This window comes from Coleofasciculus sp. F4-SAH-05 (assembly GCF_040222985.1).
Taxonomy (GTDB): Bacteria; Cyanobacteriota; Cyanobacteriia; order Cyanobacteriales; family Coleofasciculaceae; genus Coleofasciculus; species Coleofasciculus chthonoplastes.
This window is the reverse complement of record NZ_JAVKBY010000237.1, coordinates 57,672-113,198: the sequence shown is the minus strand read 5'-3', so window position 1 is coordinate 113,198 and position 55,527 is coordinate 57,672. Positions and strand designations below refer to the sequence as shown.

The 55,527-nt window shown below is 44.6% G+C and carries 45 protein-coding genes and 5 pseudogenes (1 of these 50 cut by a window edge); 29 read left to right on the top strand and 21 right to left on the bottom strand.

Annotation, left to right across the window (positions count from 1 at the left end):
• Both RIG27_RS29060 and RIG27_RS29055 read right to left on the bottom strand, forming a co-directional pair.
• A pseudogene (locus RIG27_RS29060) lies at nt 1–191 on the bottom strand (transposase); the annotation flags it as partial.
• An 8-nt stretch (nt 192–199) separates the two neighbouring features.
• A complete protein-coding gene (locus RIG27_RS29055) occupies nt 200–4,183 on the bottom strand; it encodes a magnesium chelatase subunit H (protein ID WP_446350598.1) in 3,984 nt (1,327 codons plus the stop codon).
• Nucleotides 4,184–4,786: 603 nt separating this feature from the next.
• Between RIG27_RS29055 and RIG27_RS29050 the strand changes: the two genes are divergently transcribed.
• Both RIG27_RS29050 and RIG27_RS29045 read left to right on the top strand, forming a co-directional pair.
• Complete coding sequence (locus RIG27_RS29050) at nt 4,787–5,905, top strand: AAA family ATPase (protein ID WP_446350597.1); 1,119 nt, start codon at nt 4,787–4,789, stop codon at nt 5,903–5,905.
• Entirely contained in the window at nt 5,892–6,446 is a 555-nt protein-coding gene (locus RIG27_RS29045) for a hypothetical protein (protein WP_446350596.1), read from the top strand. The genes RIG27_RS29050 and RIG27_RS29045 overlap by 14 nt, the downstream gene beginning before the upstream one ends.
• A 376-nt stretch (nt 6,447–6,822) precedes the next feature.
• Here the strand turns inward: RIG27_RS29045 and RIG27_RS29040 are convergent, their stop codons facing one another.
• Together RIG27_RS29040 and RIG27_RS29035 are read right to left on the bottom strand one after the other, a co-directional pair.
• Nucleotides 6,823–7,731, bottom strand: a complete 909-nt coding sequence (locus tag RIG27_RS29040; protein WP_446350595.1) for a glycosyltransferase family 2 protein — start codon at nt 7,729–7,731, stop codon at nt 6,823–6,825.
• Nucleotides 7,732–7,895: 164 nt separating this feature from the next.
• On the bottom strand, nt 7,896–8,534 hold the full coding sequence (locus RIG27_RS29035) for a PEP-CTERM sorting domain-containing protein (protein WP_446350594.1): 639 nt from the start codon (nt 8,532–8,534) through the stop codon (nt 7,896–7,898).
• Between the two features lie 297 nt (nt 8,535–8,831).
• On the opposite strand from RIG27_RS29035, the gene RIG27_RS29030 reads away from it, so the two are divergent.
• The gene (locus tag RIG27_RS29030; RefSeq protein WP_446350593.1) at nt 8,832–10,259 is read left to right on the top strand and encodes an AAA-like domain-containing protein; all 1,428 of its coding nucleotides are present in this window, start codon (nt 8,832–8,834) and stop codon (nt 10,257–10,259) included.
• A 264-nt stretch (nt 10,260–10,523) separates the two neighbouring features.
• Complete coding sequence (locus RIG27_RS29025; RefSeq protein ID WP_446350592.1) at nt 10,524–12,968, top strand: GH116 family glycosyl hydrolase; 2,445 nt, start codon at nt 10,524–10,526, stop codon at nt 12,966–12,968.
• A 108-nt stretch (nt 12,969–13,076) separates the two neighbouring features.
• On the opposite strand, the gene RIG27_RS29020 is transcribed toward RIG27_RS29025, so the two are convergent.
• Nucleotides 13,077–14,009 carry a polysaccharide pyruvyl transferase family protein gene (locus tag RIG27_RS29020; protein WP_446340140.1) on the bottom strand — a complete coding sequence of 311 codons (933 nt, stop codon included), beginning with the start codon at nt 14,007–14,009 and terminating at the stop codon, nt 13,077–13,079.
• A gap of 38 nt (nt 14,010–14,047) precedes the next feature.
• Nucleotides 14,048–15,106: a hypothetical protein gene (locus tag RIG27_RS29015; RefSeq protein WP_446350591.1), complete on the bottom strand. Its 1,059-nt coding sequence runs from the start codon at nt 15,104–15,106 to the stop codon at nt 14,048–14,050.
• Between the two features lie 46 nt (nt 15,107–15,152).
• On the opposite strand from RIG27_RS29015, the gene RIG27_RS29010 reads away from it, so the two are divergent.
• The 4 genes from RIG27_RS29010 to RIG27_RS28995 all read left to right on the top strand — a co-directional run bounded on the left by RIG27_RS29010 (nt 15,153) and on the right by RIG27_RS28995 (nt 17,445).
• Nucleotides 15,153–15,641 (top strand): DNA-binding protein, encoded by a 489-nt coding sequence (locus tag RIG27_RS29010; protein WP_446350590.1) that lies wholly within the window; start codon nt 15,153–15,155, stop codon nt 15,639–15,641.
• A gap of 288 nt (nt 15,642–15,929) precedes the next feature.
• Nucleotides 15,930–16,664 carry an RNA-guided endonuclease InsQ/TnpB family protein gene (locus RIG27_RS29005; protein WP_446350589.1) on the top strand — a complete coding sequence of 245 codons (735 nt, stop codon included), beginning with the start codon at nt 15,930–15,932 and terminating at the stop codon, nt 16,662–16,664.
• Between the two features lie 77 nt (nt 16,665–16,741).
• Nucleotides 16,742–16,984, top strand: a complete 243-nt coding sequence (locus tag RIG27_RS29000) for a zinc ribbon domain-containing protein (protein ID WP_446350600.1) — start codon at nt 16,742–16,744, stop codon at nt 16,982–16,984.
• Between the two features lie 299 nt (nt 16,985–17,283).
• Nucleotides 17,284–17,445 (top strand): hypothetical protein, encoded by a 162-nt coding sequence (locus RIG27_RS28995; RefSeq protein WP_446350588.1) that lies wholly within the window; start codon nt 17,284–17,286, stop codon nt 17,443–17,445.
• Between the two features lie 489 nt (nt 17,446–17,934).
• Here RIG27_RS28995 and hpsE read toward each other — a convergent pair whose 3' ends face one another.
• Nucleotides 17,935–18,882: a hormogonium polysaccharide biosynthesis glycosyltransferase HpsE gene (gene hpsE / locus RIG27_RS28990; RefSeq protein WP_446350587.1), complete on the bottom strand. Its 948-nt coding sequence runs from the start codon at nt 18,880–18,882 to the stop codon at nt 17,935–17,937.
• 44 nt (nt 18,883–18,926) lie between these two features.
• On the opposite strand from hpsE, the pseudogene RIG27_RS28985 reads away from it, so the two are divergent.
• A pseudogene (locus RIG27_RS28985) lies at nt 18,927–19,058 on the top strand (GH116 family glycosyl hydrolase); the annotation flags it as partial.
• A gap of 38 nt (nt 19,059–19,096) precedes the next feature.
• Here RIG27_RS28985 and RIG27_RS28980 read toward each other — a convergent pair.
• Complete coding sequence (locus tag RIG27_RS28980) at nt 19,097–19,519, bottom strand: type II toxin-antitoxin system VapC family toxin (RefSeq protein ID WP_446350586.1); 423 nt, start codon at nt 19,517–19,519, stop codon at nt 19,097–19,099.
• Entirely contained in the window at nt 19,512–19,766 is a 255-nt protein-coding gene (locus RIG27_RS28975) for a YlcI/YnfO family protein (protein ID WP_446340334.1), read from the bottom strand. The genes RIG27_RS28980 and RIG27_RS28975 overlap by 8 nt, the downstream gene beginning before the upstream one ends.
• Nucleotides 19,767–19,922: 156 nt before the next feature.
• Between RIG27_RS28975 and RIG27_RS28970 the strand changes: the two genes are divergently transcribed.
• Complete coding sequence (locus tag RIG27_RS28970; protein ID WP_446350585.1) at nt 19,923–21,230, top strand: ATP-binding protein; 1,308 nt, start codon at nt 19,923–19,925, stop codon at nt 21,228–21,230.
• A gap of 98 nt (nt 21,231–21,328) precedes the next feature.
• Here RIG27_RS28970 and RIG27_RS28965 read toward each other — a convergent pair whose 3' ends face one another.
• Nucleotides 21,329–21,469 carry a hypothetical protein gene (locus tag RIG27_RS28965; RefSeq protein WP_446350584.1) on the bottom strand — a complete coding sequence of 47 codons (141 nt, stop codon included), beginning with the start codon at nt 21,467–21,469 and terminating at the stop codon, nt 21,329–21,331.
• Here RIG27_RS28965 and RIG27_RS28960 point away from each other — a divergent pair.
• Complete coding sequence (locus RIG27_RS28960; RefSeq protein WP_446350583.1) at nt 21,456–22,778, top strand: hypothetical protein; 1,323 nt, start codon at nt 21,456–21,458, stop codon at nt 22,776–22,778. The two genes, RIG27_RS28965 and RIG27_RS28960, sit on opposite strands and share 14 nt — an antisense overlap.
• 24 nt (nt 22,779–22,802) lie before the next feature.
• On the opposite strand, the gene RIG27_RS28955 is transcribed toward RIG27_RS28960, so the two are convergent.
• Entirely contained in the window at nt 22,803–23,249 is a 447-nt protein-coding gene (locus tag RIG27_RS28955) for a DUF4351 domain-containing protein (protein WP_446350582.1), read from the bottom strand.
• A 73-nt stretch (nt 23,250–23,322) separates the two neighbouring features.
• On the opposite strand from RIG27_RS28955, the gene RIG27_RS28950 reads away from it, so the two are divergent.
• From RIG27_RS28950 to RIG27_RS28920, 7 genes and pseudogenes are all read left to right on the top strand, one after another.
• Nucleotides 23,323–24,003 (top strand): HAD family hydrolase, encoded by a 681-nt coding sequence (locus RIG27_RS28950; protein ID WP_446350581.1) that lies wholly within the window; start codon nt 23,323–23,325, stop codon nt 24,001–24,003.
• Nucleotides 24,004–24,196: 193 nt separating this feature from the next.
• Nucleotides 24,197–24,376 carry a hypothetical protein gene (locus RIG27_RS28945; protein ID WP_446350580.1) on the top strand — a complete coding sequence of 60 codons (180 nt, stop codon included), beginning with the start codon at nt 24,197–24,199 and terminating at the stop codon, nt 24,374–24,376.
• Nucleotides 24,377–24,435: 59 nt separating this feature from the next.
• Nucleotides 24,436–25,167: pseudogene (locus tag RIG27_RS28940) on the top strand (APC family permease); the annotation flags it as partial.
• Nucleotides 25,168–25,221: 54 nt separating this feature from the next.
• Nucleotides 25,222–27,588, top strand: a complete 2,367-nt coding sequence (locus RIG27_RS28935) for a hypothetical protein (RefSeq protein WP_446350579.1) — start codon at nt 25,222–25,224, stop codon at nt 27,586–27,588.
• Between the two features lie 154 nt (nt 27,589–27,742).
• Nucleotides 27,743–28,843 (top strand): annotated as a pseudogene (locus RIG27_RS28930) (HsdM family class I SAM-dependent methyltransferase); the annotation flags it as partial.
• 230 nt (nt 28,844–29,073) lie between these two features.
• Nucleotides 29,074–29,421, top strand: a complete 348-nt coding sequence (locus RIG27_RS28925; RefSeq protein ID WP_446350578.1) for a putative toxin-antitoxin system toxin component, PIN family — start codon at nt 29,074–29,076, stop codon at nt 29,419–29,421.
• Nucleotides 29,422–29,432: 11 nt separating this feature from the next.
• Nucleotides 29,433–31,367, top strand: a complete 1,935-nt coding sequence (locus tag RIG27_RS28920; RefSeq protein ID WP_446350577.1) for a type I restriction enzyme subunit R domain-containing protein — start codon at nt 29,433–29,435, stop codon at nt 31,365–31,367.
• Between the two features lie 70 nt (nt 31,368–31,437).
• On the opposite strand, the gene RIG27_RS28915 is transcribed toward RIG27_RS28920, so the two are convergent.
• Complete coding sequence (locus RIG27_RS28915; protein WP_446350576.1) at nt 31,438–32,412, bottom strand: AEC family transporter; 975 nt, start codon at nt 32,410–32,412, stop codon at nt 31,438–31,440.
• A gap of 230 nt (nt 32,413–32,642) precedes the next feature.
• On the opposite strand from RIG27_RS28915, the gene RIG27_RS28910 reads away from it, so the two are divergent.
• Together RIG27_RS28910 and RIG27_RS28905 are read left to right on the top strand one after the other, a co-directional pair.
• Entirely contained in the window at nt 32,643–33,491 is an 849-nt protein-coding gene (locus tag RIG27_RS28910; protein WP_446350575.1) for a M15 family metallopeptidase, read from the top strand.
• Between the two features lie 64 nt (nt 33,492–33,555).
• Nucleotides 33,556–34,239: an ATP-dependent Zn protease gene (locus RIG27_RS28905; protein ID WP_446350599.1), complete on the top strand. Its 684-nt coding sequence runs from the start codon at nt 33,556–33,558 to the stop codon at nt 34,237–34,239.
• 195 nt (nt 34,240–34,434) lie between these two features.
• Here RIG27_RS28905 and RIG27_RS28900 read toward each other — a convergent pair whose 3' ends face one another.
• The 6 genes and pseudogenes from RIG27_RS28900 to RIG27_RS28875 all read right to left on the bottom strand — a co-directional run bounded on the left by RIG27_RS28900 (nt 34,435) and on the right by RIG27_RS28875 (nt 41,218).
• Nucleotides 34,435–35,484 (bottom strand): GGDEF domain-containing protein, encoded by a 1,050-nt coding sequence (locus RIG27_RS28900; RefSeq protein ID WP_446350574.1) that lies wholly within the window; start codon nt 35,482–35,484, stop codon nt 34,435–34,437.
• Between the two features lie 95 nt (nt 35,485–35,579).
• Nucleotides 35,580–36,041 (bottom strand): annotated as a pseudogene (locus tag RIG27_RS28895) (RNA-guided endonuclease InsQ/TnpB family protein); the annotation flags it as partial.
• 486 nt (nt 36,042–36,527) lie between these two features.
• On the bottom strand, nt 36,528–37,241 hold the full coding sequence (locus tag RIG27_RS28890) for a PEP-CTERM sorting domain-containing protein (RefSeq protein WP_446350573.1): 714 nt from the start codon (nt 37,239–37,241) through the stop codon (nt 36,528–36,530).
• 477 nt (nt 37,242–37,718) lie between these two features.
• Nucleotides 37,719–38,474, bottom strand: coding sequence for a PEP-CTERM sorting domain-containing protein (locus RIG27_RS28885; protein ID WP_446350572.1), 756 nt, complete (start codon nt 38,472–38,474; stop codon nt 37,719–37,721).
• Between the two features lie 381 nt (nt 38,475–38,855).
• On the bottom strand, nt 38,856–39,575 hold the full coding sequence (locus RIG27_RS28880) for a PEP-CTERM sorting domain-containing protein (RefSeq protein WP_446350571.1): 720 nt from the start codon (nt 39,573–39,575) through the stop codon (nt 38,856–38,858).
• Nucleotides 39,576–39,865: 290 nt separating this feature from the next.
• Nucleotides 39,866–41,218 (bottom strand): AAA-like domain-containing protein, encoded by a 1,353-nt coding sequence (locus tag RIG27_RS28875; RefSeq protein WP_446350570.1) that lies wholly within the window; start codon nt 41,216–41,218, stop codon nt 39,866–39,868.
• Nucleotides 41,219–41,748: 530 nt separating this feature from the next.
• Here RIG27_RS28875 and RIG27_RS28870 point away from each other — a divergent pair.
• From RIG27_RS28870 to RIG27_RS28860, 3 genes are all read left to right on the top strand, one after another.
• On the top strand, nt 41,749–41,889 hold the full coding sequence (locus tag RIG27_RS28870) for a hypothetical protein (protein ID WP_446350569.1): 141 nt from the start codon (nt 41,749–41,751) through the stop codon (nt 41,887–41,889).
• A 46-nt stretch (nt 41,890–41,935) separates the two neighbouring features.
• Nucleotides 41,936–42,295 (top strand): response regulator transcription factor, encoded by a 360-nt coding sequence (locus RIG27_RS28865; RefSeq protein WP_446350568.1) that lies wholly within the window; start codon nt 41,936–41,938, stop codon nt 42,293–42,295.
• A 230-nt stretch (nt 42,296–42,525) separates the two neighbouring features.
• On the top strand, nt 42,526–43,389 hold the full coding sequence (locus RIG27_RS28860) for a DUF4388 domain-containing protein (protein WP_446347896.1): 864 nt from the start codon (nt 42,526–42,528) through the stop codon (nt 43,387–43,389).
• 92 nt (nt 43,390–43,481) lie between these two features.
• Here the strand turns inward: RIG27_RS28860 and RIG27_RS28855 are convergent, their stop codons facing one another.
• From RIG27_RS28855 to RIG27_RS28845, 3 genes are all read right to left on the bottom strand, one after another.
• Nucleotides 43,482–44,042 carry a DUF2062 domain-containing protein gene (locus RIG27_RS28855; protein WP_446350567.1) on the bottom strand — a complete coding sequence of 187 codons (561 nt, stop codon included), beginning with the start codon at nt 44,040–44,042 and terminating at the stop codon, nt 43,482–43,484.
• A gap of 102 nt (nt 44,043–44,144) precedes the next feature.
• Nucleotides 44,145–45,257 (bottom strand): mechanosensitive ion channel family protein, encoded by a 1,113-nt coding sequence (locus RIG27_RS28850; protein WP_446350566.1) that lies wholly within the window; start codon nt 45,255–45,257, stop codon nt 44,145–44,147.
• 373 nt (nt 45,258–45,630) lie between these two features.
• Entirely contained in the window at nt 45,631–46,713 is a 1,083-nt protein-coding gene (locus tag RIG27_RS28845; RefSeq protein ID WP_446350565.1) for a mechanosensitive ion channel family protein, read from the bottom strand.
• Between the two features lie 146 nt (nt 46,714–46,859).
• Between RIG27_RS28845 and RIG27_RS28840 the strand changes: the two genes are divergently transcribed.
• The 6 genes from RIG27_RS28840 to RIG27_RS28815 all read left to right on the top strand — a co-directional run.
• Nucleotides 46,860–49,091 (top strand): GumC family protein, encoded by a 2,232-nt coding sequence (locus tag RIG27_RS28840; RefSeq protein ID WP_446350564.1) that lies wholly within the window; start codon nt 46,860–46,862, stop codon nt 49,089–49,091.
• Nucleotides 49,092–49,280: 189 nt separating this feature from the next.
• The gene (locus RIG27_RS28835; RefSeq protein ID WP_446350563.1) at nt 49,281–50,726 is read left to right on the top strand and encodes an MOP flippase family protein; all 1,446 of its coding nucleotides are present in this window, start codon (nt 49,281–49,283) and stop codon (nt 50,724–50,726) included.
• 91 nt (nt 50,727–50,817) lie between these two features.
• Nucleotides 50,818–52,101: a polysaccharide pyruvyl transferase family protein gene (locus RIG27_RS28830; protein ID WP_446350562.1), complete on the top strand. Its 1,284-nt coding sequence runs from the start codon at nt 50,818–50,820 to the stop codon at nt 52,099–52,101.
• A complete protein-coding gene (locus tag RIG27_RS28825; RefSeq protein WP_446350561.1) occupies nt 52,098–53,177 on the top strand; it encodes a glycosyltransferase family 4 protein in 1,080 nt (359 codons plus the stop codon). The genes RIG27_RS28830 and RIG27_RS28825 overlap by 4 nt, the downstream gene beginning before the upstream one ends.
• 36 nt (nt 53,178–53,213) lie before the next feature.
• Nucleotides 53,214–54,422, top strand: a complete 1,209-nt coding sequence (locus tag RIG27_RS28820; protein WP_446350560.1) for a glycosyltransferase family 61 protein — start codon at nt 53,214–53,216, stop codon at nt 54,420–54,422.
• Nucleotides 54,423–54,468: 46 nt separating this feature from the next.
• Nucleotides 54,469–55,527 carry the 5' portion of a glycosyltransferase family 4 protein gene (locus RIG27_RS28815; RefSeq protein WP_446350559.1) on the top strand. The gene runs 207 nt beyond the window's last position, so only the first 1,059 of its 1,266 coding nucleotides appear in the window; its start codon is at nt 54,469–54,471; the stop codon falls past the right edge of the window.

Sequence of the window (55,527 nt, the reverse complement as noted above, 5' to 3'; positions counted from 1 at the left end):
AAGAAAAACGTGCGATCGCGTGTACAAATGGTGACGAAATACCAGCCATTTGCGCTATAGTCTCTGTGGGGTAATCGGGTGGATTCAACCCGATATTTTCCTTTGTACAAGGTCATGGGTTTGTACAGGGTTATCGGTTTTCCCCGATCATTGTGTAGAGACGCGCCATGGCGCGTCTCTACAATCGTCATGTCACCGACTATTCTATCCCTTCAATCCGATCTTCAACCTCCTGATACAACTCGCGCAACATCTGCAAATTACTCTCACTCGTCTCCCAATACCCGCGTCCATTCACTTCCAACAACGTGGACACCACCTTGCGGAAGGAATGGGGATTCAAATTCATCAACCGCTTCCGCATTTCTTCATCCTGGATAAACGTCTCATTGGCTTCCTCGTATACCCAGTTATCTACCGCGCCAGCCGTCGCACTCCAACCCATAGTATTAACTAACCGCTTCGAGAGTTCTCGCACTCCCTCATACCCGTGACTCAGCATTCCCTCATACCATTTCGGGTTGAGTAGCTTCGTCCGCGCATCTAAACGCACCGTCTCCGATAACGTCCGCACCTGGGCGTTTGCTGTCGTCGTATCAGCAATATAAGATGCAGGCGTCTTACCATCTTGACGCAGGGTGGATACCACCTTCGTCGGATCAGAATCAAAGTAGTGAGACACATCCGTCAAACTAATCTCCGACGAATCCAGATTCTGGAACGTCGCCTCCGCCGTTTTCAATGACGACTCGAAAATCTGGCGATTCTGTTCCATCGTTCCCGGATTATCCGCACTAAAGGCAAAGGATTTCCGGGTTAGATACATATCCTGTAACTCGGATTCGCTTTCCCACGTACTATTCTCCACCGCCAGATTCACATTCGCTGCATAGGAACCCGATGCATTGGAGAACACCCGCGTCGCCGCTTGGCGCAGATTAATCCCCATATCCGCCGCCTGTTGCATGGCGTGTTTGCGGACAAAGTTCATCTCGTGAGGTTCATCCGCCTCAGCCGCCATTTTCACAGCTTGATCTAACAGATTCATCTGGTTGATAAACAAATCCCGGAATACGCCAGAACAGTTAATCACCACATCCACCCGGGGACGCCCTAATTCTTCCAGGGAAATCAATTCTAACTTATTCACTCGCCCTAAGGCATCGGGAACGGGTTTCACCCCAACCATCCACATAATTTGCGCCAGGGATTCCCCGTAGGTTTTGATATTATCGGTTCCCCAGAGGACACAGGCAATGGTTTCGGGCCAATTCCCACCATTTTCCGCCCGATGCCGCGCCAATAAGCGGTCTACGACGATTTTTGCCGATTTTACCGCCGCTGTAGTGGGGATGGATTGGGGGTCAAGGGCGTGGATATTCTTCCCCGTGGGTAATACATCCGGGTTGCGGATGGGATCACCCCCAGGTCCAGGAAGCACATATTCCCCTTCCAACGCTTTCAGCATCGCGCCGAGTTCGTTATCCGCGACAATTTGCTGGAGACAGAATTCCAGATACTCAAATAGGGGTTTAATTGCATCCGAGTCAACTTGACAGTACCCCGCATCAATTAATGCTTCTATCCAAGGGGTGCGTTTCCGCATATTAAAGAAATTCAGACTCGTCACCTTGGACACCCGCCCCTCGGCATCGGTTTGGGCTTGGACTAACGCCGCAACAGACGCACGAGTGGCTTGGGTGATGTCTTGAAGTAACTGTACATCCGCTAAGACACCTCGGTCATTATTTTGATAAATCTCGTCGATATCCCGGTTGAGACTGTTGGCGATAATTCGCAGTAGACTCAGGATTTCTTCCTCTGGACGATCCAGACTGGCAATATTAACTAATGTCGCGATCGCTTCCTCAGCGGTGGGCGGTTTGCCAATTACATGCAACCCACAGGGTAACAGCCGAGACTCAATCTCCATCAGCTTTTTGTAGACTAACCCCACCAGGGTATCCCGTTCTTCTGGGGTCAGTTCACTGGCGTCTTTTTCCGGTAAGGCGATATCTTTATCCAGATTCACCAAGCGGCATTTATCCATAATTGTGTTCACAATCGGAACGCCGCGTCCGGTGTCTTTCAGGGTTTGATAGGACCCAATTAATTCATTCAGTTCCTTCAACCCTTTATATAACCCTGCATTCTCCGCCGGAGGGGTGAGATAGGAAATGGTTTCGGCGTAACTGCGCCGTTTCGCGATCGTGGCTTCACTGGGGTTATTTGCAGCGTAATAGTAGAGATTGGGAATCGAACCAATTAAGTTATCCGGGTAACAATCCCCTGACATCCCCATCTGCTTACCGGGCATAAATTCCAATGACCCGTGAGTCCCGAAATGCAATACGGCATCGGCTTGCCAGAGATGTTCTAAATAGGTGTAGTAGGCGGCAAACCCGTGATGGGGGCTGGCGGAACGGGAGAACAAAAGCCGCATCGGATCACCTTCATACCCGAAGGTGGGCTGCACGCCAATAAACACGTTGCCGAATTGCTTACCATAAATGAGTAGGTTTTGTCCATCACTATTTAAATGTCCCGGCGGTGGACCCCAGTTTTCTTCTAAACGGGTGGAGTAGGGGGTAAACCGTTCATACTCCATCACCGACATGCGGTAGGCAATATTTAATTCAGGGGTTGCATACTGGGCTTGGGCGTCGTGGATGACTTGTTGCATCAAGGCTTCGGCAGATTCGGGTAAGTCTTCCACGTCGTAGCCGTTATGCTTCAGGGCTTCCATGACTTTATAAATTGACCCGAAGACATCTAGATAAGCAGCTGTGCCGACATTCCCCTTATCCGGCGGGAAACTAAATACGGTAATCGCCACCTTCTTATCCAGTTTTGGCTTACGGCGCAGGCTTGCCCATTTCAGCGCCCGATTTGCCACTGCTTCAATTCGATCCTGAAGTGCGATCGCTTTCCCGGTGGTGCCATCTCGTCCGGATAATATAATCGGTTCGATCGCGCCATCGAGTTCTGGGATGGCAATTTGCAGTGCCACCTGAATCGGGTGCAATCCCAAGTCACTCCCTTCCCACTCTTCTGTGGTTTGGAAGACTAAGGGCAATGCCACCATATAGGGACGGTTGAGGCGTTTTAAGGAGTCGATCGCCTTGGGATGATCTTGTCGCGCTGGACCCCCGACTAAGGCAAATCCCGTCAGAGACACCACCGCATCTACCAGAGTTACATTGGCTTGTCCCTTACTCGTGGGCGTGTCATAGAAAAAGGCATCCACGGGTTTGGAGAAATCCAGTCCCCCAGCAAACACAGGTAGAACTCGTGCGCCCATGGCTTCCAGTTCCTGTACCATTGCCACATAATGGGCATCATCCCCGGTTACCAGGTGGGTGCGTTGCAGGACTAAACCCACACAGGGGGCAAAGGGGTCTTTTAAATCTTCGGAGATATCGTCGCGATTGTTATACCAGGTGAAATACTCTTTGACATCCTCAAACATCTTTGTAGACAGGGGATGCCATATACCCATGTCTGGGTAAACCACCGGATCTTTAAATTCTAGGGTTTTTCCCTTGAGAACATATTTATCTGCCAGCATTAACAGGAAGTTTTCCAGGTTTTGGGAGGAACCCCCTAGCCAATACTGGAACGAAAGCATAAAGTTCCGGGCATCCTGTGCCTTGTCAATGGGCATATATTTCAGGACTTTGGGCAGCGTCTGCAATAGCTTCAGCATCCCATCTTGGAAGGATGAGCCTGACTTTTCCTTACGCTTCTTCATGAACTGGGCGATCGCACTCTTGGATTGACCCAGTTGTGCCATGGAGAAGCTGCCTAATTTATTCAGGCGCATTACCTGTGGCATAGAGGGGAATACCACCGCCGCATCTAAGCGATCGCGATGGGGTTGAACGGCGGCGACAACCTTATCCGCTAAGTCTTCGATAAAGATTAGCGAGGCGATAAAGATATTGGCTTGGGCAATATCCTGCTCAAATGCCTGATAGTTTTGTTCGTCGCGGAGTTCTTCGATTAAGTAGCCACTGATTTCAATGGCAATATCTGGCTGATTTTGATTGATAGAACGGACAGCCGCTGATAAAGCACTTTGATATTGTGGCTCTAGCACGACATAGACCACCTTCAGGACGTGACGATTCTGGGGGTCATCGGGGGTGATGTGACGAATGGTGGACTTGACGTGAGTGAACATACTGTTCTCGCTCCTTTTGATCCGTGTTCTCTTCTCATTGATAGGGTTCCAGGGAAGGTTGGCTTTGCTTCCCTTGGAATCGGCTTGGCGTTACAGTTAGGGCAACTTTAGTGGTTTTACCAAAAAATGCTGACCGATGCAGCGTTTTCGCCCTGGTTTGACACAATTCGATAGGAAGTTACCCCTATTACTTTACATTTATTTACATTTACTAAAGTATTCGCTCTAAATATTATTCACAAAAATTTACACTTAAATCAAGCTGGGCAAAATTATAGTCATAGCTTTAGACATAATAGGGTTTATGTAGACACATAACATTAGAATATATGGTAGACAGGGATAAAAGGACACAGACTCCCCAGCGAGGTTCGTGGGTGCGTGGTCTTGGCTAGATGCGATCGCATCTCCACAAAGAGGTACTGGTGCATACAAACTGGGCTTCCTTATCCCTTGCAGCGTTGGATTGTCTCCTGTGTTAGGATATCGCCAGTATTTGTGGAATCTTGTTGTAAGTCCCCTTTTCTTTAATGTGAAGGTAAAACAGATTTATTAAATAGACTGATAGATAAAAAAATAGTCTGTTTTTTAATAGATAATCCTATGTTAAAACGTATCTATATTGACAATTTTCGCTGTCTGGTAAATTTTGAACTTGACGTTGATACGATTAATCTATTTTTGGGTTCTAACGGAACAGGTAAATCGACAGTTTTTGAAGTCTTACAGAAAATCCAGGCATTTGTCAGTGGTGATAGCAAAGTCGATAAAATTTTTGACGCTGCCGACTGTACCCGCTGGCAAACCTTAACTGTTCAACGGTTTGAACTCGAACTTCAAGGGAATGGTGGTAGCTACAAATACGAATTGGGTATTGGTCACAATCAGAATAAATGCCGTGTTGAGTATGAGCGTCTGTGGTTTGATAACCAACCCTTACTGAAATTTGAGTTAGGCGAAGTTCAACTCTATCGAGACAACCATTCAGAGGGATCCCAATACTCTTTTGACTGGTCGCAGTCTATGATCCCTTCACTGATGCCAAGAAATGATAATACCAAGTTAACCTGGTTTAGAGAACGGATTCAACGATTTATCATCGTCAAAATTGTTCCCAGTTTAATGATTGATGAAAGTTCCCAGGAAGAAAGGCGTTTGGCGATTCAAATGGAAAATTTTGTGTCTTGGTATCGCTATCTTTCTGAAGACCAAGGTAAAATTGCTGAAATCGCCAATATCTTAAAAGATGTAATTGAGGGATTTTCTAGTTTTAAGTTTGAACGAGTCAGCGAACAAAACTTAGTGCTGACACTACGGGTTACCGGAGATACAGATAATTCTCAAACCCTTGAATATCGATTTCGGGAATTATCCGATGGACAAAAGATGTTAATTGTTTTATACACGCTGATTTATGGCACAAAACAGGAAGACTATACCTTGTGCATTGATGAACCAGAAAATTTCTTGGCTTTACCAGAAATTCAACCGTGGTTGATTCAGCTATATGATTTTTGTAGTGAGGGACAACTTCAAGCATTACTGATTTCTCACCATCCTGAGTTAATTAACTATCTTTTAGCGTCACCCATTGGCTATTGGTTTGAGCGTCAAAGTAACGCTCCTGTCCGAGTTAAACGTATTAGTAGTGAAGTCGCTGACAGTTCTGGATTACCCGTCTCAGAACTCATTGCCAGGAGATGGTTAAGTGAGTCAGCGTAGAGTTCAGATAGTGATTCTTTGTGAGGATCGCCAGCAAGAAGTTTTTGCCCGTCATTTCTTGAGGGAGCGCGGTTTTAATGGTATATTTCGCTCTAAAATATGTCCGCCTGGTCGCCAATCGGGAGAACAGTATGTACGCACTCAGTATCCGGTAGAAGTCAAAGCCTATCGTCAGAATAGAAACCGTGTATCAATTGGATTAGTGGTGTTGATTGATGCCGATACAGGTGGGTTGCAAGAACGACTTAATCAGTTAGAGTTCGCCCTCAGTGAAGATGCCCAACAAAATCGTCAACCCGATGACGCGATCGCGATCTTTATTCCTAAACGTAATATTGAGACTTGGATACATTTTTTGCAGGGAGAAACCGTAGATGAGGAGACAGAGTATGCAAAATACCAGAAGAATGAAGCGGCTTGTAAACCATCTGTGGAGAACCTAGCAGAACAATGCCGTTCTCAGAACTTACCAGACAACGCACCTGCGTCACTTCAGGCAGCTTGTGGAGAATTACAACGGCTATTACCACTCTTAAAATAAGTGCGATCGCGACTGTTACGTTAAATTTACACCTTAATAAGTATTTACAATGATAAAAATTCAATAAAATTAACTTTTTAAAGATTTCAATAAAACAACATTTTCTTTGATCCTTACTCTCAGAATCATATCGTGTCCGGTCAAACACCCCGAATAAAAATGCCTGAAACCCTTGTTATTACGGTATTGCAATTATGGGCAATCGTCAGGACATGATATCAATAGGTCAGCCGGGAAATAAATTTCCGGCTGATAGCTAAAGTCAGCTAAAGCTGACTAGATATTTTAACCCGTTTTAACGGGTTTTAGCTTTAAGCCGGAACTTGAGTTCACGGCTTAGTGCTAATGTGTGTGTCGATTGCTGCGTAGGGGCGTATTAACCTACAGTAATTGGCGCTTTCTCATCAAAGGAAAGGTATTGTTTATTTGTTTCTACTCCGTTGCTCTCCTGTCGCGTATTTCCGGATGCAATTGGCTGCTGTTGCATCTCCCAACTCTTGAGAACAATCAGATATTCATAGAATGCCTGTAGTGTACACCAAGCAAAACCGGCTTGACCATCTAGACAACCACCGAGGAAAAAATACATATAAATGAAGCGCAACAAAGGTCTGAAGGGAAGACGCAAGGACAAATCTTTTAAAGCTCGCCGTCGTTCGACTTCCGATTGACCCAAGCACAAATTCCACCAATTCACTCGTCCTTGTTCGAGTTGTCGCAACGTTTCAGCCGCCTCATTTGTGGAGTAGCGATTATGCTTGTCAATCCAGCGCGTCAAGCCTTTTGAACAGGTATAGTGAGGATAGGTTTCGTTGAGGAAACCTGTGGAACCGTTACAGACTTCTCGCTCGGTGTGACCATAATCTGTAAACCAGACCTTATTTTTCTGAAACAGGCGTAATTGATAGCGGGGATACTGGGTGCTGTGGCGAATCCATTTACCCATAAACAGAACTCGTTCTGCCACATAATAGCCGATGTGTTTGGGGTTTTGGATGGTGTCCAGACATTCTTGGAACAGTTGGGGAGTCAGGCGTTCATCGGCTTCCAGAATGTAGACCCATTCATATTTAGTAGGAATCGCTTCCAGCATCCAGGTGCGTTGTTTTCCGTGACTTTCAAATTTGTGCTGTACTATCCGAACGGGATAGCGGGAGGCAATTTCAATCGTGCGATCTGTGCTGAATGAGTCTACGACAATAACATCATCTGAAAGCAGGGCGGATTCAATACAGGCAGCGATGTCTAATTCTTCGTTGTGGGTGAGGATGTAAATGGAAAACATAACTGGTTTTGGATTGGATAATATTAGAGCCGATCTTTTTGAGATAATTCTAGTCCGCTAAAAAGTGGAGAAACCGTTGTTTTTGGTTTTCTCCACTGTTAAGTTGCTCCTTTCAAATTAAACATTAGAGCAAATAGTTAGTTAAGGTTCTGAGCCTATTTTTTTTACTTTTGCTTACGCTTCAAGGCTGAACCAGCACCGAGAGTACCAAGAACAAAAATCCCCAGTATAGAAGACGGTTCTGGAGCAGGTTGGGCATAAACCATGTCATCAAAGGTGTATGTTTCCTGGTGCCCACCACCCAGATTACCCTCTGTTAGTATGACCTGATCAAAAGGCGTATCGGACACGAATCCCCAGAAGTCACCTTGAAGGGTATTGGGAATCTCTTTGTCTATAAGCTGTTGACCATCCATCAATAAAGTAACAGTAGCAGCGATGTTTGAGCCACGACCACCAGGTCCGGCTAAATCCCAGATTCCCCCCCAAGCATTTATACCATCCCAAATTTCCGGTTGCTCGAACTTCCACGTTGTAGTTTGCAAGGGACTATCATTTATCAGATCGCTCCAAACCCCACCTTGGATTTTACCTACGGTGGAAATAACGCTCACCCCTGGATTTAATGTCTGATCCTCAAAGTCTTCTGTTTCAAACCAAGGTTCGTCCAAAGCATCTATCCAAGCTTGCTTATCTGTAAATACTGTAATGTTAGTAGCATCTGCTTTTGGTGCTAAGACTAAGACTGACAGACCACAAGATGCGGCGATAAGTGCTGAGCAAAAAGATCTTGAAGTTTTCATATTTCTCAAAAAGAATGATGGTTTCGTGTTTTTTCAGGTGCGCTTTGCATTATTAAATTTAAACTGTCTCTTCAGCGCTGTCAGTAGGAAAAAGTAGGAACATCTCGGAGCAGTTTTATAAAGTTCCCATGAAGAAGTCACCCCCTTTATGAAGCGTTTGTAAAACAGTAGGCAGGTTTTGTAAAGTTTTCATAAATAAGTTGGTCAGGTTGATCAAGCTTGTGTAAAACAGTAGGCAGGTTTTATGAAGTTCAGGTCAACTTGCCCACAGGTGTGTCTATAGGAGTAAAAATACTCATGCGTCTTGAAGAAGCACTTGAACTCTTGCAATCCTTTGTCTATACCCAAACCCAGCAACACTTAAATACTCTGCAAATAGCTGTACTGCGGGGTTCTTGGCAACATCAATCCTATGAGCAAATTGCCGAAACTTACTGTTTCTCCAGCGCTCACGCCAAGACAGTTGGTGCCAAGTTATGGAACGTTCTCTCCCAAGTGTTTGGTACAAAAGTTAATAAGAAGAATTTTTCAGTGGTTCTGGAACGTAAAGCGAAAGAGTGGATGGTAGAGAAGGCAATCGATATAGCCACTCAGTCAGCTTTTCCAGGAACTTTATCGTGCCAAAACCACTTATCTGTTACATCCGCTACAAAAAATTGTCCCACATTCTGCGTCATTCCTGAATTACCCGGAGGTCAAGTTCCGCTAGAGTCTTCCTTTTATATAGAACGTCCTCCCATTGAAGAACGCTGCTACGATGCTATTGGACAACCCGGAGCATTAATTCACATTCATGCTCCCACCCAAATGGGGAAAACATCCCTAATGGCAAAAATTCTACAGCAAGGAAGATGGCAAGAGTATCATACTGTAACCTTAAGCTTTCAGCTTGCGAGTAGCCATGTCTTGAGTAATCTGGATAAATTCTTACAATGGTTCTGTGCCAGCATTGGTAAAAGCTTAGGGTTACCGAATCAGGTGGCTGATTATTGGGATACTATGTTGGGTGGCAAATCCAGTAGCACGGATTACTTTGAGAACTATCTGTTAGCAGAAATTGATAACCCTATCGTCATTGGCTTAGATAATGTTGAAGTAATCTTTCAATACCCGGAAATTGCCTCAAATTTTTTTTGCCTGTTGCGAACCTGGAATGAGAAAGCTAAGTACGGAAACAGTCTAAGCCGAGTCTGGGAAAAACTGCGGTTAGTCGTCGTTTATTCAACCGAGATTTATACGCCCTTGATGATTCATCACTCAGCGTTTAATCTGGGACTATCCATTGAGTTGCCAGAATTTACCAGAGAGCAGGTACAAGATTTGGCATGGCGCCATGAACTCAATTGGGATATTGATCAGGTCAAACAACTAATGTCTATAGTTGGGGGTCATCCCTATCTAATCCGAAAGGGACTTTATCACATTTTGAAACAAGATTTTACCCTAGAAGAGTTGTTAGTTAAGTCTACCGGAAAAGTTAGAATTTACAGCGAATACCTGTGTCATAAATTATCGAATCTGCGACATTACCCAGAACTTTATTCAGCGTTTACCCAAGTGACAAATTCACCAACACCTGTGGAATTAGAATGGGAGCAAACCTTACAATTACAGACAATGGGATTAGTGCAGCTAAAAGGCGATCGCGTGCTGCCTAGCTGCAATTTGTATCGTCAGTATTTTAACGTCTCAGCGTCTCATCTACAGGAGTTCTACCCTAAGTGATAGTAAGCATTACTTAGATTTTAGGCAATTGGTTAGTATTTATTTTTTGTTAAAGATTATATCAAATCAATATTATCTGAATAACTTCTTGCTGCGCTACTTCCTAAACAAATAGCATCAGAGTTTCCCGGTTGGAAAGGGGCGGGTTTATTTGGATCTGGGTGCAACCGAAAAAATAGTCGTAAAACCCGCCCCTACATGGTGCAAGATGTGAGATTGCTCCAGAATAGTGCAAGTGACCCACTACGCCGTAAGATCGAAAGCATGATCTACCAACCACCGCGCCCAACGATTCCTGAGAGTACCTGGCAACGTCCGATTGGACAGGGCTGGGAGAATCCCTACACTGTACGCTATGCCAGTAATCTGGATGATGGACCCTGGCATGGTATGCCCCTGGGTGGATTTGGCGCAGGTTGTTTGGGGCGATCGCCACGGGGAGATTTTAATCTATGGCATCTGGATGGGGGAGAACATACCTTTAAATCTTTGCCAGCTTGTCAGTTTAGTGTGTTTGAACAGCCAGAAAACCAAGATGCCCAAGCTTATGCCCTTTGCACTGAACCCCCAGAGGATGGCAGTTTGGGTAAATGGCAATGGTATCCCACGTCGCCTAATGTAGAGACCAAAAATGGCGCGTCTCTACCAACGGGAACCTATCACGCCCTTTATCCCCGCAGTTGGTTTGTCTACGAGAATGTCTTTCAAACGGAATTAACCTGCCAACAGTTTTCCCCAATTTGGGCAGACTGTTATCAGGAAAGCAGTTATCCGGTGGCGGTGTTTGAATGGAGTGCCCATAATCCCACAGATCAGCCGATTACCTTAAGTATTATGCTCACCTGGCAGAATATGGTGGGCTGGTTTACTAATGCAATCAAGCATCCTCAAGTTCAAGTACGGGATGATGGGAGTCCAGTTTACGAGTATCAACCCCGTTGGGGAAATAGTACCGGGAATTATAATCAATGGATTGTGGATAATTTTCGCGTGGGTTGTCTGTTAGATCGGGTGAGGTTGCGGGATGAGATTGACGAAGGCGAAGGACAACTCTGTTTTGCTACGGTGACGAATCCCAGTCAGGAGGTATTCTATCACTGTCGCTGGAACCCCACAGGCGATGGATCACAGGTGTGGAATACGTTTGCCAGTGACGGGAGTCTGAGTGATGTGCAAGATGAAACCCCTGCTGAACCCGGAGAACAAATTGCGGGTGCGATCGCGGTACGGGTAAGACTGCGCCCAGGGAGAACCCGCAAAATCCCGTTTATCCTGGCTTGGGATTTTCCGGTAACTGAGTTTGCTTCTGGGGTTAAATATTACCGCCGTTATACGGATTTCTTTGGACGCACCGGGAATAATGCCTGGTCAATGGTTCGCACCGCCCTCAAACATTCTGACCTTTGGCAAGAGAGAATTTTATCCTGGCAAAATCCCATTTTACAGCGTCAGGATTTACCCAATTGGTTCAAAATGGCGCTGTTTAATGAATTGTATTTGTTATCGGCTGGGGGGACAATTTGGAGTGCGGCAAATGAACGCAATCCGGTGGGACAATTTGGGGTTTTGGAATCCTTTGATTATCGTTGGTACGAAAGTTTAGATGTGCGGCTGTATGGGTCATTTGCCCTGGCGATGTTGTGGTCAAGATTGGATAAAGCGGTACTGGAAGCCTTTGCCCGGGCAATTCCTACCCGTGATGATACGCCTCGAATTATTGGCTATAACCAAGCCACAGCCATTCGCAAAGCCGCTAATGCCACACCTCACGATTTAGGTGCAGCGAATGAACATCCGTGGGAGAAGACAAATTATACCAGTTATCAAGATTGCAATCAGTGGAAGGATTTACCCTGTGATTTTGTCTTGCAGGTGTATCGAACCTTTGTGTTTACGGGGTCAAAGGATATTGAATTTTTAGCCGAATGTTGGTCAGCCATTGTCAAGGCGCTGGCGTATCTGAAAACCTTTGATCTCGATGGGGATGGGATTCCAGAAAACTCCGGCGCACCGGATCAGACGTTTGATGATTGGCAGTTGCAGGGAGTTAGTGCTTACTGTGGTGGACTATGGTTAGCCGCCTTAGAAGCCGCAAGCGCGATCGCACAGATTCTCCTGGACAATTATACCCTCGTTTCTGCTATTAATCTGCCTGATCCGGAGTCGATTCAACACACCCTGAACAATTACCATAAATGGCTGCAACAGGCAAGACCAATTTATCAAGAAAAACTCTGGAATGGTCAATATTATCGCCTAGATAGCGAAAGTGATTCCGATGTGGTGATGGCAGATCAACTTTGTGGTCAGTTCTATGCCCAATTATTAGGGTTACCGGATATTGTTCCCCCAGAATGCACCCAGTCAGCCTTAAAAACGGTTTATGAGTCTTGTTTTTTAAAGTTCCATAATGCCGAATTTGGTGCAGCCAATGGGGTAAAACCTGATGGTTCTCCCGAATATCCCGATGCGACTCATCCCTTAGAGGTGTGGACAGGGATTAATTTTGGACTAGCCGCATTTTTAATTCAATTAGGGATGAAGGATGAAGCCTTAAAGGTGACAGAATCAGTGGTGCGACAGGTGTATGAAAATGGGTTACAATTTCGCACCCCAGAAGCGATTACACCTGTTGGCACATTTCGGGCGGGTCATTATCTGCGGGCGATGGCAATTTGGGCAGTTTATTTGACGTTGAGTCAATCCTAGGGGCTTGGTAAGCTGTCATGCATTTAAATTGGGTATAGGTAGTGAGCAAGATGCTCACACTACAAAAATTTCCCCATTCTTGATATTACGGTTTAAATGCCAAACAGCTTAACCAAGGGGCTTGCCACACTCATTGCTTAATTGATGTAATTTTTCTTCTAATTCCGTAATACGTTGTTCAAGTTGCTGCTCATCGCTTAACCTTGGCTGGGCAGTTTGAGCGATACGGATAAGCTGCATTGTAACTGATTCTTGATCTCCCCCGATATAGCTTAAGCCATTCCAGGGATTTTGTTTGAGCCAATTGAACCAATGACGAGTCGCCCTCATGGAGGAACGAATACCCCGTGCGACAGGTGGATAGGCGTGAATCAGAGGGGAAATATACCAGGGGTGATAGTCCACATTCATGGATGCACACCAATCCTGCCATTTGAAGGCAAGAATTCTGGCGCTAGTATGTACTGGAATCCAGGGAACTCGTAGCGCATCCGCCGCGATCGCACCATGCATGGCTTCGGCTAATAGCACCTGGGTGTGGTCAATCTCTGACAAGACTTGCTCCACTGAGTCACGGGGATCGATATACTTAAATCCAATATCTGAGCAGATTGATTGCCACGTTGTATCTGCATAAGTTGCATGATGGATATGGGGGATAAACCCAAAGCGATGGGTTTTATTTCCCGTACCTTTAAAGAGGCGTTTGATTAAAATAGCACCATCGGCTACCGCTAAATTAGCGGGTAAACCTAGGGATTGAGCCGATAAGGGTCCGCGAACAGAGTAAATTTTCCATGATGCTGGAATTACAGAGAGAGGTTTTTCATACCCAACACCTGTACTAAAAATAATCACTCGCTCCGCTTTGGGGAGGCGATGGGGGAGTAGACTATTGAATAATGTGCCAATTCCCACAAAAATGGTTGTTTCATCCTGATCGAAGAAATCCGGCAGCAATTGATGCCATAACCAGGGATTGAGGGCATCACCAAAGTTGTTTAAGTTATCTCGACGGTGGTAATAAAAGAGTTTGGTCATTTGTTATTGGTCATTAGTCATTGGTCATTGGTCATTAGTCATTGGTCATTGGTCATTTGTACTTTATTCAGTATCTTCTGCTTGACTCGTTCTAGGTTAAAAATTAGGGCGTTGCGTTGGAAACTGAGGTGTTGAGAGAACCGAGACTGATTGCACCAGTGATAGTAAGCGGGAATGGCTATATCCGTAAGAAACTTACGCCACTTTGCCGTAGTTGCTGAAGGGTGTATCGTGGCAGCGCGACGTTTTCCCTGATTCACCATCGCCTGATACAACCTGCGATCGCCTTTTAATCGTTTCAATGCCGAAAGGGTTTCCTCAAAAGAGGTGACTTCTAGATAGTCTTGAGGTGAGATTCGTTCGGCTTGATAGGCGGATTCAACTCCCAAAACTGCTGGAACTCCGGCTAGCCAAGCGTTATAAAGTTTAGTTGCGGGTTTGTGCAGGTAGGGGTGACGTGGGATTTCAGGATGGTGATCAAACCGACGCACGGCGACAATGACATCGACTTGACTGTAATCATGGCAGCGCGGATCGATATGACGATAGTCACTCCAGTGATTACGGTTAATTATGGGTTGCCACTGTAAACCCAGGGTATCGAGGTGTTTTTGCCAAGAGGGGTGGAGTAATTCGGGTGCGAGGTTCATCTCATGTCCGAAGAAGGCAATAGTTTCCACGCGATCGCCTCGTCCTGGATCTCGTGGAATTAAGCCCGGTTGAGTCCAATGGGGGATATAATAGCTGTTTGTCGTTATTTGAGTCTCTAGGGGATTTTGGACAAGATGAAGTTGAGCATAAGGGTATGGTCTCAGTTCGGCTTTGAGGCAGATCAGTAGGACATTTCGTCCCGGTTTCAGGGTATCATTATGGGATCTTAAGGCATTGCGATGGATGAGAACAATTCCTGCATCGGGGAATTCCTGAACTAATTCACAGGGAAACCCATCAGCTTTGAGACGTAGGTAAGTTTGTAGAGTCCAAGCGTAAATACCCAAACCAAACCCCTGCCAATTTTCATCCGCGCGATCGGGAAAATTATCCTGCCAATAGGGTTGGGGGATATAAAAGTAGATTGGGGGGAATTGCCCAGCCATAGAAGCGTGACTTACTCAAAACTATTACGGTATCCTTATAGTTAACATGATTGTCGGTACAACAGAAGCGGCTCAAATTTTAAATATCTCTACAGCTCGACTGCGAGTCCTGCTGCTCCAGGGCAGAGTGCAAGGCGCTTACAAGACCGGGAGGATGTGGTTAATGCCTCTATTTAATGGCAAACCGCTGATTCAGCGAGGGAAAAGAGGTCCTGCTCCGCGTTGGCGCAATCCCAGAAAGCCCGCGAAAACAATCATTCACGTTAATTCACACAGAATTCGACAGAATCAAAAACATAACTCACACCAGCCGGTGATTACGGTGAAGAAGTGGTGCGACTCTGGAACCCTGGTTGGAGCAAAGGAGAAGGCACCCCAAAAGGGCAATCAGAATATTTATGGTCATGAAGTGGAAATACCGGGAGGATGCCGTGTTGTTTATCGTCCCGATAGTCCCCGATGTGGTGCAAAGGTTTGGATCGAAACGCTTTATGACGTCAGGGTGATTTCTTGGCGGGAGGACGGCTCTGGCTGACTTGTACCCAGTGGCGTTAAAGATAGCAGATAGACAGGAAACGTTGTCTTGATTAATTCGCGATCGCGTCCCCTGGGTGATGCAAGCTTGCACCTTTGTCAGTATTCCCTGGTCGAGGATATCAGCATTAATTCGCGATCGCCCTTTGGGTGTGTTAGCTGACTCGGCAAGAAGCCTCACGCCATAATCTTCGATTTGGCGTTGAGATGAATTGCCAGTGGAGGGATTTATCCCCCTCAATCAACAATTTAACCAACCCTGCTATTATAGTGTAGGGAGGTGATAATTTTGAAGCGAAGCAAAGACACATTTAAACTGAATTACCAGTATCGAATTGTTCCCAACAAGCAACAGTCAGTTCAATTAAATGAATGGCTGTATAAATTATGCCGAATACACAATTTGATGCTAGAGGAACGGTTTAACTGGTGGGACTGTAATCGTTCCCCTGTCAATGCTTGCTCAATCCTTGTCACCCATCTGCCAGAGCTAAAAGAGCAGCCATCATACTATAGCCAAAAACGGGCGACTCATTGGTCAAGAGAGTCTCATCATCACCTATATGATGGCGTTCACTCTCAAGTTATTCAGGAGGCAATCAAGAGAGTAGAGGATACGTTCAATCGCTTCCTAAAAGGTGATTTCAAACGGCGACGGAGTGGTAAACCTAGATTCAAGTCTGTTAAGCGGTACAGAACATTCTCTTTCCCTCAAATTAAGGCGGATTGCCTTACAGTTATTACCAATCCTCATAAGCGCAAGAACGGAGAAGCCAGACGAGACATAGCTGACATCAATCTACCTAAGATTGGTCAGGTTAAGGTCATTTATCACCGTTCAATCCCTTCAGGGTTCACTATTAAAGCAGCGCTAATTTCTCGGAAAGCAGATGGTTGGTACATAACACTAACACTTGAAGATAAATCGGTTCCAAGTTTAACGTCGCCAGAGATAGAGGCGACTGAGGATAATTCTATTGGAATTGATGTAGGTTTAGAGAAGTTTTGGACGAGTCAGGTTTAAACAAATCAATCAATGATGCTGGTTGGAGTCAATTTTTGTCAATTCTTGCTTACAAAGCTGCAAAAGCTGGTAAGACGGTGGTGAAAGTTAAACCCCAAAATACAAGCAAAATATGCTCTTGTTGTAATCGTCTAGTTAAAAAAGATTTGTCAGTCCGAATACACGAGTGTCTATGCGGATTAATTCTAGACAGAGATTGGAACGCTGCGATTAACATCAAGAGAGTGGGGCTGGACATATTCCCCACTATAAAATGCCCCAAGCGCAGTCGTAAGGCTGCGACAAAGGAAGCCTACACCGTAATCTTTGATTCGGTGTAGGAGGATGTCACATATTAGTAGCTAGCTTGCTGGCTCGCAACCAGAAGGGGAACAATTATTGACGTTATGGTTTAAATGCCGAACAGCTTAGATGTGCGGCAGAGCAAATGTTGTATTTTTTCCTCTTTTACCATTTAATTAAAATAATGTCGCCAATATTTTACTAAAATCTACAAAAAACAAAATTTATTAATATAAACAGAGAAAATTCGGCTTTCTGTATGAAGATTCAGTAAAGATGTCCTGTTGACTAATTTTCCGTTGCCGATTACTCCTAATATAAAGAACGGACAACGTTTGTGGCTTTCATTGAGTACATGTCGGGTGTCGGGTGTCGGGTGTCGGGTGTCGGGTGTCGGGTGTCGGGTGTCGGGTGTCGGGTGTCGGGTGTCGGGTGTCGGGTGTCGGGTGTCGGGTGTCGGGTGTCGGGTGTCGGGTGTCGGGTGTCGGGTGTCGGCTAAAAAACCTAACACCTACCACCATTCACCTCACCTATTCATCCACAATGTTTTTTCCAAACAGGAAAATTTAATACATAGCTCCCCAAAATTGCTCGCTCCCCCCCACACCCCACACCCCATACCCCACACCCAGTATCCTATCGTGGGTAATGTAGCTTAAGTTGACACCAATGACCGACGTGCGCCCTTCATTGATGTGTCTTTGCGTCTGCGCTTGTGTAGCTGCGAAACCTGGGATATCATGTCCAGCTTTCTCACCCATGAGAAAAATTTCTGGAACGTCTGGAGTGTCTGATATGAGTAATGGTGCGTTACGCTTCGCTAACGCACCCTACAATTTTGCTGGTACAGGGCGTTGAGCAGAGGGCGACCCGACCCAATTAATGAGTGGTGTTGTTAATTTATTCCAGCGGGTCGCCCCTACAGGTCTTTGTCACCCCCATCACCCCTATCTCCCCTCACCTCACCACTCCCAACAGCAGCCCCTATTTAAGGCTTCTTTTGTTGCCAATGGTAAAACGGACTAATTAAGCTATACCAAAACAACTGTCCTTCACAAGCCGCCACAATATCAGTGTTGAGAACCGTGCCATACTTAATCCAGTGGATTATCAGTTTGCGGCAATCACTCACCAGATAAACCAGAACCATCAACCCTAGTGACAAATCTGGAAACTGTAACCGACGAATCGGATAGCGACTCAAGCCTATACCCCGAAACACCTGTAATAAATAATCTTTTTCTAAACGCGATCGCGGAATATGATGCTCAATCACCATATCCGGATTATGCCAGATTTCCCAGCCGGCATTTCTAATATACGATAACGTCTCTAAATCTTCTCCTTTTGAGGATACGGATTGACCACAAACCCCTTTTAACATAGGCTGGTCAGGAATATGTTCCAACCAAACTGACTGACGCACAACTAACCCCGCACCCGCAGGTAATAACCCTCGGCTATCGATATCATACCGGAACGGGGTGGAACCGCGATCGATAATTCCCAAACAACTGGCAATTCGGTGAAAATTTTCCGGGGGATTCGTCTCATACACTCCCTGAATTTGACCCCCATACGCCCCAGCTTGGGGATGTGACTGAGCAAAAGAATACACAGAACTCACCCAATTCGGAGAGGGAAGATTATCATCATCCAGAAACGCCACCCAATCACCCTGAGCCTTTTTAATCCCAAGGCGTCGCGCAAACGCTAACCCCTGTTTCGCCTCAAAATAGTAGTGGATGGGATGATTAGACTGGGCTTGATACTGATGAACAACATCGGCTGTGCGATCGCGACTATTATTGTCAATGACAATAATTTCCCAAACAAAGGGCTCGGTGTCAATCTGAACAACCAAGCCGTCTAAAACCTGTGGCAATCGAGCCGCACCATTGTAGGTACAAATAGCAACAGTCAGTTCAATCATCATAATTCTCCAAATCGGTGAATCGGTTTGCTTCAGGAAGTCTTGGGATGAGACAAGTCTATAAAAATGGGTGACAATTCCGCACCCCAGAAGCGATTACACCTATTGGCACATTTCGGGCAGGTCATTATCTGCGGGCGATGGCAATTTGGGCTGTTTATTTGACATTAAATCAATAGTGTTGAGTGTTGTGTAAGAGTTCTTTGCCCTCACTTATTTATGCTTCCAGTTTTTGGACATATCCTGGACATGGTGTAAGCGTATTGAGCAAAGATTGGTCGGCTGTCCAGAATTCGGCAGATTCTAGCTCGGCAACGGCTAGAAAAGCAGCATCATAGAGAGTTGCCAAAGAGAACTGTTGGGCAATCGCCCATGTTTTGGCACGGATAGCATTGCTATCGAGGTACTCAACAGGCATCTGGCAGAAATCATCATAAAACCCTGTAGCCTGGGAAGTGGTAATTGCTCCCAACCTTACTTTTTTTCGCAATACTGAGCCAACTTCAGTCCATGCAAATGCTGGAGCAACCAAACGCTCATTCGATGTCAGCAAAGGAAGGATCAAGTTTCTGGCTTGGGGTTGCAATGTCTCAGGTATCAAATAAGGAATCCAAACGCTAGTGTCGATACACTTAGTCACGCCGTCCCTCACCCGATCGCAGCTGACGAATCAAGTCCACAGAACTGGATTGAATTCCTGTTTTGGCTTCTACTTGAGCACTACGAGCCACAATGCGTTGATGGGCTGCCAGTGATCGCCGCCGTCGCACCTCGCGGTTGATTGCTTCAACAACCATCTCGTTAAAAGACTCACTGCCCTCTCGAAATTGCCTTGCTTGCTCAAGCAAATCTGCGGGAATACGGATAGTTACAGCTTCTCGCTCCATAGTTGCAACATAAGTAATCATAAAATGATATCAACTAATGTAACTATTTTCTGAACAGTCTGCAACAGTCATAAACCCACAACTAATGCCTTTGTAGGCTGGGTTGAGGAAAGAAACGAAATTTCGTGCATTCTATAATCCGCTACAATAAGCTTCATGCCATTAACAAAAACACCTGCCAACGCCTCCAGCCAATTCCTCAAACGCCAAGCCGCGTCGCTGCTACTGTATCAATCAGTTCTCCGTAACGACGTGGGACGAGCTTTTATCCATATTTTGCAAACCTTAAGCAAGGGTGAAGCCGAACAAACCGCTTGCTTGGTGGCTTATGGTAACTGGTTCAAAACGTTAGCCGCCCACAGAGAAAATTGGCAAGATTATCTGATTCGGCAAATTCTCCAAGACGATAATCCCTTTTCTGTGCAAGTACAACGGGTAGCCCTGGACGATTTACCCGAAGCCCTAGTCACGGCGGCTCAACAGGATTTACACGCCTTACAACATCTTTCTGAATGTAGCGCCGAACAGTTAAGTCGGTGGGTGCAAAAAGCCTCTCAGTTAGAAGCACAGCCTGTTTCTTGGAATCTGAAAACGGTGCAGCCTACATTTCTACACCAACAGAGTGATTGGACAGAATCTCTAGCAGAATTAGCCACCCACTATCAACAACATGGTACAGGGTTATTTGCCCAATATCATGCCCTGCGTTGGCAGTCGGGTCAATTGGTTGGTATCGCCCACCCTGATCCGATTCAGTTAACCCAATTGGTGGGTTATGAGTCTCAACAAGCCACGTTAGTTAAAAATACAGAATTTTTACTCGCGGGTTATCCGGCGTTACATGTCTTGCTTTATGGCAGTCGTGGTACAGGCAAGTCATCATTAGTCAAGGGGTTATTACAAAACTATAAGAATCAGGGACTACGGCTGATTGAAGTTGCCAAGTCTGACTTAAAAGACTTACCGATGATTGTGGAGCAATTGCGAGACGTACCGCAGAAGTTTATCATCTTTGTCGATGACCTCTCCTTTGAAGAGGATGACGATGCGTTTAAAGCCTTAAAAGTCGTCTTAGAAGGGAGTGTCACCGCCCGTTCCCAAAATGTAGTCGTTTATGCCACCTCCAATCGACGCCACTTAGTACGGGAATTTTTTACCGATCGCCCTCGTCCCAGCGATAATGATGAAATCCATGCCTGGGATACCTTACAGGAAAAATTATCCTTTAGCGATCGCTTCGGCTTAACCCTGACCTTTGAACCGACAAACCAAGACGCTTATCTCAACATCGTCTATCATTTAGCCCAGCAAGCAGGTATAAACTTACCCCAAAATGACCTAAAATCCCGTGCAATTCAATGGGCGACCCGCCACAATGGACGTTCAGGACGCAGCGCCCGCCAATTTGTTGATTTTCTCAGCGCTGATTTAGGGATTCATCCTTTGGATAGGGTAGAAAGGTAGCAGGATGCAAAAGTTATATCGTATTGTCGGGGCGGGCGCGAGCCATTTAATTGATGGGTATACCAATAACTTATCAACAAAACCCACCCTCTTTTCGTTTAGATTTGAGACATAAGACAAATGACCAATGACCAATGACAAATGACCAATGACAAATGACCAATGACCAATGACAAATGACCAATGACCAATAACAAATGACCAATGACGAATGACGAATGACCAATGAACCAACTCATTAATCAAATGCTTCTTGGTACAGTTGCTTTTACCGTCAGCGTGGCTGTGGGATTATTCATTAACCCTAACAAAGCCTTAGTTAATGGAGTCGTTACCGTTGTGGCAAGTTATGCTGGCGTTACCGTAGCGGATAAGCGACGCCTCCAAGCAGAAAAACAGCGCAAAAATGCTTTACTCAATCAAATCCAAGAATTTGAAGAAGAAGAAAGCCTGCTGTATGAATCACTCATGCAGGCAAGGGAAACACAACATCAACTCGAAGCCAGCATTCATGCATTACAAACTGAACGAGGTCAACTTCTGAGTCGGGTGTCTGAACTGCATAACCAACGAAATAACCTGTATCAAGAAATCAGTGAAGTTCAACAGCACAAGCAGGAACACCTAGAGGAAGTGAGTACCCTGCGATCGCAAATTCAGCAGATAGAGAAACACCAAAGCGAACTGAATCAATCCCTTTGGGCAAAAACTGCCCAAATCCAGCCAGCGGAAACTCGCTTAAATCACTTACAGGCTGAACTCGAACAGCTTCAAACCGAAATTGCTGATAAACTGCATCAACACGAACATCTTAGTCAAGACTTAGCTGCACTCGAACGCCGTAAGCAAGACTTAGGCGGCGAAGCTTACGACTTACATACCCAAATTCAAGCCTTAAAGCAACGTTTAGAGCAACTGAATCAAGCTTTTTTATCTTTACGAATACAGCAACAGCGAGTGCAGGAATATCTCACTCCGCTCAAATCCGAATTGGAACAAATGCAGCAACAAGTTACCGAAAAACAGCAACAACAAAAGCAACTGAATCAAGATTTGGCGCGATTAGATCAGCTTAAACAGCAGTTAGAATCCGATTATGCCGCTCTGCAACAGCAAATGCAAACCCTACGAGTACAGAAGTTAACAGCAACTGAAACAATCTTTCCTATAATTGAACCGAGTTTATCCACGATTTTACCACAAAGATGGCAGAAATTGCTGGAATTTACTCAACAGCTTAGTGAGGATGAACGAATGGCATTTCAAGCAATTTTGGCAGAAGATAATGCCGCTTTAAATCAAATTTATAATCAAAAAGGGATAATGTCACAGGATTTAATTCAATCCCTTAATCAAAAGTCTATTTCCGTCCTCGGATATCCTCTATTTTTCAGCGATAGTACCTCAGTTACTCCTCAACTCCATCAAGACTATAGTTCAGCATTAAAAGAACCAACATCTATTTATTTTAAAGACTTGATTGGACTTAATTATCGTCAAATTAAATCTGACCTAATATCAACAAGTTTTATTCACCTCACATCTTGAAAATGCTCACAAATTTGATATGCATTAATACTGCTCAATCCAATTGACTAAATCCGTCATATCTGTAAAATCCAATAAAGCCTCACTTAATTCATCTAAAGCTGTTGCAGATAAACCATTAATTCGGGATTGCACATCCGGAGTAATCCCGCCAATTCGACGAATCAATAAACGGTTAATCATAGCTAACTTTTCCTGCATTATTCCTTGTTGTACTCCTTCCTGTAAACTCTGTTCCACTCGCTCAACTCCCCAAGGTAAAAGAGTTCCTGATTCGTCCCACCACCGTAACCAATAGCAGATTATTTCCGCATTAGTGCCGTACCAAACTCCCAAATATAAACCCATTGTGGCAATCCAGTAGCGTCTATTCGCATCAGGTTGTCGCAGTTCATAATGTCTGGCTACTAAGTCATGGACTTCTAATGTCCCATCATTGGGGTTAAAAATAACATAAATTGGGACTTGCAAAATCCGCTCATAAAAATACCTATTTCGTTACAAAGCGGTAGACTAGGGTGCAACAGCTACTATTCCACCGATTATGCTTCAGGCATTATTATTTGATTTAGACGGCACCTTAGCGGATACTGACCCTATCCATTTTCAGACGTGGCAAGATATCTTGCGCGAGTATGGCTTAGAGTTTGATCACGCCTTCTACCAAATTCATTTTAGCGGTCGTCTCAATGCGGCGATTGTCAAGGATTTATTACCCCATCTGTCTCTAGAAGCAGGAAAAGAGTTAGGGGATTATAAAGAAGCAGAATATCGGAAACGTGCCGCCAAACAATTGAAACCGTTAGGCGGATTGCTAGAGATGTTAGATTGGGCAAATCAAAAGCAACTGAAGCAGGCGGTGGTGACAAATGCACCGAAAGATAATGCCCAATTCATGTTGCAAGTTCTCGGTTTAGACAAGCACTTTACCACCGTTGTTTTAGCGGAGGAACTGGAAAAGGGTAAACCTGATCCCATGCCTTATCAGGTGGGGTTAGAATTATTGGGTGTATCCCCGGTTTCAGCCGTGGCGTTTGAAGACTCCTTAACTGGCGTTCGTTCCGCCGTCGGTGCGGGACTTTTAACGATTGGTGTGGCGACGACGCATGAACCACAGGCGTTAATTGCGGCGGGGGCGGAGTTGGTGGTTAATGATTTGACTGACCCCAAGCTGGAAGATTTACTGCATTGTTTTGGGCGGGAGATGAACACTATCGCATTGTGATAGACGAGATAGTGATTGTCTGATAGCTTTAGTTAAGTAGGTGGACACAATTAAAGTTAGCGGTGGAGATTAGGGAACAGGGAACACCTCGACTTCGCTCGGTGTGTCACAGGGAACGGGGAACAGTAAAGGTTTGAGACTTGTTTACATAACTTAATCTAGTTAAGTTTATTTCCACCAACCTACTTAACTTATGATACGTCAAACACAAGGAGCAGGCTTCAAACTTGCCGCCACTGCGATTATCTGGGGTTTTGCCACGGGAATGCTAGGGATTTGCATTCCATATTCGTCATTCGTCATTTGTCATTCGTCATTTGTCATTCGTCATTCGTCATTCGTCATTCGTCATTTGTCATTTGTAAGGGTTTGAGGCTTGTTCACAGGTACTGACATTTTGGCTGGTGGGCATTGCCCACCCTACAGTATAGTGCGATCGCGTCTTTGCTTCATGGCAGTGCTTTAATGTTTGTCGCTTATACTGGCTATGGTCGGATTGCCACATTGGGAGAAGAGGTGCATCAGCCGCGACGCACTATCCCGATCGCAATTATCTTGACGATGATCATCACCCTAATCGTGTATATGGCAATTGCTGCTGTGAGTGTGGGAACCGTTGGAGTAGATACCCTTAGCGCCGCTACCCAATCAAACGCCGCCCCTCTGGAAGTCGCTTCTCGCCAATTTGGGATTCCCATCGTTCCCCCATTACTCGCCCTGGGTGCAATGACGGCGATGGTAGGCGTATTGCTAAACCTGATTCTGGGATTATCTCGCGTACTATTGGCTATGGGGCGTCGTCGGGATATGCCCAGAATCGTAGCGCGTCTGAATGCAGGGGGAACCACACCCTATATATCAGTGATTTGTATTGGAGTTGCGATCGCGGCGTTGGTTCTGATTGGTAATGTCAAAATAACTTGGTCATTTAGCGCGTTTACCGTTTTAGTTTATTATGCCCTTACCAACCTTTGTGCCCTACGGCTATCTGCCCAAGAACGACTGTATCCCAAATGGATCTCTGGGGTAGGATTAGCAGGGTGTCTCGTCTTAGCCTTTTGGGTGGAACAACAAATTTGGTTGATTGGTCTGGGATTAATTGTAGCCGGATTAGTCGGGAAAACGATAGTATTGCCATTGGCTTTAGGTTCACGAAATCACTAATTCAGTGCAGCGATGATCGGCGATAATAGGTCAGTAGGTGAAAGGGGAAAGCGATTGTCCGGAGTCACAAAGAGACGCCAACGACGACGAGTCCAGAAAAAGTCCTCAGCTAATGGCTGTCTGGTTGCATTGGGTGCGATCGCAGCATTAATCGCCACGGGTGCGATCGTCACTGGGGGGATATGGCTAGGGATTCGCCTGATGATTGATCCCAATGCGGCGATCTGGCTGAATCGCATCTTACCCGGATGGACAAAGATTCCCATCGCTGATGCTTCACCCCCACAAACTCTGGCAACCATCCGCGACGAGTTGCGCCAAACTGGGTTAATTGCGGGAGAACTTGTATCCCTCAATACAGGACAACCCTATCAAGAAACCCCTATTCTATTACCCATCTTAAAATCTAAGCCGAACTGTCAAACCAATTGCCAAAAAATTGTCGAACTGAGACTTTATCAACCCATCGAATTTCAGCAAGCCGAACTCGCTTACCAACTGGTCACTCAGCTTACCATTAACGAACGGTCAGAATACTTTGTCCTCTCCTCCACCGACGCCATTACTGGAAGTGCATCTCGTTCCTTAGCCTTTACTCGATTTAACCGTTTAGAAAATCAGGCTCCCGCCACAGGACTTTGGTTTAACCTCTGGGGAGTTCGCCTCACCGATGAATCCCCGAAAACTTATGGACAAATCCTCCATTACAACCCCGAACAAATGCACCTGAGTGTTATGTTGGACTGGCAAAGTCCCACAGATAAACCCCCCTATTGGCAACAAGTCACCGGGGAATCCACCCCAGAATTAGTGATTAATCAAACCGTAGGGTTAGAACCCAAATTCCAGGTATACCAGGTGCAACCCCGCCAGTTTCTCCTCAATCCAATTCAATTAACTGAAATTTCTTTGAATACACGGGCTGATGATAGTCCCACCTATCGTAATTCCTTAATGTTAGCTCAGAATGGGTTATGGTCTTGGGCATATCGACGATTGCAACAAGAACAGAAAAACACTGAGTCGGCAACTATTCAAGCCCAACGGGATGTGATTCGACTTCATGCCCAATTTACCGAAGCCCAAGCCAAGCAAACTTGGGCAAGTCAAGGACAACAAGTTCTCGCCTATCTTATTGATGGACGCTGGACAGATGGCTTACAGATATTTCAAACCGCCGCCTTGAATGGTTCCGCCGAAGACATTGCTAATTTACTCAAAACCGATACAGAGAGATTATGGCGACGGGTAGAAGCTGCCCTCAAGATTAGTCCTAATGATCGCACCATAAAAACCTGGGGGGCTTTAATTCTCGCCGCCCAAGAAGGGCGGGCTGAAGCTATCTCTTGGTTGCAGCAATTCCCCTCCCCTGAATCAGAATCCGATCAGCCTCAAACGCCAAATGATGCCCAGATTTATGCCTACCTGGATTACCTGGATTTAGCGTTAGCCCAAGTCCCACCCATCACCCCTCATTTAAGTCAAATTTTAGGTACTGCACAATTGGTGGAAACTGTCAAGCCGGAAGAGTGGCGACAACCGGAAGTGGGAAATAGTACAGCAACCTTTCCCCTATCGTTAACCACCCCATCCTCAATCCCCAATCCCCCATCCCTAGTTCTCCAAAAAGCCCCCCAACAGGTTTGGTATCAGATAGAAGTGGCGGCGTTTAATGATGGTCAACGCTGGCGTCAAACGCCATTTAACGACGTGCAATTGCCCACTGTTGCCCCAACGCAGCGTCTTTGGCAATATCTGGGCTTAGACACTGATCAGCGCCTGCAAATCGCCGTTTGGTCGGCACAGGGACGCCAGGAGACGATCGTGGCGACGGTTCAAGCGGTATCCTATCAAAACGGAGTGATCCAGCTTTTAGCAGCAGGAGTTGCCTTACCTAGCACAGAAAATAGTCGTCCCATGGCATATTCTCAAACCGCGCTACGCTGGCTAGAACCGGGTTCAATTAGCTTATCCGATTTAAACCAACTGCAACCGCAATGGGTGGCGGCAATATTACCAACACTGTGGCAGGAATTGGTCAAAAGTGGCAAGCGATCGCCCGAAGTCGAACCCACGATTGAGATGATGCTGCAAGAGATTGGACATTGGACAGTTCAGCCTCTGGATTTGACCGGGAATAATGAATCAGAAGCCGTTTTAACCTTATATGAAGATACAGCCAGTACCAGCCCAACCCTAAATATCAAACGCCCGGAAACGAACACGCAGCAATATAAACCTCGGACATTAATATTTTCGGACAAGGGGGCGTTACTCTACAGTGAATTATCCAGCCAGGGGAATACATCACTGACTGCGATCGCGGATTTGGGGGATGGCGGAACAGCGGCGTTAGTTTTGGCGGGTGAGAATCAGTATAGGCTTAAGCGTTGGTCAGATCAGCGTAAACGTTTTGAGTGAAGGCAGATTGATCATCCTTGGCATTGTTCAAAACGCCAATCATCAAGAGTTAGTCGGCTTGATCTGGAGTATCGCCGATAAGCTGCGAAGTCCCTACCTTGATATACCGTAGGGTGTGTTAGCGTAGCGTAACGCACCTTTGCCCTATTAACCTATGACGACAACCGTACAAAACGCCAATCATCAAGAGTTAGTCGGCTTGATCTGGAGTATCGCCGATAAGCTGCGAAGTCCCTAACTTGATATACCGTAGGGTGTGTTAGCGTAGCGTAACGCACCTTTGCCCTAAGGAAGCCGTTTTAGCAGCCAAGGCAAAGTATGCGAACGTCTTGCAGGGGGAGGCGTTTGAGAAGGCGATCGCGAAAGTTGCGATCGGGGGGAATCGCCAACAGCCTTTGTATAACCTCAGCGAGTTTACCTTTAAGAAGCTTTTGGGGGACTCGGAAGGATTAGCCGATAATCTTCGCGCCTATATCAATGGCTTTTCTCCCCTGGCGCGGGATATCTTTGATAAGTTTGACTTTGATAAGCAGATTCAGAAACTCGATGAAGCCAATCGCCTCTACGAAGTCATGCAGGCGATCGCGAGTCCTGATGTAGAGTTATCTCCGGCGCACCTCTCCAACCTGCAAATGGGGTATTTGTTCGAGGAATTGGTGAGGAAATTTAACGAACAAGCAAACGAAGAAGCCGGAGACCATTTTACTCCCCGTGAAGTGATTCGCCTGATGGTCAATCTGGTCTTCTGTGAGGAAGAGGATGTCTTCAAAAAGGGATTTACCGCACCGTCTATGACCCCACAGCGGGAACCGGGGGAATGCTATCGGTAGCGGAGGAATATATCAAACGGCAAAACCCAGAGGCAAATTTAGCATTATTTGGGCAAGAATATAACCCCGAATCCTACGCCATTTGCTGTTCTGACCTGCTGATTAAAGATGAACCGATTAACAATCTGGTTTATGGGGACACATTAGGACTTAAGGACGCGAAGCAAAAGAGTAATAACTTTGTTCCCCACGATGGTCATAGCGATAAACAGTTTCATTATATGTTTGCTAATCCGCCCTTTGGGGTGGAGTGGAAACCGGAGAAAGATTTCATCGAGGCTGAATATCAAACCCTGGGGTTTAAAGGTCGTTTTGGCGCAGGTTTACCCCGTATTAATGATGGGTCGCTGTTGTTTCTGCAGCACATGATTTCTAAGATGTACTCTGCACCAGAGGCGGGGGGAGATGGGTCACGCATTGCCATTGGGGTTTCTAAAGCAAAATAATATGCTTCATGGTTCGGGGTTACTGAATTTATAGGGTTGCTGTGCAGATGATCCGATTGAAGTTGATAATTTTGGGGTAGATGATAGCCTTGATGATGAGTTATAAAAGAATTTGTACAAAGAAGATATCCTAACCCTATTTCAACAAATTGGTCAGGAAGCCCAAGCCAAAGGACTAACCGACGAAATCCTAGAAGAACTGTTAGCTGATGAATCCTGACTTAATTGTTATTGACACTAATATATTTATTAGCGCCGTTCTTAGCCCGAATGGAACGGCATATCAAGCCTTTAGCAAAGCCATTAAACACTTTACGATAGTTCACACCGACCAAACCTACCAAGAACTCGCCCAACGGATTTATAAACCTAAATTTGATAAATATATTTCTAACCAAAGGAGAGAAGACTTTCTAGCCAGAATCCGCAATAACAGTCAATTCAGTCAAACCACATTAGCAATAACCGATTGTCGCGACCCAGACGATAACAAATTACTCGCACCAGCCCAGGAGAAGCCCAAAAAACCCTCATCGCCAGCCTCACCAAAGAACTGAAAAGTCGGGGAATGCTTGATGTCCTCCGTAACGGCTTCAAATGCTATGGCAAAACCTTCAAAGTCGCCTACTTCCAACCTAACACCGGGATGAACCCGGAAACCATCGCCCTCTACCGTAAAAATCGCCTCACCGTTACCCGCCAAGTCACAATTAAAACCAACGGAATTCCCGATATTATCCTCAGTCTCAACGGCTTACCCATCGCCACCATCGAACTGAAAAACCAACTCCTCGACGATGAACCCGATGATAACCTCAGCGACACCGCCCAACAAAAACTATTACGGAAACAACTCACTCGCACCAAACAACCCAACCTGAGTTACTTCGCCTTTACTGCCACCCCCAAACAACGCACCCTCTTACTCTTCGATGAACCAGGGGAAACCGGACAAGCCCCCTTTCATCTCTACACCATGCGCCAAGCCATAGAAGAAGGCTTTATTAAAGACGTACTCGCCAACTACACCTGTTACGCCCGTTATTACCAGTTAGTCCGCCGTTCAGAAACTGACCCCAACCTCCCCCGCCGTAAAGCAGCCAGGGAAATCGTCTGTTTCATCGAACTCCACCCCCACAACATCGCCCAGAAAGTGGAAATCATTGTTGAGCATTTCCGCAACCATACCCGCCATAAAATCGGGGGTGGGGCTAAAGCAATGGTTGTGACGCGATCGCGTGAACAGGTGGTTAAATACAAACTCGCCTTCGACCACTACATCAAAGACAAAGGCTACACCGATATTAAATCCCTCGTCGCCTTCTCCGGTTCAGTTCCCCTCCCAGAGTTCCCCAATGAAAGTTTCACCGAAGTTAGGATGAATGGCGGTATCAAATCCAGTGAAATCCCAGAAAAGTTCGCCAGCAAGGATTACCAAGTGCTACTCGTCGCCAACAAATTCCAAACCGGCTTTGACCAACCCTTACTCCATACCCTGTTCGTCGATAAACGCCTTGCTGGAGTCCAAGCCGTGCAAACCATCTCCCGCCTCAACCGTACCGCCCCAGGGAAAGAAGATACCTTCGTTTTAGATTTTGTCAACCAACCGGAAGATATCTACAAAGCCTTTAAACCCTACTACGAACAAACCCCCCTTGGGGAAACGGCTGACCCCCAACAACTGAACGACCTCGCCTTTCAACTCTATAACTGGCGACTCTTTAGCGAAGAGGATGTTAACGAATGGTGTGAAATCTGGTTCCGTTCCAAAACCTCCCTCACCGGGGGAGAACACCAAAAACTCAATACCCTACTCGACCCCATTATTGACCAATACAAAACCCTAGAAGCAGCCGAACGAGACCAATTTAAAAGCCAACTCACCAGCTTCCGTAACCTCTACCTTTTCCTTGCCCAAATTATCCCCTACCAAGATTCTGACCTAGAAAAACTTTATGCCTATAGTCGCTTTCTGCTGAAGAAACTCCCCCGCAGCGCCAATGCACCTCAAGTAGACCTATCTGGGGATATCGAGATGAAGTATTACCGCCTCCAAAAAATCAGTGAAGGCAAAATCAACTTGAACGAAGGCGAAGCCGACGCCCTCAAAGGAGCAATCGCAGTAGGGACACGCCAACCGGATAAAGAGGTTCCCCTGTCTCAACTGATTGACTCCCTTAACGAACGCTTTGGCACAGATTTCACCCCCGCTGACCAACTCTTCTTCGAGCAAATCACCGAAAGCGCGATCGCGAACGACCACCTCAAGCAAGCCGCCCAGGTCAATACCAAAGAAAACTTCGCCCCCGTCCTCGACCAACAACTCGAAAACCTTTTCATCGAACGCATGGAGGGGAATGAGCAAATCTTTATGGAAGTCATGAACAACCAGGAATTCAAACAAGTCGTCTTTGAAAAACTGCTCGAATCAATCTATAAGCAGCTGGCGATTCATCCCACGCTCAATCGAAGATTAGAGGGTGGGGAACCTATCGCCGGATAAGCTAAATTCTAATGCGACACAGAAAGGACATTCCCTTCTCAGACTTGGGAACGAGGCTAACGAGGCTAGGCTACGCCCCAAATAAAAGTAACCAAATCGGTAAGGTAAGCAAAAGTCCTATCGAACCAACCGCCAGTGCTGTCACGGTTAACTCGCGATCAAGTTCATAAACTTCCGCGATGACTAAAGTGGCAAAGGCTGGCGGCATTGCCATTTGCAGGACGATCGCTAATTGCGGCTTACCAACTATGCCAAACTGTGATAAAGCCATACCTAACACTAAAGGAATGAGTAACATTTTAATGCCCAGACCCACCCCAGCTTGTTTAACTTTGCGCCAAGACGCCAACTGACTCAAGCGCATACCAATCAGAACCAGTGAAAGCGCGATCGCACTCCAGGCAAATTTTTCCATTCCCACCTCCAGCCATCCCGGTAACGGAACCTGACGCAACTCCAATCCGATGCCCATACTCCACAGCGCCGGATTAATCACTAGCGATCGCACTAACTGCCCATGACTCTTCTCACCCCGACCAAAACGCGCCGCTAATACTACCCCTAAACCATAAGCGCCCAGTAACGTTCCCAGCATGTCATAAAATAGCGCCCAACCGAAATAGTTTTTTCCCAACAAGGTTAGATTAACGGGAAACCCCAAATACCCTGTATTTCCTACCATCGACGCCAGCAAGAAACTCCCTTGAGTCGGTTTATTCCACTCAGATGGAGTGTCATTTGTCAAGCCATGGTTCGCAGCAAACTTACCTCCACCCTTAATCCAAAACCAAGCCAAGAGAGCACCCAATAAAATCGCCACCCAAGCCGCGATCGGAGCAATCCAAATCTTTCCCGATAGATCCGCACCCCGCAGAAACGTAATAATACTGATAGGAACTCCAATCCAGAACAGAAATTGACCAATAAACGTTGGTATCCACCGGGGCATCAAACGTCCCAACACCCATCCGAGTAGCACACCACCCCCTAGCTGGAGGTAAAGTTGGAACAAGGGTCGTAAACGCTCTGGATCTAGGCTGGGCATTAGATAATGATCAAACAGACAACGGTTTTGATGATAAGTCAGTCTCCAAGAAAAGAAATTGGCACAGACTACATAAGTGAAGTTGCCAACCTTTAGCCGAATGACACTAAATTAAGGCGGGTGGGCAATGCCCACCCTACGGGATATCAAACGTTTTGGCGATTCCAAAATGCTTATTTAGTGCCATTAAGCCAAATAAAAGTATCAGTAGTACGCTCAGGAGTGGAGTTTTGAATACCCCCGATTTTCCCGGAGAACCCGTCAACCTATCAGAAGCAACAGCGGAGGATATTCCTGTAGCTGTCAGGGATACACCCGACACCAGAGGGCGATCGCGGTGGCAGCCGTTTCTCATTATCATGGCAGTTGTAGGATGTGGCGCGATCGTTTTGGCGCTAATCCTATCCTCGTCCACCTCCCAATCTCCCCAAACGATTACCGCTTCCCCCCAACCCACCACAACGGATACCTCTACCCCAGCTAATCCAGAGGAGAGTGAAAGTGAGAACGACGTTAATAATCTTCTGGGACACCTTCCCTATGAAGAAGCCCCCCTATCTGAACTCGAACCGATTACCTCAGATGGTCGGATTCAACTCCGGGAAGCAGCAGCGAAGAAATTTAAAGCGATGAGGGCAGCCGCTCAAGCCGATGGCATCGTATTAGTCGCAATATCCGGCTATCGTACTCAGGAACAGCAGCAGCATCTCTTTTTTGACATCAAAGCACAACGGGGACAAGTGGCGACACAACGGGCTGAAGTCAGTGCGCCTCCCGGTTACAGCGAACATCACACCGGTTATGCCGTCGATATTGGTGATGGTAGAACACCCGCCACAAATCTGAACACCAATTTTGAGAATACAGCGGCGTTTAAGTGGCTGGAAAAGAATGCCGCGTACTATAGCTTTGAGTTATCCTTTCCCAAAGGAAATCCCCAAGGTGTGAGTTATGAACCATGGCACTGGCGCTTTGTCGGTGATCCAGATAGTTTAGAAACCTTCTACAAAGCCCAAAATTTGGATAGTCCTGATTCTGAACCCTCTCCCTCAGAACCCCAGGAGGACTCTAGTCAGTAGCTGGAAAAAATTACCGCTAATGTAGCTTCTCGAAGGACGAATGACAAATGACAAAGGACAACTCATGCAACAAACCACTCTCAATGTAATTGCCATTGGCATTTTTGGCATGACCCTTTCTGCCCTACTGACTCCAATTTTTAATATTCCGCCAGCGATTCCCGCCTTGGCAACATTTGGAATTTTAGGATTAGTTACGGTAGATACTCTCAGCTTTCAAGGTAAAGGTACAACGATACTATTAGATTGGTTAGCCCAGAGGCGCAGTGACTATCGCGATCGCATTCTGCACCATGAAGCGGGTCATTTCCTGGTGGCTTACCTGTTGGGGATTCCGATCACGGGTTATACGCTGACAGCCTGGGAAGCCTTGAAGCAGGGACAACCAGGTTTAGGTGGCGTGCAATTTGATACTCAGCAACTTTCACCGAATCCCCTTGCCATTGGCGAAATGCGATTGACTCTGGATCGATTCTGTACCGTTTGGATGGCAGGAATTGCGGCAGAAACCCTGGTTTATGGTGAAGCGGAGGGAGGAATCGACGATTGTCAAAAATTAAAAGAGGCGTTGAGATTATTTGAACGTCCTGTTGGTGAATTTACCACCAAACAGCGTTGGGCGATGCTCCAAGCCCAAACAATGTTACAGGACAACTGGCAGGCTTACGAAGCCCTGATCAAAGCTATGGCAGAACGGACATCCGTAGGCGACTGCTATCGCCTGATTCAAGATCATTGTCGCAATTAAATAGGAAGGTGTAGGGGAAGACAAGGAATGTCGATCTGTAGGGGCGGGTTTTACAGATACCATTTTGCAACAAACCGATAACGTAACTAAACCCGCCCTTCTGGGGAAGCTGCGAGCCGTATTGGGGCGGGTTTAATACCATCTGGGTAAAGTCAAAAACGATAGTCGTGAAACCCGCCCCTAGGAATCAAAACGTTAATAAAGTGTGTCATCACTGTAAACCACCTGGTTCGTTCCTTTGGCTTTAGCACGCAAAAGATTATGATCCGCCCGTTTGACGAGACTTTCGCCTTTGTGGTCATCTGAAGCCTTGAGAGAAGCAATGCCGACGCTAATCGTAATCTCGATCGCGATCGTACCATCCACATTAAACGGTTGCTCGTTGATCTGATATCGCAGGCGTTTGGCGACAATTTTAGCTTCCTCGCCATTGGTTTGATTAAGAACCACTAAAAACTCTTCGCCGCCATACCGAAACAACGTATCCTGTAGGCGCAGATTATGCTGGAGTCGGGTTGAGAGCAACTGCAAAACGCGATCGCCAACCTGATGTCCATAGGTGTCATTCACGGATTTGAAATGATCCACATCCATCATAATCACACTCAGATCCGTGATGTATGTGCGGGCATTTTGGATTTGCCGGGGTAACTCCCATTCCATTGCCCGACGATTATTAAGTTCGGTTAAGGGATCAGACAGAGCCAGGGTGGAGAGAACATCATTGGTTTGCAGCAGTTTTTGGTAAAACTGTACACTGCGCCATCCGACTAGGATATGGGCTTTCAGAAGCCGATATTCTGCTAACGTACTTCCTGGATCTCCTGTTGGGGTGCAAGTCAGGGGTAAGTAAGCATCTGCACCGCCTTCTAGAGCTTCAGCACAAATAATTTGTTCCCGACGCGGATCAGCCGCTTTGCCTTCACTCAAGGAATAAGACGGGTCATTAATTAAAATGCAATAAATCCAGCTTAACTGTAGTTGTTCTTTAACCTGCTTACACAGTTCCAAACTCCCGTTTTGGGTTGCCTGCACAATTAAAATTGCGTATTGTTTAGCTTGAACCTTACTCAGAGCATCTTCTGGATTGGCAGACGACTCCACCTTGCCAGACGTAATCGTGCGAATCTGGTCAAGGAACGTCTTAAGGAATTGCGGATTTCCCACGATTAATACAGAAGCGTCCATTTTGGGATGTAGCTCGACAAGAGCTGAGACATTGACCGTTACATAAGACCTACTCAAAGCTGATCAACCGTAGTCAAACCTAACTTTGATGCTTACTTCCTGTTTCACTCGCTTCAGTGACGGCACTTAACCAGTCCACAGGCTATCACCACCTAACTGGCGGCTATCTCCAAATTAATGGAGGCATTTAAATCTCTGTCGATTTCCAGTCCACAGTTATCGCACCGGAAAACTCGCTCTGATAAAGGCATCTCCTCTTTGACGATATGGCATCTTGAGCAGGTTTTGGTTGAGGGATACCATCGGTCAACCTTAACCAAGGTTGACCCGTACAGCTTACACTTGTACTCTAGCTGGCGTTTAAACTCAAAGAAACCCATATCCTGAATAGCTTTTGCCAGTTTGTGATTAGCCATCATGCCCGACACATTAAGATTCTCTATTCCAATTCGGCTGTGGTTTTGGGCTAAATAGGAGGTAAGTTTATGTAACGTGTCTTTTCTGATGTTGGCTATTTTCCGATGCAAACGGGCTATTTTAACTTGGGCTTTTTTCCAGTTAGCGTGTTTGGCTAATGCCGTTCGCTGCTTGTTGTTGAGTTTTAGCTCGGTTTTGAACCCTAACAGCATAGTCTACCTATCCAATGCCTGTTATACTCATATTATATATGATGACACAAGTGTAACAGAATGCCTAGAAAAAAAATTTATAACGAGCCTAAACGACGATTTACAATGACTTTGACAGAAACAGCAATAAATTGGCTAGAGGAGGAAAGGGTAAGAATAGGGGCAAACAGCCTCAGCGATACGATTGAGCGAATGGCGAGAAACAAAGAAAAGTTACTCAAAATGTCTAGCAATGAATAGCTTTGAGCAGAGATTAGGTTACAGTTATCAATCCCTGACTTCTACACTAGCTTATCGTGCCTTGGAGCCTTCTGCCCTGGAGCCTTGTTTCTACCAATAGTGTAAGTATTCAACCGGACATGATATAACCCCACCCAAATCAACGATTCGGATGGGGATAAAGATGGCAAAACCTCAGTCAGTGAAGCACCTCCTGAGGAACCTTTATTGGGAACACACTGAGTTAGGAGATTACTTCTTTTGTTTGAGCTGCTTCAAGATTGAACCGACACCCAAGGAACCCACAGCGAGTAAGCCACCGATTGTACCGGGTTCGGGAACCTCTATCTGATCATAGGTCTGAACGATTGATGAAATTTCCGCAGAACCACCCGCTTCGGCTTCAACCCGAATCTCTTTGGTAATGTTTAATTTTTTGTATGGGGTAGCTAGGTCAAAATCTTCGCCTTCTAGTGCTGGATCTTGTAAGTCTGATCCCCCTTCATAAGGATTAGACACCATTAGTTCGGCAACAATCGTACCATCGACTCTAGCCGTCTCCTTCACACTGGCTTTTCCATTCCCCGCAAAGGCTCCGTTAAATGCCAAATTAATCGAGTCAATCGCCTTGGTGGGATCTAAAGCTTCGACATCAAAGCTAATTAAGGTTTCCAGGAACTCAGTGTCTGGTGAAGCAAAATTAGTTACAGAAAAAGGTCCTTGGATATCAATCCCAAAGGGACTGTTTTCAATGGTATTGATCTTAATTTCGTCGCAACTGTTAGGAACCAGCAGTGCCATATCAGAAGTAGAGAGTGCACACTGAAAGTTACTGAATCTTTTATCTCCCACATCCAGAAAGCCGTTGCCAATCTCTCCCAATGTGATCGCCTGAGCTGGAGCGGCTAGAGTGCCTACCACTGTGACGCCTGTAACTGCTGCTGCTATTGCCCATTTATGTATCATATTATCTTTCCTTAACTGAACTGGACGACTGTGAATGGCGAAGGTTTTTTAGAAGAGGTTAATCTTCATCTCTATATTTCTCTCTCTTTAAAGATACCTCATATAAACTTTGCTGTCATTCCCTCTACAGTAAAGACTTGATGAAATTACGGCTGGATTATTATGAAGTTTTGGTAAACCTTGAGCCAGAATAGGAAATTGGCATACCTTTGACATGAGGGCGTTGAGCGATGATATCCGAACTGATACGCAAGTTATCAATCTCAGGGATGTTGAATCCCATCGATTGATCGCCTATTCATCCCAACGCCAACCTAAGTTGTTACTGAGCCTGTCGAAGTACAGGTATGGCGTTGGGCTTCCGGCTTTAGCTTATCCGGCTAAAAAAAATCGGGTAAGTGCTCAATCGTACTATACCCTCTCTTTTTTGCCCTGCCACCATATCTATCTAGAGTGGTGGGCTAATATGGCTTTGGCTTAGTTGTTGTCGTTGTCAGAGGGAAAGAAAGATGTAAACCCACTGAATTGACGGTTGCGCTTGAACATGAAGCCGAGACCTAAGGAACCTAACACCAGCAAGCCACCCATGGTTCCGGGTTCGGGTACATCTTTTATGTAGTTCTGTCCAATCAATGAAATTTCGGCTGAACTACCCGGACCGGCTTGAAGCAGGATGTCTTTGACAATCCGTACTTTACCGACTGGGTAGAGTAGGTCAAAGTCTCCGGCTTCCAATGCAGGATCTTCTAAGTCTGTACCTGCGCCTGAATTGGTCACCTTGAGCTGTCCAATGATATCGCCATTCATATCAAAGGCTGTCTCTGTTACACTAGCTCGCGCTAATCCCTCAAATGCTCCGTTAAAGGCAAGCTCAATATTGGTGATTGGGCTTCCATTCTTAGCCATTACATCAAAGCCGATGAGGGCATCTAAGAAAGCAACTCCTGAGCTTCCTAGATTGGTGGCGGAGAAGGGTCCTTGGATTTCCAGGTCAAAGGCTGTACTGTTGTCATTTATCTTAATTTCGTCGCAACTGTTGGGAACCAGAAGCTGTGTACCTAGACTGGATGTTCCCAAGCTGCAAGTAAAGTTGCTGTAGGTGAAATGCTCGCTCATGAAGGTGCCGTCACCTGCCAAAATTTCTCCCAAAGTGATTGCCTGAGCGGGAGCGGCGAGAGTTCCAACTACTGTGGCGCCTGTAGCGGCTGCGGCGATTGCCCATTTGTTCATCATATCTGAAGCTCCTTGAGTAATAACCAGGTCTAGTGTGTATCTTCGGCTTTAGCTTTTTTCTCTGCCTAAGCTAACTTCATACTACTCAAGCTTTCTGAAAGTATCCATAAAGTTATTATGAACTTTCTATAAAGTTTTCATGAAGTTGTCTTCAATAAGGCAAACCTCCTACTTTCGGGTGATTTTTCGGGATTTAGATTACAAAAAAAGTGTGATTTCCGTCATTGAATCATTAAAGTAACTGACAAAAAGGGATGCTTAGCAAATAAAATAAAGTTTTGTCAAGATCAATTGAAGATGATTAAGCGCAAGTTTAGAAGCGCTATCTTTTGCCCGATTCAGTAGAGGCACGATATATCGTACCCCTACGGTTTGGCATGATTACCCCTGCTTCTTTTTGCCAGAGCGAGACAGGAGCACAGAACCAGCGACTAAACCTAACCCGGCTAAGGTTGTCGGTTCAGGTACAGAAGCACTCCTAAAGACACCGGAGAAGCTAGCATCTAAACCTTCATCGGAGTCAAGTGCGGCTTCAACACCCGACTGTCTCAGTGTACTTTGGAAGGTTATCGTGCCTGTACCATTGGACAGTTGCCCATCTGCACTGGTGAAGAATCCGGAAACTCCCAAGGATATCGATGTACCCGTGAATCTCTGATTATGGTCAAACATTTCCTCAATCATAAAGTCGCCGATGCTTAACAGAGAAAATGTATTTGTTTCATCGGTGATGCTGGGATCGCCTAGGGGGAAATCTCCCAAATCTAAAAAGTTTTTGACTAAGGGGTTATCTTTCGTTGCTCCATTGCTGGGGATAAGGGAAGTAGGAATCGACTTGATACTTCCCGCATTGAAGGCAGAGAAGGTTTCCGATTGATTGCTTAACAGAAGTGCGCCGGGATCAGGTGTAAATCTTATCTCATCGGCAAACAGCGTCGCGTTGGTTACTTGGATGAAAGGAGCCGTCTCCGTTACGTTTATTCCCGGAGAAATACTGAATTCTCCAACCAAAGGGGCGGCGTTGGCTTCACTAGCGATGCTCAAAACACTAGCTGTAACCACAGGAAGCATAGCGAGGGAGGCAAAGATTGTTTTATTCATGAGAGTTCCTTGATTTTAGAAAATACCTTGTTTTTTTGTGCAAGAAGAGGAGATGTTTGGATGGGCTTTCCTGTTTTTATCTCCTTGAATTCAAGCTAACAAAATAGTACTTGTCCTGGCAATACCTTAATGTAAAGCTATTAATAACTTTCTATCAAGTTTTGATAAACTAATGTTTTTATCGTCGAAAACGTTGAATTAATGGACAAAATAAAAAAAATATGATATGTTGAAACGCTTCAGTTTTGGACAATTAGCCTGTAGAGACGTTGCCGCCAACATCTCTCCTATCAGTTAGTCAGACGATCGCGAAAATACTCCTGATACAACTGACAGCTTACCACCACGCGATCGCGAACCCAACACACTAACCCCAAACTGTGTAGCTTCACCATCTGAATTGGATCAAGTTCTACAGCATCATTTGCCTTAAGCACCTGCTGATACGCAACCGCTAAATCTGGATACTGGCGCAGCCTCCATAAGTGGTGATGCAGGTGCTTCCCATAGATTCCTGTATCCGTCGCTACAGTTTCTACCACCGATTGTAAACTCACCTGATGCTTGACCATTTCATAGAACATCAAACGCACCAAATAGGGAAACCCTCCCACTAACCGCATTAGCTGATCCAGTTCCTGGGATGATAAATAGAGTCCATAACGCTTTGCCAACTCGTAGACTTGTTCACGAGTAAACGGGGATAACTGAATCCCTAACCCCACAGTCAACAGCGATTGATAGTCATGAAACCAACAATAACCCTCAGAGGAATGAACTAACACCAAGCGCAGGTTGGAAAAGACAGGGATATCCTTGGTATCCTCTTGCCAGGAGTGTAATAATGCCAAAAAGTCTGCCGCGATCGCAGGATACTCGAAGACTTGATTCACTTCATCAATGGCTAATACCACTGGGCGATCGCTCCCAGCTAGCAAATACTCCTGGAAATAAAGCGTGCAGCTAATCAAACAGCCCATTGCTTCATCCCAATACTCATCCAGCTTCGGTTCTAATTTAAGTTGTCGTGTCACATTGACACAAAGCCAACGCAAAAATGTTGCGATCGCACTAAACACCGGACTCTCTGCCTGATGTAAACTTAATCGTACCGTCCGATAGTTCTGCTTCTGTGCATCAGCCAGAATTCTTGCCATTAACGACGTTTTTCCCATCTGCTGGGAACCCTGCAAACGCAGGATGGTGGCAGGTTGGCGGATTTGCTGACAACAGTCTGATTCTATAGGCGATCGCTCTATATAATAGATAGAATTCAACGGAACTTGTCCCTCTGGTACTTCTAAGGAAACAAACTGCCTAGGTTTCAGGAACTTAGCCGTTGCCAAACCCTTGTCACTGAACAGTCTCCGTTCGAGTACCGAGCGAAAATTCGTCTTATTAACTTTTTCCCCGCAGGCGTTTGAGAGTAAGTGCCATAACTTCGGCGCGACACCTTGCTTAATATAGTTGGCAGAATAACCATTCTCTTGAGCAATCTGGTCATAGGTTTTAGGTTCATCCTGCCATGATGCCCACAAAATCGCTTTTTGAATATAACTCAGTGAATGACCAGTCTTGGCAACCAGGAACGTATCAATACATTCCAATACCTGATCAATTGGACGATGCCCCTGTGTAATCATCGTATCTATATTTGAAATTGAAACCCCTACCGCCTTGGATTTACTTGCTAGGCGTGACATAAGTTCACAAAAATAGACCAGGATGACTCCCTCAACTTATCATTTTAGTATATTGACAAACGTATTATTGTGTGCATTGCTCCCTACTGGAAGAGGATAAATGGTGACCTACCCCTAACCAAGATATCAACTTTATATATTGACAACTAGGGAAAATTAAATAGTCTAATCAGGTTTGAACATCCAATTGAGTTTGTCAACCCTCTTACTTAAAGAGTCTGTAAAGTTGGCGGGACAGCGATTAAAGATTAGATAAAGCTTCCCCGTTCAGCCGCACAAATTTTATGTCAAATTTATATATTGTTGATAGAGATTAAATTTGGCATCATAAAAAGTATAGATGGTAGGTTGTGAAACGCCATAAAATTTATTCCTCAATTTAATGAGGATAGGCGGGAAGAGAGGTCGCTGGTATTGATCCGCATTCTTGGCTAAAGCTATTAACCACAAATCGCTTTTGATTTGAGTGATTGTTAAGGCGTCGTAGCTGGAGCGATCGCAGTGATGAACGGGCGTCTAAAAATTCAATGGATTTAACCGGAACCTTAGAGATTGTTCCTGTAAATATGGCAGATAAAAGCAAGTCTTATCCAAATAAATTTGTCTGGTAGAATTTGCGGAATCATCACCATTGTTTGCAAAATGGATTTAGATATCATGAAAATCCTTGTCGTTGAAGATAACCTAGACTTTGCCGAAGCGTTATTTGAATGTCTCACGTTTGAAGGCTATATCGTCGATGTAGTCACAAATGGTGCAGCGGCTTTAGAACGGGCAGTAATCACGGACTACGACTTGGTACTTTCTGATATCGAGCTTCCCCAACTTGATGGGATAAGCCTTTGTAAAAAATTGCGTTATCATGGCTATCATCTACCTATATACTTAATGACAGGTTTAGAACGAGATTTGCCAATAATCTCGACGAATGAAGCCAAAGCTAATGGTTATTTTTTCAAACCGTTTAGTTTTCAAGAGTTATTAGATCGGATTCAATCCCACTCTCTCTGTCGCTAAGTCAAACGTCTTCGGGGAGGGGTGGCGTTCTGTAAAGCTTATCTCGAAACTGCTGTATAAGTAGGTTGCTGGAAATAAACCCAACTCTATTAACTTCTGTAAATAGTCCTCAAACTATTACAAATGACAAATGACAAAGGACAAATGACAAATGACAAATGACAAATGACAAATGACAAATGACGCTTTAAAGAATTTAAAGTCAACCCTTAAAAACCCTTTCAATTATCATGTGCATCACAGGTTCTCTTGCTGATTTTTCTCTACCGCAAGTTTTTTGCTTACTCGAAACCGGACATCAAAGCGGTTTACTCACTCTGCATCCTGCGGGTACGGATCAAACGTCCTCAAATCAAGCGTATTATCTCTGGGTGTATCGGGGACAGCTTGTCGGAATGGCAAATTTGTTAGATCGTCAAGGTTTAGTCTCCTTAATTGCCCAACGGCGCTGGCTAAAGGATACTTGTCCATCCAGTCTCTTTGCTAAACTGACGAGATTATGTCCCAAGCATCAACCTTTGGGTTCTTATCTGAAAAAACAGGGTATTTTAACTAACCAACAACTCAAGTGGCTATTCCAAGTTCAAGTTCTCCAGCCTTTGTGTGATGCATTTCAACTTAAAGCAGGTCACTTTAGGTTTGATCATAATGTACCGCTACCGACAATAGAAATGACGGGTTTGAGTATATCGGCGACATTCGCCACGTTGATGGGACTTAGAAATTTGCCAAGTTGGGATGCTTTGGCGGATCACTTACCTGATCCGGATATGGGTTTAGCCAGTTTAGGGACAGATCAGTCTGAGTTTCCGTTAAATGACCTAGAGTGGCAAGTTTGGACATATACGGATTGCATGGTGTCTCTCAAATCTATCGCCCAATACCTACAACTTCCCCTGAAAATAATACAGCAGATTGCTTTTCGCTTAATTGCGATTGGTTTGGCGCAAGAGATTTCTCTAGCGGTAGACGATAACTTTACCCCAACTATCGAGTCTCAATCATCAGGGTTGCACCAAGACTCCTATCGGGAAGTCGTTAGTTATTCGTTTCTGCAACATTTACTAGGATTTTTAGTTCCTAAAGCGTCTTAGGGTAATTTCTTCTTCCCCTGCTTCCCCTGCTTCCCCTGCTTCCCCTGCTCCCTCTGCTCCTCTTAACCGAGCAGTATTGACCCTACATCACTTTAAAGCTGACGCCGACGACGCGATCGATAAGAGGCGCGAACCCGCCGAATCAGTGTCAATCCTAGGAAATAACTAAAAATTCCACCAACCATCCCCACCGTAAAGCAGCCGACAAATAGCGTCCAGATAATCTCAGATCCCAACGTCTTGAACTCCTGCCAAGATCCGAGGCTAATATCAGTTAAGCTATTTTTCTGGAGTAGCCATTTTCCCAGGTGGAAGTTAAATGCATAAATCGGCACATAAGTCAATGGATTACTCACCCAAGTACCAGCCACCGCGATAATTTTATTGCCGCGAAAGATCAGCGCTAGACATATCCCTAAAATAGTTTGTAGCCCAAATAGGGGAAACAGTCCTGCAAACACACCACAGGCTAATCCGCGTGCGATCGCCTCTGGGGGTCCAGAGAGACGAAGTAAGCGCCAGTAATAGTATTGTAAGCGCCGTCGGAAACTAGATCCGACTTTGGGATTGCGATCAGGGGAAGGGCGAATGGGTGTAGAGTTTACCTCCAATGATGAACGTTGGGGACGAGTTTGCAGGGAATTCCTCGACATATAGGCTAGAGAATCTACAGTTACAGCAAGGGCGGGACAGGATATACACTCATCCTAACCGACCCGTGCGATCGCGATCGAGTTCCATCTTCATCATTTAGATCAGATCGTAATCGGTGAATCCACATAAATCGTCGGTTCATTCATCTTAAAGTTAATTCCATAAGCGAGTAACTGCTTGGAAATTTTTTCATTAGCGAGTTCCAAGAGACGCTTCCGCAATTGAATTGAATTTTCACTTGAGCCGAGAATAAAAAACGTTACCCTCGCCCGGGTGGTTTGGTCTTCTAGGGAGGGAATTAAGGTAATACTTGTACTTCCCGGATCAATGCCGAATAAAGAGTTTGTGCTTTCAGCAATAATTTGCTGAACTAAAGCTTTTTCTCGTTCTTCCAGAAGTTGAGAAAAATCCAAATAGAGTAATACCATCACTTTCTTCCCTCGGGTGACATTTTCGATTTCCCAATTTGCCATCGTTGAGTTGGGAACAATCAAAAGTGTGCTTTTAGCCGCTGTGCGGATTTTTGTAGACCGCAAGCCAATCGATTCAACCCGACCAAACACTCCATCCGGTAAGCGAACATACTCTCCGGGAATAAACGGACGGTCTAAATAAAGGACAATCGTCCCCAAAAGCTGCTCCAATGTCTTTTGTGCGGCAAACGCGATCGCAATACCGCCAATCCCAAAACTGGCAAGTAATCCAACTAAATTGACTTGCTGGCTTTGAGCAAATGCAACCACGGCAATAAATCCGATGATGACATTCGCTAGAGTCTCAAAAACTAGGAGCATTTCATCAACTTCTCGACCGAGTTTCCGCACTAACCCTATCCCATACACGCGCACAAACTGGCGAAATAAGCGAGAGGCTAACCAAGCCACACTCACGGTTACGGCTAAATCCATAAAGGGACGAAGGAAGTCATGCAGTCCCTGATACACCCCCAGCCAAGCCAGTGAGAATGACAGTAAAATTAACGTGCCAGCAAATTTGAAAGCTTGTTGGAGTGGGTCAATCAAATTATCATAAATTTCCTTTCCCTGCTGAAGTGAAAATCGGTGGATAATCCAGCTCACCAGAATCGGAGTGTATCGACCTGCCAAAACAGAGAGGAGAGCAAATATCAGGAAAAGAACATAGTTGGGCAGATTTAAGGAGTACACAAACAGAGAAACATCACTAATCGTGTTAGGGATATCAGTTAAGTTCATCAGCGAGTAAGGCTACTTTAGAAATCAGAATGGCTAGAGGGACACGACATATCGCATCTGTATTTTATATAATAAACTGTAATGCCTTTCATTTGAAAATTTAAACGATCTCCATACCGAATAGCGAGCGAGACGCGAATAGCGAGCGAGACGCGAATAGCGAGCGAGACGCGAATAGCGAGCGAGACGCTCGCACTACTGTTGCCTCCTGCTTTGGAGCCTCTTCCCTCCACCACAACACTTATTCAGAATGCCCTAAGGAGGTCGGCGGCAATAAACCTACCTATATTAAGTTATGTAAATGCACATCAAACCCTTACAAATGACAAATGACGCTCTCAGCCGTTAACTTTTATTGTGCCCATCTACTTACTTAGATCGTAATGGGTGAATCGACATTAATGGTTTGTTCTTCGATGTCAAAGGCAATACCATATTCCTTGAGTTGATTGGTGATATTTTGTTTAGCAATATCCAGGAGTTGACGCCGCAATTCCATCGAGAACTCACCAGAACCCAGGATAAAAAAGTTAATTTGGGCTTGAGTCATTCCCGACGCTCCATCTTGGATAATATCTTTAAACGTGACATCTGTACTGCGAGAGTCAATCCCAAAAATATCAATCGTGCTTTCTAAGATAACTTGGCGGATCAGCGATTTTTCTTGGTCGGGCATCGGACGATAGAAAATTAATGAGATAATTGAAATTACCTTCTTAGCACCCGTGAAGTTTTCGATACTGACCTGAGTTAGAGAACTATTGGGAATAACCATTAACGTTCCTTTCCCAGAGGAGCGGATTTTGGTAGACCGCAGTCCAATGGATTCGACTCTGCCAAATGTACCATCCGGTAGACCGATATAATCATCGACGACAAAGGGACGGTCAATATAAATTACAATCCCACCCAGTAGCTGTTCCAGGGTTTTTTGTGCGGCAAATGCCACCGCCAGTCCACCAATTCCCAAACTTGCCAACAAGCCAAAAATATTGATTTGATGGGTTTGGGCAAAGATAAGGATGATGGTGACAATAATCAGTAAATTGACAACCAGTTTGGAAAGGAGTAATAATTCACTATTAACCTTCCGTCCACTTTGCAGGGTAGCATTTAACAGATAGGCATCAAAAAACCGCTTGAATAACCGAGAGCCTAATAAACTCGCTGTAATCGCTAAGGCGAGACTGATGGGAAGTTCTATCAGCTTGATGAACTCTCGTCTGGCATAAGCGAGAAATATAATATCGGTCAAGGTTAGACTCAGGACTAACCCCAGTAATGCTTTTTCCGGTTGAATCACCTTAGGATAGATATCCCTGAACCGCTCCCATAGCGAACCTAGCCAGCGAAAGGCAAACAAACTGCCCGCGATCGCGAAAATCCCGGCTAGGGCGAGTAAGATGAATGTTTTCAGGAAATCGAAATCCAGTAATTCGGGTAAGGCATCCAGCATTTGGGATACTCCAATCTGTGGTCAGTCTGCTCCCAACTCCTTGACTCTGGCAGCAGTCGGAGATTTAATGGCGTTATTGCTAGGGCTAAGATAGTTATTATAGGGGATATTCCTCCCTTGCTGATGCGTCTGCTGGAGCAAAGCCTATGGAACCGCCTGAAGCTAATGAATATGTTGAAGAGATAGACCTACAGAAATATTGGCTTGTGCTGAAACGGCGCTGGTTATGGGTAGCTGGCGTTTTTGGTGTCATGGTAGCTCTAGCGATTTTAGCCATCTCTCGCCAGGTTCCGGTTTATAGAGCACACGGTACCATACTGATTAAAGAAGACCGTTCGGCTTCACTGACCGGATTGAATACTCACATGGGAGAGATTGATGCCATCTATAAAGACACTAACCCACTAACGACCCAAGCCGAAATTATTCGTTCCTATCCCATTGCTGAACAGGTAATTCAGGAGTTGGATATAAAAGATGAAGAGGAAGAGGATCAACTCCTCGATCCCCAAATCCTGAGCAAATCCCTCGATGTAGAATCGATTACAGAAACAGACATCCTAGAAATTATTTATCACTCAACCAAGCCTCAGTTAGCCAGTGCCGTGGTGAACAAGGTGATTGATGTCTACATCGCCAACGATATCCTGAACAATCGGGCGAAAACCAAAGCCGCCAGCGAGTTTATTCGGGAACAGCTACCCAAAGTTGAAGCCAATGTTCTGCAAGCAGATTTAGCCTTGCGACGATTCAAGGAAGAAAATCGCGTTGTTGATTTAGCCCAGGAAGCGATTTGGGCAGTTGAACTTATGGGTGAGTTAGACAACAAAATTGCTGACGCTCAAGCTCAGCTAGCTAAAGTGACAGCTCGTTCGCAAGCACTGAGTAACCAGTTAAACATGAATGCTCAGGAAGCGGTAGCCGTTAACTCGTTGAATCAGTCTCCCGCCGTGCAGCTGGTAATCGAGCAACTCCAGGAAATACAGCAGCAGCTTGTACTAGAGCGTCGTCGTTTCTTAGATGTCGATCCCACAATTGTCAGGTTGCAGGAAAAAGAAGCGGCGCTAAACACTCTGTTGCAAGAACGCATCACGGAAATTATTGGAAATCAGCTGCCAATTTCTACGGGTAATTTACAATTGGGAGAATCGCGACAAACCCTGCTCGAAAATTTGGTGGAGTCGGAAGTGGAGCGTTTGGGATTGGCGAACCAACTAGCTGTCCTCAAAAGTACTCAGTCGGCATACAAACAACGGTCAAATAATTTACCTAGACTAGAGCAAACCCAACGAGAATTAGAGCGGCGGGTGGAGGCGGCACAATCTACCTACGAACTGCTGTTGCAAAAATTGCAAGAAGCACGGGTGGCAGAAAACCAAAATGTGGGTAATGCGCGGATTATCTCAAAAGCAAGAGTCCCGGACAGACCTAGTGGCTCGAAGAAAAAACTTATTTTAGGCGTAGGTGGTGTAGCGGGGCTGATGTTGGGTGTCGCCCTTGCCTTTATGATTGATATGATCGATCAATCCGTGAAGACAGTTAAAGAGGCGAAGCAACTGTTCGGATATACGCTGCTGGGGGTGATTCCCACGATGGGTAAGTCGCGAAAACGCTGGTTGCCGTTCAAGGAGGCAGCACCGATAGATCCCAAACTTGTGGTTAGAGAAAAGCCCCAATCACCTATCACTCAAGCCTATCAAATGCTGCGAGCTAATCTAAAGTTTCTCAGTTCCGATAAGCCGGTTAAATCGATTGTGGTGACGAGTTCTGTACCGGAGGAAGGAAAGACTGAAGTTTGTGCCAATTTGGCAACGGCAATGGCACAGGTGGGACAGCGAGTATTGCTAGTGGATGCCGATATGCGCTATCCTTCTCAGCATCAGTTTTGGCATCTGACCAATTCGGTGGGATTAAGTAATGTGTTGGTGGGTGAAACGACGGTTCAGATGGCAGTTGAGTCAGTGATGCCAGGATTAGATGTACTGGCGGCTGGGGTGATTCCACCGAATCCAGTAGCACTTCTGGATTCTAAGCGGATGGCAGCTTTGATGGAACAGTTCTCAAAGGAGTATGATGTAGTGATTGTGGATACACCCCCATTGGCAGGAATTGCCGATGCGCCGATTTTAGGGAGTCTGGCAGATGGTATTTTATTAGTAGTGCGACCTGGAGTCGTTGATGCGGGTAATGCGAAGGCGGCGAAGGAGTTTCTGGCGCGATCAGGTCAGGAGGTTTTAGGGTTTGTGGCAAATAGGGTGATGGTTAAAAATGAGCCAGACAGTTATTTTTATTACACCAGGGAACTACACAAGGAGACGGGGGATGACAGGAAGTCAGCAGCCAGGGTTCGGATGGGATATGAGCGCGATCGCACCTAAACGCAATGCTACAGACTCAAGCTGGGTTCGTAGTAGGCACTTTAGTGCCTCAATCGCTTTAGCGCTGACGACAATCCCTAAAGTCAATGCGATCGCACCTAAATGGAATGCTACAGACTTAAGCGGGGTTCGTAGTAGGCACTTTAGTGCCATAAACTGTTCTGGGTTCCCTATTCCCTCCTCTCAGGTATGAACTTACGACAAAAGGCGGTTAAGGGTGTCGTCTGGTCAGCAATTCAGGGTTGGGGAACTCAGGCAATCGCCTTTATTGTTTTCTTTGTTCTGGCTCGTTTGCTGGAACCAGAAGCCTTTGGATTGGTAGCTTTGGCAGGTGTTTTCCTGGCTTTTATCCAGATTTTTATTGACCAAGGACTTTCCACAGCGATTGTTCAGCGCCAGGAACTGGAACCGGAGCATCTCGATAGTGCTTTTTGGACGAATCTGGGTATTAGTTTACTGCTGACGCTGTTTGGTATCGCGGCAGCTGGCTTTGTGGCTGAGTTATTTAAAGAACCCCAGTTAGCGCCAATCCTGCGCTGGTTGTCTCTCAGCTTTTTATTTATTGGTCTAAATGGTGTACAACAAGCTATATTTGAGCGTCAACTTGCCTTTAAAGCCTTAGCCATACGTTCAATGGTGGCGGTGGTAGCGGGTGGTGTGGTTGGGGTGGTGATGGCATTTTTGGACTTTGGGGTTTGGAGTCTGGTTGGTAAGCAGCTTGTGAATGGGGTGGTTGAGGTTATAGTTCTCTGGGGAGCTAGTAATTGGCGTCCGGGGTTTAAGGTTTCGATTAAACACTTCAGGGAACTGTTTTCCTTCGGGATTAACTTAGTAGGGCTCAATATACTCGGCTTCTTAAACCGTCGCTTAGACGATTTTTTAATCGGTTACTATCTAGGTCCTCTTGCACTAGGGTATTACAGCATTTCCTATAAGTTGTTGCTAATAATGACAAATCTACTAACTAGTGTTACCACCAAAGTAGCACTGCCTACATTTTCAAGGTTAAAGCAGGAACCAGAAAAATTACGACGAGCCTTTTACACTGTCACGCAGTTAACTAGTTTAATTTCCTTCCCCACATTCATGGGCATGGCAGCACTAGCATCTGAACTCATACCAGGTTTGTTTGGAGAAAAGTGGTTACCAAGCATCCCAGTCATGCAAATCTTGGCATTCATTGGCATTATTCATTCAGTTGCCTACTTCAACGGCTCTGTGATGATGTCGATGGGTAAACCATCATGGCAACTAAAGCTAAACTGTATGCATACGATAGCCAATGTAGTGCTTTTTTTCGTAGCTGTCCGCTGGGGGATTGAAGCTGTCGCAGCTGTTTATGTAATCCGCAGCTACCTGCTTACACCTGTAGACTTATTGGTGATACGCAAACTTATTAATATTAAACTAACCACTTATGTTTACCAATACATTGTTCCATTTACAGGGACGTTAGGGATGGTTGCAGCCATACTAATAGCTAAATACTTACTTGCTAATTTCATTAATCTATATACATTAATAGTTGTTTGTTCATTGCTTGGAACTGCGATGTACACATTAATAATTACATTGATTGCACCAAAATTAATACACAAAGTTATGAATTTGATTAAATTGACTTTTTCTGTGTAAATATGTAAATATATAAATTATTTAAAGTAATAAGATTAGAAAAATATTACAGACATAAAAAACATAAATTAATTAAAGATTTAAACTCGCCATGAAGCAATTTATTTTATCTTTTTTCCTCAATTTATACGCCGTGATAATGCGCTTACTGAGAACTATTAAATGTACCCCAAAACGACATTTATCGATTCTCACAATTCCTCCAGCATCCTTCGGAAATCTAGGAGATGAGGCGATGATGATTGCAATTGTAGAATATTTCAGCAGTCAAGGTGCTAACAGAGTAGGTTTCATTTCTTGGCAATCCAACGATAATTGGGAAGATTTTGACCCGGTAGATGGAAAAATAGAGATATGTCATCATCATCTCTATTTTAATTGGAAAGGTTTTTTCCAATTTATACATTTACTTAACTACTATGATCAATTTTACTGTCCTGGAGCGGATGTAATGGATGGATATTATAGTGAATATGGCAGTCTGACAAGATTAAAATATGCTTTACTCGCTGCTAAAACAGGAGCAAAAGCTGCTATTCTAGGTTTTAGCTTTAACAACAAACCAACACCTAAAGTGATTCAATCTTTTCGTGATTTACCGTCTGATGTAATTATCTGTGCCAGAGATCCTGTTTCACAGGAGCGTTTGCTCCATCACCTGCAACGACCTGTTAAACTCGTAGCAGATTTAGCATTTCTGCTTCATCCTTCTCCGGAGCCTGCAATTTTATTAGCTGTTGTGGAGTGGATTGAGAGGCAACGGGCTAGTGAGCGGATAATTATTGGTATAAATGCAAATTATATAAGTTTTCGGGATCTCGGAGAACAAGTAATCAATAATTTAGTCAAAGTCTATGTTAATAACTTGGTGAAGATGTATTCATCAAACAATAAATTAAAATTAAGCTATGTTTTTATTCCTCATTCCTTTTCTTGCAATGAACAGGAGATTAGTGATATTAACCTATCTGAAAAAATATTTAAATCTCTTCCAGAAGAAGTAAAGTATAACTGTGTCAAGGTAACACCTCCATTCAGTTCAAAAGACGTGAAATTTTTATGCGGAAAACTAGATATAGTATTAACTGGCAGAATGCATTTAGCAATTGCCTGTCTGGGACAGGGAACACCTGTAGCTTGTATTTCTTATCAAGGTAAAGTTGAAGGCTTATTCAAACATTTTGATCTTGAAGGAATGATAATTGATCCAGATCAAGCGGTTCAAGGAGTAAATCTATGCAATTTTTTCCTATCTATTATTGAAAAGCGAGAGGATATCCGCAATCATATTCAAATTAGGTTGCCAAAGATTCAGGGATTGGCATTAGAAAACTTTAAGTTTTGTAAATCAAATAATAGTAATTTATTCCAATGAATAATCTCAAAGTAATTATTTTTTCTCTTTTAGGTGATAATCCTTATACAGACTTCTTTGTTAAACATCTAACGGATAGAAACGTTCAAGTAGCAGTAGAAGAAAAGAACTTAAATTTTATTTTTTTGTCAAAGGTCATCGAAAAAGGCAAACCAGACATTCTTCACCTGCACACAATACATTATTTTTTTCTGGGTAGGAATCCAATCCATCGTTGGATTAAATTTTTGATTTTTATTGGTCAAATATGTATTTTAAAATCTATAGGGGTTAAAGTAGTATGGACAGTCCATGAATGGACAGATAGATTTAGTGCTGGCAAGCATAATATTCATTTAATCTGGGCAATAATCCTGGGTAGGCTATTTCACGCGATCATCACTCATTGCGAGACAACTAAAACTCAAATTATTAAAGCTCTGCGACTAGAAAACAAAAATAAAGTCTTCTCAGTCTACCATGGTAACTATATAGGAGCCTATAAAAATGAAATTAGTCAAGGGAAAGCACGACAAACTTTAGGCATTACTCCAGGACACCTCGTTTTCCTCCTTTTTGGTAATATCCATCGCAGTAAAGGATTTTTGCCAGCGATTAGCACCTTTAAAAGTTTACAGGAAAATCAGGTATCTTTGCTGATTGCTGGGTTCCCAGCAGAGCCTATGATAGAGGAAGAAATTCGAGAGATAATTCAGGGATGTGATAATATTTTCTTTTTTCCTAAACGGGTTCCAGATGATGAGATTCAATTTTATATGCATGCTTGTGATTGTGTCATATTTCCCTATAAAACATTTACCACTTCAGGTGCTACAATCCTAGCCATGTCATTTGGCAAAGCTTGTATTGCGCCAAACGTCGGATTTTTTGGTGATGTCTTAGATAATGCAGGAGCTTTTTTATATGACTTAACTAATAAGGATGGTTTACGACAAGCCATGCAGCAAGCGATAAACAAAAAAGATAATATATCAGATAAGGGAAAACATAATTTACAGTTAGCAGAGCAATGGAATTGGGACTATGTGGCTGAGGAAACTATTAAAATATACCACAGTTGTTTAGATTTAAATTAGTTGGGTAGCAATAAATAAAATAGGGAGTTAATAAAATTGCTTGATTTAGTCAGAAAGATCATTCGTTTAATTATTCCGTTCTACTTGCGAAACACAATTAGAAGACTGATATTTAAAAAATTCAGAAAACTCGGTATTCTATTTTTTTTAAGACCATTAGGATTTATTACTTGTAAAAGCTATTTGCCAGTAAATTCATTAAATAAAGAATCTTTCAAAGAGTGTATCAAAAAGTCCGAAATAATAGAGGAAGATAAAATCAAACAAGCGTATTATATAGAGGGGAAGGATTTAGATCTGTTACAACCATTTGTCGCTAAAACACATACAGTAATCATAGAAATTAGTAACGGCGGATTTTCTTTCCGGAACAATCATCTGTTAGATAAAAATCTGAATATCATTGGAGAATTTAGGTCAGAAGAAAGTGATAAATTTCGCCCACTTCCTATCTATTCACAAGTGCTGGAAAGACCCCAAAAGCTACAGGGAACAGTTGCGTATTTATCCGATCCGGCGCCAGGTAACTACTATCACTGGATGTGTCGAACATTGCCGCTTTTAAAAGCTTATCAGAAGTTTTTTGATTTCAGTGAAATTGATTTTTTTTATCTGGGTAAATTTCAGATATCTAACTTTCATCAAGAAAGCTTAACTCAAGCTGGTATTGCGATGAATCAAACAACTCAGGAGGCTTGTAGAGGAGATAAAATGCTAATCGCAATTACTAATCGTACTTGCCGTGGTTTTGGAGATCCAATCAACAAGGAAGCTTTTATGTTCACAAGAAACCTATTTGTCAACAATCGCTATTTGAATCAACCCAAAAATAATAGGCGTATTTATATCCAACGAGGCAATGTCATCGGCAGAAATGTTATAAATGAAATACAAGTCATTGAATTACTGAATAACTATGGCTTTGAATCAGTGCCAATGGATGGTAAAACTATAAAAGAGCAAGCCGAATTATTTTCACAGTCGGCTGCTATCGTTGCCCCTCATGGTGCGGCTCTTACTAATTTACTCTTCATCCAGCCCGGAGTAAAAGTGATTGAATTAATGCCTCACGGCTATGTAAATGATTGCTTTTACGTTCTAGCTAGCCATGGACAAGCGGATTATTTTTGTCTCCAAGGAAAAAATATTAACCACAGGAAGTCTGACACACGTAAACTGGACATATATATAGACATCCAAAAACTTGACAAAATCTGTAAAATGGCTGGTTTAGATAAAATCTGAATTGTCAAATCGGCTCAACAATAACCAAGGATATATATATTTGAATATGTCAATTGTTCTAATAAGTACGGCAGATATTCAAGGCGGTGCTCCCCGTGCTGCCTATCGACTCCATCAAGGCTTACAACGTATTGGGGTTGATTCTCAGATGCTCGCCCAGTATAAGTATAGTAATGATAAAACTGTAACGGCTCCTACGACTAGGCTTAGTCAAAGTATTGCCAGGACTAGAATTGCCGTTGATGCTTTACCCAAAAAGCTTTATCCTCGACGGAAAGAGACAGGATTTTCTCTCCACTGGTTGCCCGATCAAACAGTCACTAGAATGACTCAACTTAACCCAGATATCATTAATCTCCATTGGATTGGTGAAGCTTTCCTGCAAATCGAAACCCTAGCCAAGTTCAAACAACCCTTGGTGTGGACACTCCATGATATGTGGGCATTTACGGGGGGATGCCTTTACACTGAAGAGTGCGATCGCTACACAGGTAACTGCGGTGCTTGTCCTCAACTGGGTAGCGAGCAAGACTGGGATTTATCTCGTTGGGTATGGCAACGCAAAGCAAAAGCCTGGAGAAATCTCAACCTGACGATTGTGGCACTCAGTTCATGGTTAGCAAACTGTACCCATGCTAGCTCTCTGTTCAAAGAGTTGCGAATTGAACAAATTCCCAATGGGATTGATACTAAACTCTATAGACCAATTAATCAACAAGTCGCCAGAGAACTCCTAAACTTACCTCAAGATAAGCCTCTCGTTCTTTTCGGTTCCTTAAAAGCTACCAGTGATCCCAGGAAAGGGTTTCACTGGTTACAAGCAGCGCTGCAAGACTTGAGTCAATGGGGGTGGCATGATAAATTAGAACTTGTTATTTTTGGAGCTTCTGAAGCAGATAATCCCATGGATGTGGGTTTTCCGACTCATTACTTAGGTACATTAAATGATGATCTCATGCTGGCTCTCACCTATTCAGCCGCTGATGTCTTTGTCCTCCCTTCCACTCAGGATAATTTACCCAACACTGTCATGGAAGCGATCGCCTGTGGCACACCTTGCGTTGCTTTTAACCTGGGTGGGTTACCCGATATGATTGAACATGAG

Bases quoted from the DNA above. Each gene is read 5' to 3' on its own strand.
- RIG27_RS29055 (WP_446350598.1), bottom strand. From the start codon at position 4,183: ATGTTCACTCACGTCAAGTCCACCATTCGTCACATCACCCCCGATGAC.
- RIG27_RS29050 (WP_446350597.1), top strand. From the start codon at position 4,787: ATGTTAAAACGTATCTATATTGACAATTTTCGCTGTCTGGTAAATTTT.
- RIG27_RS29040 (WP_446350595.1), bottom strand. From the start codon at position 7,731: ATGTTTTCCATTTACATCCTCACCCACAACGAAGAATTAGACATCGCT.
- RIG27_RS29035 (WP_446350594.1), bottom strand. From the start codon at position 8,534: ATGAAAACTTCAAGATCTTTTTGCTCAGCACTTATCGCCGCATCTTGT.
- RIG27_RS29030 (WP_446350593.1), top strand. From the start codon at position 8,832: ATGCGTCTTGAAGAAGCACTTGAACTCTTGCAATCCTTTGTCTATACC.
- RIG27_RS29025 (WP_446350592.1), top strand. From the start codon at position 10,524: ATGATCTACCAACCACCGCGCCCAACGATTCCTGAGAGTACCTGGCAA.
- RIG27_RS29020 (WP_446340140.1), bottom strand. From the start codon at position 14,009: ATGACCAAACTCTTTTATTACCACCGTCGAGATAACTTAAACAACTTT.
- RIG27_RS29015 (WP_446350591.1), bottom strand. From the start codon at position 15,106: ATGGCTGGGCAATTCCCCCCAATCTACTTTTATATCCCCCAACCCTAT.
- RIG27_RS29010 (WP_446350590.1), top strand. From the start codon at position 15,153: ATGATTGTCGGTACAACAGAAGCGGCTCAAATTTTAAATATCTCTACA.
- hpsE (WP_446350587.1), bottom strand. From the start codon at position 18,882: ATGATGATTGAACTGACTGTTGCTATTTGTACCTACAATGGTGCGGCT.
- RIG27_RS28975 (WP_446340334.1), bottom strand. From the start codon at position 19,766: ATGGAGCGAGAAGCTGTAACTATCCGTATTCCCGCAGATTTGCTTGAG.
- RIG27_RS28970 (WP_446350585.1), top strand. From the start codon at position 19,923: ATGCCATTAACAAAAACACCTGCCAACGCCTCCAGCCAATTCCTCAAA.
- RIG27_RS28960 (WP_446350583.1), top strand. From the start codon at position 21,456: ATGAACCAACTCATTAATCAAATGCTTCTTGGTACAGTTGCTTTTACC.
- RIG27_RS28965 (WP_446350584.1), bottom strand. From the start codon at position 21,469: ATGAGTTGGTTCATTGGTCATTCGTCATTCGTCATTGGTCATTTGTTA.
- RIG27_RS28950 (WP_446350581.1), top strand. From the start codon at position 23,323: ATGCTTCAGGCATTATTATTTGATTTAGACGGCACCTTAGCGGATACT.
- RIG27_RS28945 (WP_446350580.1), top strand. From the start codon at position 24,197: ATGATACGTCAAACACAAGGAGCAGGCTTCAAACTTGCCGCCACTGCG.
- RIG27_RS28925 (WP_446350578.1), top strand. From the start codon at position 29,074: ATGAATCCTGACTTAATTGTTATTGACACTAATATATTTATTAGCGCC.
- RIG27_RS28920 (WP_446350577.1), top strand. From the start codon at position 29,433: ATGCTTGATGTCCTCCGTAACGGCTTCAAATGCTATGGCAAAACCTTC.
- RIG27_RS28915 (WP_446350576.1), bottom strand. From the start codon at position 32,412: ATGCCCAGCCTAGATCCAGAGCGTTTACGACCCTTGTTCCAACTTTAC.
- RIG27_RS28905 (WP_446350599.1), top strand. From the start codon at position 33,556: ATGCAACAAACCACTCTCAATGTAATTGCCATTGGCATTTTTGGCATG.
- RIG27_RS28890 (WP_446350573.1), bottom strand. From the start codon at position 37,241: ATGATACATAAATGGGCAATAGCAGCAGCAGTTACAGGCGTCACAGTG.
- RIG27_RS28885 (WP_446350572.1), bottom strand. From the start codon at position 38,474: ATGATGAACAAATGGGCAATCGCCGCAGCCGCTACAGGCGCCACAGTA.
- RIG27_RS28880 (WP_446350571.1), bottom strand. From the start codon at position 39,575: ATGAATAAAACAATCTTTGCCTCCCTCGCTATGCTTCCTGTGGTTACA.
- RIG27_RS28875 (WP_446350570.1), bottom strand. From the start codon at position 41,218: ATGATTACACAGGGGCATCGTCCAATTGATCAGGTATTGGAATGTATT.
- RIG27_RS28865 (WP_446350568.1), top strand. From the start codon at position 41,936: ATGAAAATCCTTGTCGTTGAAGATAACCTAGACTTTGCCGAAGCGTTA.
- RIG27_RS28860 (WP_446347896.1), top strand. From the start codon at position 42,526: ATGTGCATCACAGGTTCTCTTGCTGATTTTTCTCTACCGCAAGTTTTT.
- RIG27_RS28855 (WP_446350567.1), bottom strand. From the start codon at position 44,042: ATGTCGAGGAATTCCCTGCAAACTCGTCCCCAACGTTCATCATTGGAG.
- RIG27_RS28850 (WP_446350566.1), bottom strand. From the start codon at position 45,257: ATGAACTTAACTGATATCCCTAACACGATTAGTGATGTTTCTCTGTTT.
- RIG27_RS28845 (WP_446350565.1), bottom strand. From the start codon at position 46,713: ATGCTGGATGCCTTACCCGAATTACTGGATTTCGATTTCCTGAAAACA.
- RIG27_RS28840 (WP_446350564.1), top strand. From the start codon at position 46,860: ATGGAACCGCCTGAAGCTAATGAATATGTTGAAGAGATAGACCTACAG.
- RIG27_RS28835 (WP_446350563.1), top strand. From the start codon at position 49,281: ATGAACTTACGACAAAAGGCGGTTAAGGGTGTCGTCTGGTCAGCAATT.
- RIG27_RS28830 (WP_446350562.1), top strand. From the start codon at position 50,818: ATGAAGCAATTTATTTTATCTTTTTTCCTCAATTTATACGCCGTGATA.
- RIG27_RS28825 (WP_446350561.1), top strand. From the start codon at position 52,098: ATGAATAATCTCAAAGTAATTATTTTTTCTCTTTTAGGTGATAATCCT.